The 46,622-nt window shown below is 46.0% G+C and carries 43 protein-coding genes, 2 pseudogenes and 1 riboswitch; of the genes and pseudogenes, 29 read left to right on the plus strand and 16 right to left on the minus strand.

Features of this window, described 5'->3' with window-relative positions; all coding sequences use genetic code 11:
* From H6H02_RS26910 to H6H02_RS23675, 3 genes and pseudogenes are all read left to right on the plus strand, one after another.
* A pseudogene (locus H6H02_RS26910) lies at positions 1 to 182 on the plus strand (IS630 family transposase); the annotation flags it as partial.
* 474 nt (positions 183 to 656) lie between these two features.
* Positions 657 to 1,247 (plus strand): sigma-70 family RNA polymerase sigma factor, encoded by a 591-nt coding sequence (locus H6H02_RS23670; protein WP_190822489.1) that lies wholly within the window; start codon positions 657 to 659, stop codon positions 1,245 to 1,247.
* Between the two features lie 7 nt (positions 1,248 to 1,254).
* The gene (locus H6H02_RS23675) at positions 1,255 to 2,025 is read left to right on the plus strand and encodes an anti-sigma factor (protein ID WP_190822425.1); all 771 of its coding nucleotides are present in this window, start codon (positions 1,255 to 1,257) and stop codon (positions 2,023 to 2,025) included.
* A 162-nt stretch (positions 2,026 to 2,187) separates the two neighbouring features.
* Here the strand turns inward: H6H02_RS23675 and H6H02_RS23680 are convergent, their stop codons facing one another.
* The 4 genes from H6H02_RS23680 to psbH form a co-directional block, all read right to left on the minus strand.
* Entirely contained in the window at positions 2,188 to 2,562 is a 375-nt protein-coding gene (locus tag H6H02_RS23680) for a hypothetical protein (RefSeq protein WP_190822427.1), read from the minus strand.
* The gene (locus H6H02_RS23685; protein ID WP_190822429.1) at positions 2,546 to 2,992 is read right to left on the minus strand and encodes a transposase family protein; all 447 of its coding nucleotides are present in this window, start codon (positions 2,990 to 2,992) and stop codon (positions 2,546 to 2,548) included. Before H6H02_RS23685 ends, H6H02_RS23680 begins: the two co-directional genes overlap by 17 nt.
* Positions 2,993 to 3,336: 344 nt before the next feature.
* On the minus strand, positions 3,337 to 3,609 hold the full coding sequence (locus H6H02_RS23690) for a TatA/E family twin arginine-targeting protein translocase (RefSeq protein ID WP_190822431.1): 273 nt from the start codon (positions 3,607 to 3,609) through the stop codon (positions 3,337 to 3,339).
* A gap of 134 nt (positions 3,610 to 3,743) precedes the next feature.
* Positions 3,744 to 3,947, minus strand: a complete 204-nt coding sequence (gene psbH / locus H6H02_RS23695) for a photosystem II reaction center protein PsbH (RefSeq protein WP_190411417.1) — start codon at positions 3,945 to 3,947, stop codon at positions 3,744 to 3,746.
* A gap of 83 nt (positions 3,948 to 4,030) precedes the next feature.
* On the opposite strand from psbH, the gene psbN reads away from it, so the two are divergent.
* From psbN to H6H02_RS23745, 10 genes are all read left to right on the plus strand, one after another.
* Complete coding sequence (psbN, locus tag H6H02_RS23700; RefSeq protein ID WP_190822433.1) at positions 4,031 to 4,162, plus strand: photosystem II reaction center protein PsbN; 132 nt, start codon at positions 4,031 to 4,033, stop codon at positions 4,160 to 4,162.
* Positions 4,163 to 4,244: 82 nt separating this feature from the next.
* Positions 4,245 to 4,367, plus strand: coding sequence for a hypothetical protein (locus H6H02_RS27795; RefSeq protein WP_277922592.1), 123 nt, complete (start codon positions 4,245 to 4,247; stop codon positions 4,365 to 4,367).
* Between the two features lie 149 nt (positions 4,368 to 4,516).
* A riboswitch (guanidine-I (ykkC/yxkD leader) is annotated at positions 4,517 to 4,650 on the plus strand.
* Positions 4,651 to 4,766: 116 nt separating this feature from the next.
* Positions 4,767 to 5,960 carry an agmatinase gene (gene speB / locus H6H02_RS23710; protein WP_190822435.1) on the plus strand — a complete coding sequence of 398 codons (1,194 nt, stop codon included), beginning with the start codon at positions 4,767 to 4,769 and terminating at the stop codon, positions 5,958 to 5,960.
* Positions 5,961 to 5,963: 3 nt separating this feature from the next.
* Positions 5,964 to 6,350: a hydrogenase maturation nickel metallochaperone HypA gene (hypA, locus tag H6H02_RS23715; protein ID WP_199329518.1), complete on the plus strand. Its 387-nt coding sequence runs from the start codon at positions 5,964 to 5,966 to the stop codon at positions 6,348 to 6,350.
* Complete coding sequence (hypB, locus tag H6H02_RS23720) at positions 6,334 to 7,044, plus strand: hydrogenase nickel incorporation protein HypB (protein WP_190822437.1); 711 nt, start codon at positions 6,334 to 6,336, stop codon at positions 7,042 to 7,044. Before hypA ends, hypB begins: the two co-directional genes overlap by 17 nt.
* Before the next feature lie 28 nt (positions 7,045 to 7,072).
* Positions 7,073 to 8,092, plus strand: a complete 1,020-nt coding sequence (locus tag H6H02_RS23725; protein ID WP_190822439.1) for an ABC transporter substrate-binding protein — start codon at positions 7,073 to 7,075, stop codon at positions 8,090 to 8,092.
* Positions 8,089 to 8,937: an ABC transporter permease gene (locus tag H6H02_RS23730; RefSeq protein WP_190822441.1), complete on the plus strand. Its 849-nt coding sequence runs from the start codon at positions 8,089 to 8,091 to the stop codon at positions 8,935 to 8,937. Before H6H02_RS23725 ends, H6H02_RS23730 begins: the two co-directional genes overlap by 4 nt.
* 109 nt (positions 8,938 to 9,046) lie before the next feature.
* Positions 9,047 to 9,850 carry an ABC transporter ATP-binding protein gene (locus H6H02_RS23735; protein WP_190822443.1) on the plus strand — a complete coding sequence of 268 codons (804 nt, stop codon included), beginning with the start codon at positions 9,047 to 9,049 and terminating at the stop codon, positions 9,848 to 9,850.
* Positions 9,851 to 10,067: 217 nt separating this feature from the next.
* Positions 10,068 to 10,847, plus strand: coding sequence for a cysteine hydrolase family protein (locus tag H6H02_RS23740; RefSeq protein ID WP_190822445.1), 780 nt, complete (start codon positions 10,068 to 10,070; stop codon positions 10,845 to 10,847).
* A 70-nt stretch (positions 10,848 to 10,917) separates the two neighbouring features.
* Entirely contained in the window at positions 10,918 to 11,373 is a 456-nt protein-coding gene (locus H6H02_RS23745; protein ID WP_190526830.1) for a cupin domain-containing protein, read from the plus strand.
* 229 nt (positions 11,374 to 11,602) lie between these two features.
* Here the strand turns inward: H6H02_RS23745 and H6H02_RS23750 are convergent, their stop codons facing one another.
* The 3 genes from H6H02_RS23750 to H6H02_RS23760 all read right to left on the minus strand — a co-directional run bounded on the left by H6H02_RS23750 (position 11,603) and on the right by H6H02_RS23760 (position 14,348).
* Positions 11,603 to 12,436 carry a sulfite exporter TauE/SafE family protein gene (locus H6H02_RS23750; protein ID WP_190822447.1) on the minus strand — a complete coding sequence of 278 codons (834 nt, stop codon included), beginning with the start codon at positions 12,434 to 12,436 and terminating at the stop codon, positions 11,603 to 11,605.
* A gap of 412 nt (positions 12,437 to 12,848) precedes the next feature.
* Complete coding sequence (locus H6H02_RS23755) at positions 12,849 to 13,082, minus strand: hypothetical protein (protein WP_190822449.1); 234 nt, start codon at positions 13,080 to 13,082, stop codon at positions 12,849 to 12,851.
* 93 nt (positions 13,083 to 13,175) lie between these two features.
* Positions 13,176 to 14,348: an FAD-binding oxidoreductase gene (locus H6H02_RS23760; RefSeq protein ID WP_190822493.1), complete on the minus strand. Its 1,173-nt coding sequence runs from the start codon at positions 14,346 to 14,348 to the stop codon at positions 13,176 to 13,178.
* Positions 14,349 to 14,558: 210 nt separating this feature from the next.
* On the opposite strand from H6H02_RS23760, the gene H6H02_RS23765 reads away from it, so the two are divergent.
* The 4 genes from H6H02_RS23765 (at position 14,559) to H6H02_RS23780 (ending at position 17,686) form a co-directional block, all read left to right on the plus strand.
* Positions 14,559 to 15,080, plus strand: a complete 522-nt coding sequence (locus tag H6H02_RS23765; protein WP_190822452.1) for a hypothetical protein — start codon at positions 14,559 to 14,561, stop codon at positions 15,078 to 15,080.
* Positions 15,081 to 15,244: 164 nt separating this feature from the next.
* The gene (locus H6H02_RS23770; RefSeq protein WP_190822495.1) at positions 15,245 to 15,874 is read left to right on the plus strand and encodes a class I SAM-dependent methyltransferase; all 630 of its coding nucleotides are present in this window, start codon (positions 15,245 to 15,247) and stop codon (positions 15,872 to 15,874) included.
* A gap of 46 nt (positions 15,875 to 15,920) precedes the next feature.
* Positions 15,921 to 17,303: an aminotransferase class V-fold PLP-dependent enzyme gene (locus H6H02_RS23775; RefSeq protein WP_347342644.1), complete on the plus strand. Its 1,383-nt coding sequence runs from the start codon at positions 15,921 to 15,923 to the stop codon at positions 17,301 to 17,303.
* A 194-nt stretch (positions 17,304 to 17,497) separates the two neighbouring features.
* Positions 17,498 to 17,686 (plus strand): hypothetical protein, encoded by a 189-nt coding sequence (locus H6H02_RS23780; RefSeq protein ID WP_190411487.1) that lies wholly within the window; start codon positions 17,498 to 17,500, stop codon positions 17,684 to 17,686.
* Positions 17,687 to 18,068: 382 nt separating this feature from the next.
* On the opposite strand, the gene H6H02_RS23785 is transcribed toward H6H02_RS23780, so the two are convergent.
* The 4 genes from H6H02_RS23785 to H6H02_RS23800 all read right to left on the minus strand — a co-directional run bounded on the left by H6H02_RS23785 (position 18,069) and on the right by H6H02_RS23800 (position 26,420).
* The gene (locus tag H6H02_RS23785) at positions 18,069 to 23,486 is read right to left on the minus strand and encodes an ATP-binding sensor histidine kinase (RefSeq protein ID WP_190822453.1); all 5,418 of its coding nucleotides are present in this window, start codon (positions 23,484 to 23,486) and stop codon (positions 18,069 to 18,071) included.
* A 523-nt stretch (positions 23,487 to 24,009) separates the two neighbouring features.
* Positions 24,010 to 24,567, minus strand: a complete 558-nt coding sequence (locus tag H6H02_RS23790) for an extracellular solute-binding protein (RefSeq protein ID WP_190822455.1) — start codon at positions 24,565 to 24,567, stop codon at positions 24,010 to 24,012.
* Positions 24,568 to 24,837: 270 nt separating this feature from the next.
* A complete protein-coding gene (locus tag H6H02_RS23795) occupies positions 24,838 to 26,238 on the minus strand; it encodes an AtzE family amidohydrolase (protein WP_190822457.1) in 1,401 nt (466 codons plus the stop codon).
* Positions 26,235 to 26,420 carry a DUF4089 domain-containing protein gene (locus tag H6H02_RS23800; protein WP_190822459.1) on the minus strand — a complete coding sequence of 62 codons (186 nt, stop codon included), beginning with the start codon at positions 26,418 to 26,420 and terminating at the stop codon, positions 26,235 to 26,237. Before H6H02_RS23800 ends, H6H02_RS23795 begins: the two co-directional genes overlap by 4 nt.
* Positions 26,421 to 26,842: 422 nt before the next feature.
* Between H6H02_RS23800 and H6H02_RS23805 the strand changes: the two genes are divergently transcribed.
* The 7 genes from H6H02_RS23805 (at position 26,843) to H6H02_RS23835 (ending at position 38,899) form a co-directional block, all read left to right on the plus strand.
* Entirely contained in the window at positions 26,843 to 30,208 is a 3,366-nt protein-coding gene (locus H6H02_RS23805; RefSeq protein ID WP_190822461.1) for a PAS domain S-box protein, read from the plus strand.
* Positions 30,209 to 30,285: 77 nt separating this feature from the next.
* A complete protein-coding gene (locus H6H02_RS23810; protein ID WP_190822463.1) occupies positions 30,286 to 30,747 on the plus strand; it encodes a response regulator in 462 nt (153 codons plus the stop codon).
* A gap of 423 nt (positions 30,748 to 31,170) precedes the next feature.
* Complete coding sequence (locus H6H02_RS23815; protein ID WP_190822466.1) at positions 31,171 to 33,840, plus strand: response regulator; 2,670 nt, start codon at positions 31,171 to 31,173, stop codon at positions 33,838 to 33,840.
* Positions 33,841 to 34,396: 556 nt separating this feature from the next.
* Complete coding sequence (locus H6H02_RS23820) at positions 34,397 to 35,725, plus strand: ABC transporter substrate-binding protein (protein ID WP_190822468.1); 1,329 nt, start codon at positions 34,397 to 34,399, stop codon at positions 35,723 to 35,725.
* Positions 35,726 to 35,852: 127 nt separating this feature from the next.
* Positions 35,853 to 36,764, plus strand: coding sequence for an ABC transporter permease subunit (locus H6H02_RS23825; RefSeq protein ID WP_190436357.1), 912 nt, complete (start codon positions 35,853 to 35,855; stop codon positions 36,762 to 36,764).
* Positions 36,765 to 36,845: 81 nt separating this feature from the next.
* Positions 36,846 to 37,652 carry a carbohydrate ABC transporter permease gene (locus H6H02_RS23830; protein ID WP_347277800.1) on the plus strand — a complete coding sequence of 269 codons (807 nt, stop codon included), beginning with the start codon at positions 36,846 to 36,848 and terminating at the stop codon, positions 37,650 to 37,652.
* A 146-nt stretch (positions 37,653 to 37,798) separates the two neighbouring features.
* On the plus strand, positions 37,799 to 38,899 hold the full coding sequence (locus tag H6H02_RS23835) for an ABC transporter ATP-binding protein (protein WP_190822472.1): 1,101 nt from the start codon (positions 37,799 to 37,801) through the stop codon (positions 38,897 to 38,899).
* A 294-nt stretch (positions 38,900 to 39,193) separates the two neighbouring features.
* Here the strand turns inward: H6H02_RS23835 and H6H02_RS23840 are convergent, their stop codons facing one another.
* Complete coding sequence (locus H6H02_RS23840) at positions 39,194 to 39,574, minus strand: iron uptake porin (RefSeq protein WP_347342645.1); 381 nt, start codon at positions 39,572 to 39,574, stop codon at positions 39,194 to 39,196.
* Positions 39,517 to 39,705 (minus strand): hypothetical protein, encoded by a 189-nt coding sequence (locus H6H02_RS26800; protein ID WP_199329524.1) that lies wholly within the window; start codon positions 39,703 to 39,705, stop codon positions 39,517 to 39,519. Before H6H02_RS26800 ends, H6H02_RS23840 begins: the two co-directional genes overlap by 58 nt.
* 366 nt (positions 39,706 to 40,071) lie before the next feature.
* Here H6H02_RS26800 and H6H02_RS23845 point away from each other — a divergent pair, with 366 nt between their 5' ends.
* The 3 genes from H6H02_RS23845 (at position 40,072) to upp (ending at position 43,716) form a co-directional block, all read left to right on the plus strand.
* The gene (locus H6H02_RS23845) at positions 40,072 to 41,337 is read left to right on the plus strand and encodes a GTP cyclohydrolase II (protein WP_190822474.1); all 1,266 of its coding nucleotides are present in this window, start codon (positions 40,072 to 40,074) and stop codon (positions 41,335 to 41,337) included.
* A gap of 72 nt (positions 41,338 to 41,409) precedes the next feature.
* Positions 41,410 to 42,645 (plus strand): URC4/urg3 family protein, encoded by a 1,236-nt coding sequence (locus H6H02_RS23850; protein WP_190822476.1) that lies wholly within the window; start codon positions 41,410 to 41,412, stop codon positions 42,643 to 42,645.
* Between the two features lie 435 nt (positions 42,646 to 43,080).
* Complete coding sequence (upp, locus tag H6H02_RS23855; RefSeq protein WP_190822479.1) at positions 43,081 to 43,716, plus strand: uracil phosphoribosyltransferase; 636 nt, start codon at positions 43,081 to 43,083, stop codon at positions 43,714 to 43,716.
* Between the two features lie 10 nt (positions 43,717 to 43,726).
* Here the strand turns inward: upp and H6H02_RS23860 are convergent, their stop codons facing one another.
* Together H6H02_RS23860 and H6H02_RS23865 are read right to left on the minus strand one after the other, a co-directional pair.
* Positions 43,727 to 44,386, minus strand: coding sequence for an HAD family hydrolase (locus H6H02_RS23860; protein ID WP_190822481.1), 660 nt, complete (start codon positions 44,384 to 44,386; stop codon positions 43,727 to 43,729).
* Entirely contained in the window at positions 44,383 to 45,318 is a 936-nt protein-coding gene (locus H6H02_RS23865; protein ID WP_190822483.1) for an ABC transporter permease, read from the minus strand. The genes H6H02_RS23860 and H6H02_RS23865 overlap by 4 nt, the downstream gene beginning before the upstream one ends.
* Before the next feature lie 138 nt (positions 45,319 to 45,456).
* Here H6H02_RS23865 and H6H02_RS23870 point away from each other — a divergent pair, with 138 nt between their 5' ends.
* Entirely contained in the window at positions 45,457 to 46,035 is a 579-nt protein-coding gene (locus H6H02_RS23870) for an ISAs1 family transposase (protein WP_277922593.1), read from the plus strand.
* Positions 46,008 to 46,241, plus strand: a complete 234-nt coding sequence (locus H6H02_RS23875; protein ID WP_190822488.1) for a hypothetical protein — start codon at positions 46,008 to 46,010, stop codon at positions 46,239 to 46,241. The genes H6H02_RS23870 and H6H02_RS23875 overlap by 28 nt, the downstream gene beginning before the upstream one ends.
* 298 nt (positions 46,242 to 46,539) lie before the next feature.
* Here the strand turns inward: H6H02_RS23875 and H6H02_RS23880 are convergent.
* Positions 46,540 to 46,622, minus strand: a pseudogene (locus tag H6H02_RS23880) (IS1 family transposase); the annotation flags it as partial.

The following is a 46,622-nucleotide window of genomic DNA, read 5'->3' on the forward strand; positions in this document are numbered from 1 at the left end:
TCAATCCGATTGAGCGGTTGTGGTCAGAAATCAAAAAAGCGCTCAAGTGGGAGCTGTTTACTAATCTCGATGAGTTAAGGTTTGGAGTAAAAAAAGCTCTACAGGATCTAAACCAAACCATTATTGCATCTGTTACAGGATGGAAATTTATCATCGAGGCGCTAGTCTTAGCAGGGATTTAGAAGTCTAAACTTATTTGTGTCAAACTCAAACCTAATTGATATAAGGCTTTGCTTGATTTTCTGACATGATGCAGCAACTCAAAAAAGCCCAGAAACCAAGGCAATTTGTCTAGGAACCCCGAACGCGATCGCAACCTAGAGCGCAGCAAGTACCCCAGCGATTGTCCAGAACCATTCCATTCGAGGCTCCTCAAAAACTCGAAGCTTAATCAGCGACATAATTAAGTAGAAACATCATTGACAAATTAACAGGATTTTCAAATCTTATGATTCTACTAAGATTTTGGATTTCACTACTCGTAAAATTACGGAGGCGTTCAGCGGTTTTGTTGAAAGAGATCCAATAAGTCTTTTAGATCGTATTAAAGAAAAAGGAAGCAAAAGGAAATTTATCTCTTGTGAGAGATGCAGAACAATCAAGTCCTGCAATTGACTCTGAAGAGTGATTGGCTTAAGACCTACTCTCCAGAACGCATGCATCCTGACTCTCTCGATGGCAAATCAACAAACACAACGCCCCGGATGGATACAGAGCTATTTCAAGCACTTAAAGCTGGTCAATCCTCTGCTCTGGGCACTCTCTACGACCGCTATGGCGCTCTTGTCTATGGGTTAGCATTAAAAATTTTGCAAAATCCCCAAGAAGCAGAAGACCTCACTCAAGAGATTTTTCTGCATCTGTGGCGTACTAATACTTACAATCCCGCTCGTGGTACTCTTAGTAGCTTTTTAACTGTAATGACGCGATCGCGTGCGATTGACAAACTTCGCTCTCGTGGCACCACCCACAAATTTCTGGAGCGTTGGGGTCAAACAATGACGACTGAAATCAGCTCTGCAAGCCCTTTTGAGCTGGCTTCATTAGGAGAGCGATCGCAGCAAGTTCGGGATGCCTTGGCGCAACTTTCAGAAAATCAGCGTCAAATCTTAGAAATGTCCTACTACCAAGGTCTCAGTCAATCGGAAATTGCGGCTCAACTAAATATCCCCTTAGGGACGGTCAAAACTCGCGCTCGTCAGGGACTACTGAAATTGAGGCAAACGTTACAAGATTTTCTAAAATAGTTGAACCATGACCGAACCTTTAAATCCCGAAAACTTAGAAGAATTAATGGCAGGTTATGTTCTCGGCGATCTTAGCGCTGAAGAAGCGGAAGAATTTAGGCAAATTCTCGAAAAAAATCCGCAACTGGCTGAAGAAGTGAGTCGTTTGCAGGCATCGCTAGACCTCTTGCCCTACGCCCTTCCTGAAGTCACACCTCCCCCACATCTGCGTTCGATGATTCTGGAAGCAGCCAATCCGGCAATCAATCCCGAACCCGCCCCAAAACAGGTTTCTTTTCCTTGGAGCAAACTTTTTGCTAGTTTGGCAGCATTGTTAGCTCTGGCTTTCGCTTTTGACAATTATCGTCTGCGCCAAAATCTAAAGATAGTGCAATCTCGTCTGCGGCAAGAACTTCAAACGGTGCAGGCTCAGAAAGATGCCCTTGAGGTGCTACAACAGCGAAATACCCGTTTATACACGCTCACAGGTACAGAGAATGCAAATAGGGCTTCTGGAAGTATTCTCGTCAATCTGGATGAACAAAAAGCGGTAATTGCCTTTCAAAATCTTCCGGTTGCCCCATCTGGTCAAATTTATCGACTTTGGGCAATTGTTGACGAGAAAAAGATACCTTGTGCAAATTTTGGGGCAAGTCAGGGGGGAACTGTTTTAGAGCAAATTTCCATTCCCGTCGGTGCTTGTGGTGCTACAACCTCAACCTTAGCTGTTACCTTAGAACCCTCTAGCCTACCTCCGCAACCAGTCGGTCCGGCAGTTATGGTTGAAAGTAGTTTGTAGCAGAGGGGAAGCAATGAGTGCTGGAAAAATGCCAGGTTTCAGGACTTAAGAAATTAGAAAAATCCCCCTTAAAAAGGGGGATTTAGCAGGGTGGTTTCATACAAACAGAGAAAAAACTCAATCGAGTTGATTGGATAAAGCACGTTGTGCTTGAGGGATAGTTCAGAAACCAAGAAATCTGGCAATCGTGATAAAAAAGGTGTGCAAAATCGTCCAATTTACTGGAGCATTCCCACCACGACGGGACGGGAAATCTTCGACAAATGTAACATTTTTGAACGGCAGTCGCCTCAAGTCGGGGAACCCGCCCACCGCGCTGCCTCCCCAATGCAACCGATTTTCTATTCCCCAATGTCCTCGGCTATCGGCAAGCAACTGTTCGGCTTCCAGACATTGGCTAGAAATGTAGAACTGACGCTCATAAAAAGGCTGGCATTCGCGGACACCAGAACGTTCAACAACGACAAAGGCTTTAAGCCCAGACCAGGTTTTTTGGATTTTTTCGGGAACCGGGAAAACCTTACACTGGCGCTGCACTACTCGAGAAAGAATCGCTTCGACACTCATGGCGCACGATAGTGGGATATCCTGCTGTAGTTGAGGCGTGAGCCATTTTGTAAAGTGTAGGCTGATTTTCTTTTAGTCCAATTAAGTAGTCATTACCACCACAGATGATTTGCTGGACGGTTTTTTTTGGCAGTGCAGAGCATCTTAATGGATGAAAATCGAGTGTTTTGAGAATACATCGGGATGTTGAGTAGGAAGGAAACTTGATTGTATCTTCCAGGTTTAACAGTTGTATCAACCTTTGTCTGTGTACAACGGTAAAATCTTCAAGTAGTCGGTAGCCCCAATACCCATTCATGGCTCCCAGTAAAATCAGCAGTAGTACCAACCACAATTCATGTGTGCGTCCGCGAATGTGTCGATAGTCTGGGATTTTTTGCAACTCCTCGATCAGATTCATATTGTTTCCAACCGTAGATGTTTAGAGATTCTTATAAGTATTCTGATTTTTCTCCCGCTGTATGAAACCACCCTGCCCTCTCCGTTTAAGGCTACGGTGTATACACATCTTTCATTAATTGGCAAAACGTTGATTGATCCCCCTTGCATCCCCCTTAAAAAGGGAGACTTTGACTTGATGGCCCCCCTTTTTAAGGGGGGGCTGGGGGGATCAAAACGGGACTTGCCAGTTCAAAAAGACTTGTGTGTACACGGTAGCCGTTTAAGGAGAGGGGTTGGGGGTGAGGTTCCTGTATATTCCACTAAGAGTGAAAATCGCGATAGTCGGAACGAGAATTGCCAGTTTTAGCTGTGTTGCGATGAGCTAGTTGCGTGATTCTCTGACTTCCCGTTTGCTACTTTCTCTGAGTCAGACTCAGGAAGTGTCTTGACAGCTTGTTCTATTTGCTCTGCTTCCTGCTTGAACTCGGTTTCAAATTCTCTGGATGCTTCCTGGAAGCCGCGAATTGCCTTGCCCATACTGCGACCAATTTCTGGCAACTTTTTGGGGCCGAAAATCAAAAGAGCTACAACCATAATCAGTGCCATTTCCGGCAGACCGATGCCAAAGATATTCATGGGATTTCTCTTGCAAACGTTAACTTTAGTATAGAACTGACAAAAAAACCCGGTCTAGCCGGGAAAGCATTAAGTGTTTTTTCATCGTGGCGTTTTATGTAAAGCTTAAGGGCTTCGCGCCAGATTGCAGTCGATTAACGCCCTAGGCTTTTCCAATCGACATCAACACCCTCAACGAGGAGAGAGGAATTGTAAAGTTGCAGAATAATCAGTAAAAAGACCAAAAATAGCACCATAAAGACGCCCATCAATGGCGTAGTGCCCCAACCTGGAGATACTTTCCCATATTCAGAGTTCAGGGGTTTGAGGACATCTCCTAACCAAGTCCGTTGTGCCATAGCTTTCCTAGGATCACTCTCGACAGAAGTTTTTAACGTTTTGTAATATTGTATAGGAACTGCTCTCATAAATTATCTCACCTATGGAACCCGCAACAGTTCTTAGCATTTCTATCGCTTCCTTTCTCGTCGCCATCACTGGCTTCACCATCTACACTGCGTTCGGCCCTCCTTCTAAGGAATTGAACGATCCGTTTGAAGATCATGAAGACTAAAGCTTTCCGACGATTGGCTTGTGTAGAGCGATCGCTCTGAGGGGTAGGCGCAACTACACAAGATTGTCCTAATTGGGCGCTGATGATGCGCCAAACCTGGTGTCGTTTCATCCAGGTTTGGCTGTGGCGTCCAGTAGGATGTGAATCTTCTCGGTGTGAAATCCCGGCTGTAGGATGGGATGCCGTTTATCTAGGTAGCGATTAGGTAGCGATCGCTTGACTCTGGATTCCCCCCAGGGGGGAATCCGCCCAATTGTAACTTTGATTACATTCTCCCTTAAAATTTATTGATATCTATACATTTAAGCTTTCAAAGTTCATCCAACAAATATTGATAGCTATCGGGTAAAAAAAATTAATAGCTTCTAGGGTTCCGGTTTAAGTCTCAAGATTAAAACGGCTGGTCCGAGAGAAGCGAATCAGTCATAGAGTGTTTTTAGAAATTGAAACACGGACTGGTTACACGGCGGGAGAAAAGCCCGGGAGGTACATAGCAGAAGCTTATCTGTTATGGCTTACCCGGGCTATTGTTTTTGCAAGTCTTCTTTGACTTGGGAGAAAAAATAGAGCTTTTAGACTGACGAAACATCCCATTTTTCCAAACATGACTGACATAAATTCTCAAAACTCGAATTCGGATTTTCAGCCGCCGTCTACTGAAGCGAGTCGCGCCTTAGAGAAAGAAACCCATCTGCCAATGACAGGCTGGCAACAGGAGGTGGCAAAAGGGTTAGAGTTTGGATTAGAGGCAGCAGAAAGTATACGCGATCGCTCTATTTCCACATTCTCTCGCGGTGAACTTCCCCACTACGCAGGCATTAACACCTTCCTGAAAGCGCCTTATATAGAAGATGTGCGAAAAGTCGGTGAATACGATGTTGCAATTGTAGGCGTACCGCATGATTCTGGCACCACCTACCGGCCTGGAACCCGGTTTGGTCCTCAAGGAATTCGGCGGATTTCGGCTTTGTATACGCCCTATAACTTTGAATTAGGTGTTGATTTGCGAGAGCAAATAACTCTGTGTGATGTCGGAGATATTTTCACAATTCCGGGAAATAACGAAAAGTCATTTGACCAAATTTCTAAAGGAATTGCTCACATCTTTAGTTCCGGTGCTTTCCCAATAATTTTGGGAGGCGATCATTCAATTGGCTATCCTACAGTGCGCGGAGTTTGCCGCCACTTAGGGGATAAAAAAATGGGGATTATTCACTTCGATCGCCACGTCGATACCCAGGAAACAGACCTCGATGAACGCATGCACACCTGCCCTTGGTTCCATGCCACAAACATCAAAAATGCTAATCCAAAAAACCTCGTGCAATTAGGAATCGGCGGCTGGCAAGTGCCCCGTCAAGGTGTGAAAGTTTGTCGAGAACGAGCCACGAATATTCTGACGGTTACAGACATCACAGAAATGGGTTTGGATGCAGCGGTAAACTTCGCTTTAGAAAGGGCTTTAGACGGAACCGACTGCGTTTATATCAGCTTTGATATTGACTGCATTGATGCCGGTTTTGTCCCTGGAACTGGTTGGCCTGAACCGGGCGGATTATTGCCCCGTGAGGCTCTTTATATGCTGGGCAAAATTGTTCAGAAAGCACCCGTTTGCGGACTTGAGGTGGTGGAAGTGTCGCCCCCTTATGACATCAGCGACATGACATCTTTGATGGCGACGCGAGTGATTTGCGACACGATGGCGCATCTAGTTCTGTCAGGGCAGTTACCCCGAAAAGAGAAAGCCGCATACATTCATCCCTACGCCCAACCAGAATTAGTTGCAGAGTGGAGTTGAGCCTTGCACGAAACTGACATGACAAAGGCGCTCATTTTCACAGTAAAAGACTGGTGGGAATCCCAGACCGAGCGCCCCCAGATTACCGAGATTCACTTAATTGTTGGTAAGTTCACTTGTGTCGAACCTGTCAGTCTAAAATTTGCTTTTGAAGTACAGACTGGTAACACCTTTTTAGAAGGGGTAGAACTGGTAATTCAGGAAACACCGCTGATTGCCTTTTGTCACCGCTGCCAACAAGAATATGCACCCCAAGTTGGGTTGCAATACGGCTGCCCTGAGTGTGACTCACCGATGGAGGATATTCGCTCAGGGAGAGAACTGAAAATTGACCGGATTGAGTACATTTTTGACGAGGCAAATAAAAAGGCTTATGCACCAAACATTTGACGCTGCATTAGGAATTAACTTGCTCCATGCTAATCAGAAAGGAGCCGATCATAACCGGGCGCATTTCGATGAGTGGGGGATTACTTGTTTCAATATTATGAGTAGTCCTGGAGCGGGTAAAACGGTACTTTTAGAGCGATCGCTTGCAGTTTTGACGGATGATTTGAAAATCGCCGTAATTGAAGGGGATATGACGACGGAGTTGGATGCCGACCGTTTGCGTCAATATGGCGTCCCTGTCATTGCAATTAATACGGGGCGTTCCTGCCACTTGGATTCCAAGATGGTAGCTGGAGGAATTCATCAACTAGAACACCAATATAATCCTGTGGATTTTGATTTAGTGCTGGTTGAAAATGTCGGTAATTTAGTTTGTCCTGCTGAGTTTGAAGTGGGAGAACACATAAAAGTTGCTTTGTTGAGCGTGACTGAAGGAGAAGATAAGCCGCTCAAATATCCGGTGATGTTTCAAGAAGCAGATTGTTTGTTAATTACCAAGATCGATTTAGCTCCTTATCTCGATATTGATATTAATCGCATTGCCGCTAACGTCCGTCAGATGAACCCTCATGTCACAATTATTGCGGTTTCTGCCAAGACGGGTGAGGGATTAGAACATTGGTTTAATTGGGTAAAATCGCAAGTTTTAAATCAACGTTCATCTGCTACGGCAACAGAAATGCTACCCGCCTAATGAGCCTGCTAGTAAGAAGTGAGACTCAATGAAGACCCGCCAGTTACTTTCTCTATTCTCGGTCTTTTTGCTCAGCCTCGTCATTACGGTTAGTTGTGCTAACCCCCAGCAAACTGCTACATCCTCAAAAACTGAAACAATCCAAATGGGTTTCAGTGTTTGGCCTGGGTGGTTGCCCTGGCAGGTGGCTCAAGAAGAAAAGCTGTTTGATGCGAACAAAGTTAATGTGAATTTGAAGTGGTTCGATGGCTATTTAGATTCCATTAACGCCCTCAATGCTGGTCAACTAAGCGCTAATACCCAAACCTTGAATGACACGATCAGCTCAGTGGCTGCTGGTTCCGATCAAGTGATTGTATTAGTTAATGACAATTCAACGGGCAACGACAAAATTATTGTTCGGGAAGGTATCAATAGTATTGCCGACCTCAAAGGGAAAAAAGTCGCTGCTGAAGAAGGAACCGTCGATCATTTCTTGCTACTTCTCGGACTGAAAAAAGCGGGTTTAACCCAGGCTGATATTACTTTTCAGCCTTTAGAAACCGGCGCAGCCTCAGCTGCTTTTGTTGCGGGTCAGGTGGATGCAGTTGGAGTTTTTGCACCATTTACCAGCAAGGCGCTAGAACGTGCTGGAAGTAAAGAATTATTCAGTTCTAAAGACTTTCCAGGAGCAATTCCCGACCATTTAACTGTCAGTCGAAAACTAATTACCGAACGTCCTCAAGACGTGCAAGCTTTGGTCAATACTTGGTTCGACACGTTGGCGTTTATCCGCGCCAATCCTGACAAAGCTTACGCCACGATGGCAAAACGCGCTGGGGTCACGGTTGACGAATACAAGAAATACGAAGCTGGGACGAAAATCTTCAGCATTGAAGACAACTTGAAAGCATTTAGTCCCGGTAATGACATGACCTCTTTGAGTTACGCCGCTCAAGAAATTAGCAAATTTTTAATCGAGGCGAAGTTAGCTAAACAAACTCCAAATCTCAGCCAAATATTTGACGATCAGTTTATCAAAGCCTACGCGGCAAAGCAAAAATCATGAACCGCTACGCTGAAGATTTGCCGGAAAATAATTCCGCTCGTCCTCGCAAAATGTTATCGCCTAGCGTCTTCTGGCGTATTGGTGAGGATATTCCTAAAAAATTGGCATGGACTTTAATGGCTCTGTCAATTTTTATCCCGGTTGCTCTTTGGTGGATAGTCTCCAATGCTGGGATAGTCGCGCCTTTGTTTTTGCCGACTCCCGCTCAAGTTTGGGGTGCTTTTCAGAGGCTTTTAGCAACTGGCGATTTGCAAAAAGATATTACCTATAGCCTGTTTCGCGTTCTGAGTGGCTTTTCTCTGGCAGCGCTGATTGCAATTCCCTTAGGAATACTGATGGGAACTTTTTCCAGCATTCGAGCGCTGATGGAACCGATTATTGGCATTGTGCGTTATATGCCAGCACCGGCTTTTATTCCCTTGCTAATTTTGTATTTTGGTCTGGGAGAAGAACCAAAGATTCTGCTGATTTTTATCGGAACGCTATTTTTTAATACGCTCATGGTGATGGATGCCGTGAAGTTTGTACCGAAAGAGTTATTGGAAACTTCTTACACTTTGGGCGGGCAGCGAAAGCAAGTTTTATTGCAAGTGATTTTTCCCTTTATCCTGCCGAGTATTATCGATGCGGGTCGCGTCAATATGGCAGCTTCTTGGAACTTAGTCATCGTGTCCGAGTTGGTGGCAGCGACAGAAGGCTTGGGTCGCCGTATTAGTGTCGCCCAAAGATTCCTCAAGACTGATGAAATTTTTGCGGGGCTGATTGTAATTGGCTTGATTGGTCTGACGATCGATCTTTTGTTTCGATTGTTACTACGCGTGTCTTGTAAGTGGGCTAATGATTAAGAAAAGGGGTAGTTAGCAGTCATTGGTTTTGAATGATTCGTTCGGTGCTAGTGACTAATGACGATTACAGTGGGCAATTCAATCTAACAACTTAAAATCATCACTCATTATGCATTTGCAAGTTTCTCAACTCCATAAACAATTTCCAATCCGACGCGGTTCGCTCGTTGCCCTCAAAGATATCAATTTGCAGATTGAAGAGGGAGAATGTATTTGTGCGGTAGGTGCTTCGGGTTCTGGTAAGTCAACATTGCTGCGGTTGATTGCTGGATTGGATACTCCCACGGCGGGGGAAGTTTTGGTCGATGGGGTGCGCGTGACAGGCCCTGGTCCTGATCGGGGGATGGTGTTCCAGAGCTATACGCTGTATCCGTGGATGACGGTTGCAGAGAACGTGGGATTTGGTTTAAAGCTGCAAGGTGTCTCCTCGATAGAACGACGGCGACGGGTGGCTTATTATCTAGATGTGGTGGGATTGTCTGGGTTTGCCAAGTCACTTCCGAAGGAACTCTCAGGCGGGATGAAGCAACGAGTAGCGATCGCGCGTGCTTTAGCCTCGCAACCTAAAATTTTACTGATGGATGAACCGTTCGGGGCGTTGGATGTGCAGACGAAAGAAGCGATGCAGCAATTTTTACTGCAAGTCTGGCAACGCACGCGGACAACAATTTTTATGATTACTCACGATGTTGAGGAAGCAGTTTTTCTCTCTCAACGCATCTATGTACTGAGTTCGCGTCCAGGCACGGTTAAAGAAGAATTAAGTATAAAACTCCCAAGCGATCGCACTTATGACATTAAGTGCAATCCTCTGTTTCAGGATTATAAGGATCAGGTGATGGCACTCCTCCGTGCCGAGGAAGATAAAACTTTATTAAAAAGTACCTTTCAAGAGTTACCGATGGTGGTTTAAGCAACAAGATTGTTTCATTCTTGTTCCGGAACCTCTCCCCAAACCCCTCTCCGTATCGGAGAGGGGCTTTGAAAATGGCTCCCCTTCCCTACAAGGGAAGGGGCTGGGGGTTAGGTTTGGGAATATGCTTCAAACTTGAAGTTAAGAAATAGAAAAATTTAAGAGTCCTGGGCAGAAAAAGTAGTATTTCTCAAGATTGCCCCCTAGCACTCTCCCTATGAATCAACCCCTCCGTACCTTGGGCGTACCGCCGAATGCTTGGGCAGTTGATGCAGAAATTGCCGATATCACGCGCCCTCCTATAAAACCGCAGCTTGTTACCCTAGCCACAGAAACCAAGACGCTACGCCTGGATTTGGCAAAAGCCGCGATTTTGGTGATTGATATGCAGAATGATTTCTGTCATCCCGATGGCTGGCTAGCCCACATTGGCGTAGATGTGACACCCGCCCGAACTCCGATCAATCCGCTTAAAACGCTGTTGCCAGAATTGCGAACGGCAAACGTTCCGGTGATTTGGATTAACTGGGGGAACCGCCCCGACTTACTGAATATCAGCGCCAGTGTACGCCATGTTTATAATCCCACGGGCGATGGTGTGGGTTTAGGAGATCCGCTACCCGCGAATGGTGCGCCAGTGCTGATGGTGGGCAGTTGGGCGGCGGCGGTGGTGGATGAATTGGAACCAAAACCAGAAGATATCCGCGTCGATAAGTACCGAATGAGCGGTTTTTGGGATACACCTCTCGACAGCATCCTGCGGAACCTGGGAAAAACGACTTTGTTTTTTGCCGGAGTTAATGCGGATCAATGCGTGATGGCAACGCTGCAAGATGCTAATTTCCTTGGCTATGACTGCATTTTGGTGAAGGATGGTACTGCTACCACATCCCCAGAGTATTGCTGGCAAGCTACTCTTTATAACGTAAAACAGTGTTTTGGTTTCGTGGCAGATTCTCAAGCTATCGTAGAAGCAATTCAGTTGGCTAATCGCTAATGCTAATCGCCAATGGTAACGAACAATTAGCCATTAGCCATATTGCTCTCTTTTAGAGGAGAAATGCCCGATGGACTCGTCCCGTTGCATGATTCCGATCGTCAAGTCTCCCAGAGACTATCAAGCCTTTCGCATCAGTCCTGAGGATAGTAATCGGTTAGCGATTGTCTTCGATCCGGCAAGCGCTAACGTTTCATTAACTTTTTGTGTAGAAATTTTTGATGTTGGTGGGAAAACTCCTCCCAATCGTCACCAAATGGCGGTGGAGATGTTTTTTGTCCTCAAGGGGCAAGGACTGGCAACTTGCGACGGCAAAACCGTCCCGATTCGCCCTGGAGACAGCTTATTAGTACCGCCGACGGGGATTCATAAAATTGAAAATACAGGTTGCGATCGCTTGTATACGCTGTGCTTTATGGTTCCCAACGAGGATTTTGTGGAACTAATTCGCAGCGGCGTCCCCGTCGAGTTGGATGAGGAAGATTTAACAGTTCTGAATCGTTCAGATGCGCTTGTCGCCTGCTAAAGGTTTGAGAGAAAGAAACGGTTTGTCTGCTTAGTTATTAGTTACGAGTCATCAGTGAAGGCAAAATACCCGACTTCTCGCAGAAGTCGGGTATCTGAACTGCTAGTATCTGATAAGTAAAATTGGATTGTTATCTATAAATTAATACAAATGAATTCAATAAATCTAGAAAGTCACTTTATCGTGGGCTAAAGTTTAAACTTATCTAAAAAGAGGTTCTTTGGTAAGTTTAATTATTAAAATTGTTATAATTTTGCCATGCTTGCCAAAAAACATAAATTGATAAAATTCCTAGCAAGGTGCGAAAGGCTAAGCTGACGACTTCATCGGGCAATTTGGGGAGAAAGCGCGTGCTTATTTGCGCCCCCAAGAAGCCACCACATCCTAAAAGCAGTCCTTCAACTAACAAAACATTGCCTCTGAAAGCGTGTCCTATAGTCGCTGATATAGCTGTAATCACGATGACACCTAGACTGGTTTGAATGGCAACTTTGATAGTTTCTCCTAAAAGTAAAATTTGCAGCGGCACCATAATTACACCACCACCAACCCCAAATAAACCTGCGAGTATCCCAGCAGCACTACCAGTGGCAATTCTGGCAAAATTTGGATTGAAGAAGATGTTTGAATTTCTAGGAATAGTAGATTCGTGGCTGCCTTGAATTTGTAGTTCTTCTTCCTGCTTCTTTTTGATTGTCAACTGCTTGCGTAGTTCAACTAAGTAAATATTTAAAAGTAGCAATAAGCCAAAAGCTGTTAGCAGTAAATAGGGACGAAATTGGGTTGCTAAATAAGCCCCAATTTGTGCAGTGACTACAGCCGGAAATCCTATAGCAATCACTCTTTTGAAGCTGAATAACCCCATCCGCCAGTTTTGGGCGCTACCAGAAATTGCTGTGATTAAAATCGCTAGGCTACTGGTGCCAACGGCTTGCACGGGTGTGTATTTTAAAGCGACTAATAAGGGGACAAGAACCGTACCGCCGCCAATGCCTAAAAATCCCGCGAGAATTCCGGCAAACAGTCCAGCGATCGCAAAAATCAATAAACTGGTGGTTGTCATAATAAAAATGCCTGACGACTGAAGTCGCGGCTATACAAACAAAGCCTGCCTACGCAGGCTAATAGGGATTGTATCGCAGTCCTAAATGATTCGTGAAGGTGAGATGCCTGACAATTCTTACGAAGTCGGTAATCTGAATCCTCAGCATCTCACAACGAAAATAGGATTGCTATAGGCTGAAGCTTGTAATGTATATCCGCTTACTAATAATATTGCGATTATTCCAGAGTTTAATCTTATTGGCAATCCCAATAACTTCAGCACAAATTAATTGTATTGATATAAATTGTTTGCAAATATACTTTTCTTACTTATAAAAAAGTAATAGGCAATGGGTAAAATTTACCTACTACCCATTACCTATTACCTATTACCTATTACCGATTACCTATTCCCCATTCCCCATCAACAATTACATCTTACCCTTCTGCATCACTTCCTGAAGGTGCTGGCGAATTTCTTGTGCGTGTTGCATATCTTGCTGCTGCAACTTCTGAAAGAGTTCCGCACAAGGTTGAGATCCCATTTGTTGAGCGTCTTGAATGTAAGTCTCGTATGCCTGAAGTGCTTCAGCCTTGTTCTGCAATACTGTGAGCAAATCGTACTCAAGGTTGCTGATGACTTGGGATTTATCGGTAGTCTGCATAGATTTAACCTCTAATCACGATTACTCAATAACCTTGACTCACACTAAGAGGACAATTCATCTGTCAAAAAGAGTACGTCAGAAGTGTTACTTTCAATACAACTGTAGTGGCGATAATTGATTTAAAATCTCGTCTTCTTGACCTGATGCCCATCTGGCAAAATGCTTGGCTAAGGATGGCACGAATACCAAAGGATTTGAGAAGCCGGAGAAGAGATAAGCGCCGTCCACGTTATTGAGTGCGCCAACTAAGGGAAGGCGATCGCTACTAAACGCGACCAAGCAGTGATGCCACTTTCCGGGTAAATTCTCTAGTGCTGGTAAGATTTTCCCCACCGCAGCACGAAGGTTCGCTTCACTTTGGACCGCATCAATTTTAGCGTTGGGAGCGGTGAGAACTCGGCTAATTTGACCGATGCGTAAACTGCCGTCTTGGAACTGAATCGCACCAGCATCTAGAATGGGTGGAACAGGTTCATAATCGGGTTCATCCCAGAAGCGATCGCGTTCAGGAATAGTTGCTTCCGCTTCTAGTTGAAAGCGTTTGATCTCTGCTGGCATCACCGTTGTCTGCAACCGTACATCAACGGGTGGCGTTTCGATGAGTTCAGTATGGGTGAAATACAAGCGGATGGGAATCCCCGCAGCTTTGAGTAGCTGCCGACTCATGGCACCGGCACAGATAACGGTTTTGGCAGCGTGGTAGGTTGTCGTTGCGGTTTTGACTCCCTGAATCTTTGAGCCTTTTCCGAGTAGTTCCACTACCCGATCGATTTGCACCTCACCCCCAGCGCGGCGAAAAGCTTGAGTGTAGCCTTGAGTTATTTTTTCAGGTTCAATGTGACCGTGACGAACCGTTAAAGCGGCTGCGATCGCATCTGGATTGAGTAGCGGTTCCATCTCGCAAGCTTCTGCAATGCTGAGTAACCGAGGCGGAATTGCAAACTCAGCGTAGTTGGCAGCAACTTTCTCCGGATCGTCATCAGTCCCAATGGTCAAAATTAAATCCAATTCGCGGAACTGGGTATCGGTGTCTAATTCCTCAGATAAAATGCGGTGACGCTCAATCCCCTCAGCACATAACTGTCGCGTCAACTCAGTCGTCCCTGACCAGTAGGCAATTCCACCATAACTATAGCGAGTGGCACCTTGCAGTGAGGCGTGTTGCTCTAACAAAAGAACCGAAAAGCCTTTGATTGCCAGTTCGTAAGCCAGCGCCGCGCCTGTAATGCCGCCGCCGACAACAATCCAGTCGTAAGTTTTCATCATTGCCATTGGTCATTCCTGCGTAAGTTCTGACTATTTTCCTTCCCCGCGCACACACACTCTGTAAAGCTCTGTAACCCTAACGAGTCTTGGTTTTGCCTGATTTCTGGAAATGCATTTCGTCGATTTGAAGAACCAGAAAGCAGGCAGATGAAGGGTGCTAAGTGCAGATGCCGACTACTCGTCTTCAGTTCAAAGGAAGGTTAACACATGGCATTCGGTTTCCGTAAATTTAATTGCAAAGATGCTTCAACGCTAGCGCTACTCAGTGCAGGCGCATTTTTATTGTTGAACTCCCAAGCATGGGCGACAGCACTCACTAACAACGCTTCCGGTATTAATCTTTCTAAGACTAACGTAGGCGATACTACCCTCCAAATTGCCGCCCAACCCCAAACCGGCGTCAACCGGCGCGTACAATTTGCACGGGGGAGAAGCTCTACTACGATTAAGGGAGCAGTGCCCCTAGGCAAAAAAGACATCTATACTTTCAGGGCACGGAAAGGTCAAACAATTATTACAGAAATAACCTGGGAAGGCGATCGCGTAGGTGCCGATAACGATGACGAAGGACTCTCTGGCTTCACCTTCGTTTGGCCTAACGGAGAAGTGATGGAACACCCACAAAATATTTATTTCGAGGCAACATCAACAGGCGATTACCGGGTTGTGGTTGCACAGCCTTATAAGCTGACCAATTCCAGATACACATTTAAGTTGACGATTGAATAAGTATTGCTAGACATAAGGGCATGGCATTGCCATGCCCTTACAGATGTATCGCACCCAATAGAGAATTGCTATAAAATCAGGCGTTCCTCAATTCTGAGTAACGTGAAAGGAGTGGGTAATCGCGACCCATCCTTGATTGGAGGCAAATTTCTATGGAGTTGCAAATGCAAAGCTGTCCCTGTTGCTGGAATAAGCGCTTATTTGCCTGGTTGCTATATAAAGGAAACGCTGGGTATGAAAAACTGGTAAGCGATCGCAAGCGCAATCTCTTTTCTGACTTGCATGGTGATGTGTTGGAAATTGGCCCTGGAACGGGTGCTAACTTCCCTTATTATCCCAAAGACATTCGCTGGATTGGCATCGAGCCGAACCCGTATATGCATCCTTATCTCCAAAAAGAAGCAGAACGGAATGGCTTAAACAATCTCGATGTCCGCAGTATTAGCGCCCAACGACTGGAAGCTGAAGATAACAGTATAGACGCGGTCGTTAGTACCCTTGTCTTGTGTTCGGTGCCGGATTTAACGGCAACTTTCAATGAAATCTTGCGAGTCCTCAAACCCGGCGGACGCTTCTTGTTTATCGAACACGTCGCCGCCCCGCAAGACACTTTCTTGCGACGGGTACAAGAGGGAGTGCGTCCAGTGTGGAAATTTCTTGCCGATGGTTGCAACCCAGATCGAGAAACTTGGGTAGCATTGGAAAACGCTGGTTTTGACCGTCTCAATTACGAAAGATTTGAGCTTGCTCTCCCAATTGTTAGTCCTCAAATTTCAGGTGTCGCGACCAAGTAGCGGTATTCTTTGGGAAAATAACTGAAGTTGTTGGAGTGCGCTCTTTGTGGGGAAAATAGAAACAACCGACTTGTCGCTAGCATCGAGCTTAAAGTCGCCTGTAACGAGGCTGAAAGTTTATCCAAGATTGCGTTTGCATATTAGCTTTGGCGAGCTTTTAGCGAGTCTTTCTTCCTTTCTTTACTTCCCCAATAGAGAGCAACTCATCCCAGAGATTCAACTTGATTGGCAAGGAAAGCGAGAAGTTTTAGACACACAATATAATCATGTCAAAATTCTCCCTAAGTCTGGGTGTAAAAGTGGATGTAACGAGCAAATTGATGAGGGTAGCGAGGTTCTAGTTACACTTTCAGTTAGAACAGCTCTCGACCTGCTGCTACAGTCATTAAACCTTCCTGCTGGGTCGGAAGTGTTGATGAGTGCTGTCAATATTCGGGATATGGTTGAAGTGGTAAAACGGCACGGGTTAGTGCCGATACCCGTTGATATTTCCTTAGATACGCTTGCACCCGATCTGAAATTATTGGAATCTCTGATTTCGGAAAAAAGTAAAGTTTTGGTTGTGGCACATTTATTCGGCTCGATTATCGATCTAGAGCCTTATGCCGAACTGTGCAAGAAACACCAGATTTTCTTAGTAGAGGATTGTGCCCAAGCTTTTGCCGGTAACAAATATCACGGTTATCAGGATGCGGATGTAAGTTTATTTAGTTTTGGCCCGATCAAGTCCTGTACGGCGCTTGGGGGAGCGATCGCTATCATTCGGGAGCGCGCGATCGCTCAACAGATGCAAGATATCAATCAACAATATCCTTGCAAGAGTGAGTCTTGGTTTTTTCAACGCATTCTTAAGTATTTGTGCTTAAAGCTTTTCTCTATTCCTTGGTTGTATTACCACGTACTTGTTTTTTTTAAATCCTTGGGAAAGAATCTCGACTCCGCGATCAACTCAATGACACGGGGATTTTCTCAAGGAGATATCCTGGAAAAAATTAGGTATCGTCCTCCAACTCAGATGCTAGTTCTTTTAAAACGGAGATTAAGAACCTGCGATACCCAATGGTTTGAAAGACGGTCAAAAAATGCCCGCAAATTTCTTTCTCTTCTCAAACCCGAAATTACTTGCCCCGGAAGCAAAGCTGAGTACAACTCGTTTTGGGTTGTTCCCATACTGGTTTCAAATCCCCCATCGGTGATGGAAAAGCTTAGAGAGCATGGTTTTGACGCTACTCAAGGAAATACCAGTTTGACCTTTATAGATATAGATATAGATAACGCTTCGTCAGGTGACAAACCCGCGACTGAAGGATCTATGAATGCACAACGCCTGATCCAGCATGTGCTTTACCTGCCCGTGTCTGAATCTTTACCGGAAAATGACCTAGTGTGTCTTGCACAATTAATCAATTCCATGAAGTGTGCCCCATGACAGCAAAAATGTAAGGGCGACTAGGCGGACTGAATACGCACATATCCCCAAGCTTGAGCCTGTGGGATTAAATTCGCATGCATCGGGATGCTCCTCCCAAAGCAGGATTTTTATTATGAAATTGAAATTATGTCAAGATAATGAAATAAAGATGTTATATTAGTTTACATAGGTTCACACGAGGTTACACATTCATGCGATACACCAATAAAGAAGGGAATACCCTAACCCTTGATGAGTGTATGACTGCCGACAGCTTCTTTATGGAGGCTGATGTGTATGTCGGCGAACCACTAGAGATGCATTTCGATGAAAAACAAGAGTTAAAAGCAGGCAAGAAACCGAAGAAAGCAGTAGCAGCCAATCCAAGCGATCGCACATAAACCGCTTTTTACTAAGGTGCAATGGCTTTACTGTTGCAGAAACTTCAAAAATTAAAGAATTCTGGAAGTGTTACAGAGTGGTTGTTAGAGCGATTGACACCCATAGCAAGATCGGGGGGTTGAAAAAGCTCAACACGGCTAAAACACTTTCCTAAACCGGATATCTCTTCTCTAGACATTAACCTCGGCGTACACAACCGAGGTTTTTTTTGGGATACCGTTTAACTTTTGGGAAACGATATAGGACTTACGCATTGACAATGTGATGGTGGAAATTCCTGTTGCCGAAGGCATCGCATAATTTTAGAAATTACTACATATTTGTACTGATTTTTCAATGCGTAAGTCCTAGGATTTTGCTTGAACATACTTGCAGAAAAGTTTACACCGGGATTTCAATAATAAATGCTGTTCCTTCACCTAGAACCGAGTTAACACTCAATTTTCCACCATGAGTTTCTTCAACTATTTGACGAGCGATCGCCAATCCCAACCCCGTTCCTTTACCGACTGGTTTGGTTGTGAATAGATGGTCGAATACTTTTTGCTGAATGTTTTCTTTCATTCCTACTCCGTTATCGGCAATACGAATGATAACGTGCCGATTGTCTGGTGTCGGACGGGTTTGAATGCTAATGCAATGGGGATTTGGTTTCATTGCTTCTAAAGTGCGTCCTTTATTAGACTCTTCTAAAGCATCGATAGCATTCGCGAGGATATTCATAAATACCTGATTTAACTGTCCGGCAAAACAATCAACTAGAGGTAAATCTCCATAGTCTTTTACTACCTCAATAGCGGGACAAGCGTTACTAGGTTTTAAACGGTGTTTGAGAATCAAAATCGTGCTGTCAATTCCGTCGTGAAGATTGAATGGAACTTTGCGATCGCGATCGGCTCTGGAAAAGGTTCGCAAACTGCTAGTAATGCCGCGAATTCGTTCGACACCCAACTTCATCGAGTCAATCAACTTCGGTAAATCTTCTCGCAAATACGCCAGATCGATCGCTTCGATTTCCTCTTCAATCTCGGCATCGGGATTGGGAAGCTTTTTCTGATACAGATCGATCAGCTCAAACAAGTCTTTAATATAATCTTTAGCTGGTTTCAGATTTCCACCAATAAAGCCAACTGGATTGTTAATTTCGTGAGCCACTCCGGCAACCAGATTGCCGAGTGCAGACATCTTTTCGCTCTGTACGAGTTGCAGTTGCGCTTGCTGCAAGTTAGAAAGGGCATCTTGTGCTCGCTGATAGAGACGCGCATTTTCTAGCGAGATTGCAGCTTGGGTACACAGGAGATTGAGGATTTCAACGCGATCGCTCGTAAAGACCCCAGTAGTCAGGTTATTCTCCAAGTAAAGAATGCCCAGCAATTTACCTTGATGAAGAATTGGAGCGCACATCAAGCTTTTAGGCTGCTGGCGGATAACGTAAGGATCTGCCATTAAGAAAGGATGAGCTGTAGGGTTACTAACCACTGAGGGTTGTAAGGTGTGCTTGACGCTGTTGATGAATGCAATCGGAATCTCCTCCAGACTATCTTCGAGGGGAATCGGCTCCATGATGGAGCAATAAGTAACTGTGCTAATTGCTTCAACGACCAACTGATTCTCTTTAAGCAACAGCAAAGCACATTTGTCCGCACCCGCATTTTCAATCACTACTTGCAGCAATGTCGAGAGCAATTGCTCTAAATGGATTTCGCTAGAGAGGGTTTGGGAGGCTTTGAGAACCGTTTTTAGATCTAATGCGGCAGATATGCTGTTACTAGATGTAGATGATTTACTAGTAATCGTATGGGATGCAAGAGTATGCGTTGCATGGAGCGTTATCTCTGATGCCAGTTGTAATTCATCCGGTTGCAAAATTAATGCCAGAAGTTCGGGATAGGATTGCTCCAAATTGCTCACCTTAGCTGTAGCTCCCCAGCGGGCATAGCCGTAGTAAGCATCGTGTAGGTAGTCTCTAGCAACGCGGGGTTTTCCCCACTCTAGATAGAATTTGGCTGCTAATTCATTTGCTAAGGCAACTTCTTGGAGATATTCATTTTCTGTCGATCGTGCGATCGCACGATCGTAGAATTCCAATGCTTCTGATTTGTCCTCTAATACTCGGTATCTTTCGGCTTCAACTAAATAAAATTTGTGTCGGTGATTTGCTGGAGCGAGTTGCGCCCAACTTTTCATCTTTTCCTGGTTTTTAGCTACCCGTTGAAGAATGCTTTGTTGTTCTACTTCGGAAACCCGAGAATAAATTGCTAGATGCGCTAAAGAATCGTAGGTATAAAAGAGGGGAACTACAAACAATCCCGTCGCACTACTGAGGTAATTTTCGGCGGCAATCGCGGCTTCAACTGCCATCTCAACTTTTCCAAATAGATAATATAAAATAAGTTGACTCACATAGAAATAGGACAGGGCTGTGCGATCGCCAGCTCGCTCGATCTTGGGTAGCATTTCATCGCGATCAAAAGCATTTCCAGTCAATTGCCACGCCTCAGCCGCATCTTCAGTTAAATTCAAAATCGCTTGCTGAAAAATAGTGAGATGACTGGAAAGCCCTGCTTGGTTGAGTTGATTCAGTTGAGCGCGGAAGGTAGAACTTTCTCGGCTCAGTTCGATTAGTTCTTTACCGACAAACCAGGAGTGCATAACATAACCAAATGCACAAATAGTTGCTGCTTCTAAATCGCCTGTTTCCAGTCCAACTTGATACCCTTCTCGGAAAAACGGCAGGCTTTCTCTAAGGGGTTCTTTCCAATGCCAAATACTAAAGTGAACTCCGACATAGACTCTAGCTTTTAATTCTTTTGTATTAAAATATTCGAGCAGCTTTAATGCGAGTTGTCCGAATTGATAGCCCCTGTCTACGTCTCCTATTACCCCACAAAGCATCAATCCATAATAGGCATAACCATTTGTAGAAAATGAACTATTGCCATATCGAACGGATAAATTGACCTGTTCGAGGACAATAAACGGTAAGAGCGTTGGAGCTGCAACAAAGGCAACCGAAGAAACAGCCGCAAGAATCCGTACAACTGCTAACTTGTTAGGCTCTGTTATTTGGGGCAAATCGATTAAATCCAGCGGTTGCCTTCCAGCCAAGATGGATTTAGTCGTCTCGAATGCCAGTGCAGTATCTGATTGGCTGGGTTGCTCTGGAATAGTGGTTCCCAAACGCTCTACAATCTTCAGAGCAATCCGTACGGCTTCTACAAATTGATGTTGAGCTTGAGCGGCTTGAATTTGAACTTCATAGACCTCGATCGTATCTAACAGCGTTTTAGAGTGTTCTGTAACGCTCGCTGCCAATTGTTTCATCTGCTCGAAGTTGCCACTCAGATAAGCTGCTTCAGTAGCAGATTTGTAAAGTGCTAGGGTTGTTTCGTACTGAGTTTGCCAGCCATCTTCAGGCAGCAAATCGATCCCGGTCGTGCAATATTGAAATGCGGCTATATAGGCGGTTGCGGCTCTAGCTTTTTGTCCGGCTTTCAGATTGAGTTGGGCGAGTTCCGTTTGTTGAGTTTTATCGAATATTAGAGATTTCCCAATATTAAGTTGATTGACAATCTCAAACAGTTTCTCTTCTTGTTCGGCAACCGATGTATGAGTCAGTAACAGTTGCCCGATTTTAAGGTGAGCGATTTGTTTTTGCTCGTCTGGAATCAGGGAATAAGCAGCTTGCTGGACGCGATCGTGCAAGAATTTGTAAGAACACGAGTCAGAATCGAGAAGTTCCGAGCTGGAGGGATTTTGTCCCCTCAATTCTGACTTTTCCTGGAAAAACTTATAAACCTCACTGGTGGGTAAAACCAATCCCTCTTGCAAAGCTTTCCATAAGTCTGAAGCAGTCTCGGCTTGAGATTTTTCGTCAACGATCGCCAGGGTTGCTAAGTCAAACTTGTTGCCAATGCAGGCGGCAAGTTTCAGCACTGTTTGAGCGGATGCGGGCAACTTCTGCAACTGATGCGCCATAAATTCAACCACATCATCCGTCAATGCCAGCGCTCGAATTTGAGCAATGTCACACTGCCAGTACCCAATTTCAGTGTTGAATGTAATCCATCCTTCTTCATGTAACGCTTTGAGAAATTGGGTGGCAAAGAAGGGATTGCCTTGAGTTTTTTGGTACACCAATTCTGTCAGCGGTGCAGCAATCTCTTGCGAACAACTCAGAGTATCTGCAACCAGGTAGTTGAGGTCATTTTGAATCAGGGGTTTCAGAGTGATGGTGTTGACTACGGCACCGCTGCTGCGAACTTCATCCAGCGTCAGCATTAGAGGATGAGCAGGAGAAACCTCGTTATCTCGGTAAGCGCCAATTAACAGAAGGTAGCCAGCGTGAGTGTCGCTCATTAGCAATTGCATCAACTTGAGCGATGCCGAATCTGCCCACTGCAAGTCATCGAGAAAGATGACTAAGGGATGGTCTTGGGTGGTAAATACCTGTATAAACTTTGGGAACAACAAGTTGAAGCGATTTTGACTCGCATTCCCAACCTGTTCGGCAACAGGTGGCTGTTGACCGATAATTCGTTCGAGTTCGGGGATGACTTGAATAATGACCTGTCCGTTTTCTCCCAGTGCTGAGAGAATTTTGGCTTTCCATCGCTCCAATTGTTCGTCTGTCTCGCTCAACAGTTGTCCCATTAAGTCGCGAAACGCTTGGACAAAGGCAGCGAAGGGAATGTTGCGGTTGAATTGGTCAAATTTTCCTTTGATGAAATAGCCTCGTTGCTGGACAATGGGTTTGTGGACTTCGTTGACAACTGCTGTCTTGCCAATCCCGGAAAACCCGGCAACGAGCATTATTTCGCTGCTTCCTTGACTGACGTGATTGAAGGCATTGAGTAGGATTTCTACTTCAGTTTGCCGGCCATAGAGCTTTTCTGAGATGAGAAAGCGATCGCAAATATCTCGCTCTCCCAACTCAAATAGTTGGATTTGTCCCGCTTGTAATTCTTGCAAGCATCGTTCTAGATCGTGTTTGAGTCCAAGAACATTTTGATAGCGGTCTTCCGCATTTTTCGCCATCAGTTTACTGACGATGTTTGACAGTACCAAGGGAATATCTGGATTCAAGCTACAAACGGTAGGCGGCTGCTTGGCAACATGACAATGCACCAATTCCATCGGATCGTGGGATGGAAAGGGTAGTTGGCCGGTGAGCAATTCAAAGAAGGTAATGCCCAGGGAATAGAAATCGCTGCGATAGTCGATTCCCCGGTTCATGCGTCCGGTTTGTTCTGGGGAGAGATAAGCTAGGGTGCCTTCTAGTCCGTTTGGGTTTTGAGTGGTGTAGGTTTCTCGTGGCAGCAGGGAGGAAATGCTGAAGTCAATCAGCTTGACTTGTTTGGTTTGAGGATTAATTAGAATGTTGGCAGGTTTGAGGTCTTTGTGAATAACTCGGTTTCGGTAGAGTCCGTTGAGAATGTCAGTTATTTGAATGGCGATGTCTAAAAACTCATCTAGCGCCAGCGCACGAGTCTTGGCATAGTCTTTGAGGGAAATACCACCAAAATCTTCCATTACCAGGGCATAGCTGTTGCGATAGGGTTCTAGAGTGTAGGCTTCAACGACTCCCGGCAGACATAGATTTTTGGCGATGGCGTATTGATTGCGAAATTGCAGCAGTTCGCTGAAGCTGGGATACTCGCGCTTCAGAACTTTGATCACCGCCGGATGTCGATCGGTTTCGCGGATGGCTCGATAAACTAGGGTCCTAGAGCCACTGTACAGTTGCTCGATCGCGCGGTATCCGGCAATTACGTGAGTTAAATCTCCGGCGACATTCATCTGGACTGTCCTATCTATAGCGATGACTTCTATTAACCAATCTGCCCATCAGTTCGTTAGATTTAACAAAAATGCGAGCTGATGTGTTGGCAATTAAATATAAATACACATAGAGAGCGAAAAGAGGCTTTCTTCTGTTAACAATTAATATAACTATACATTCAGTACCTCGATTGCGTTCCATTCTGTACGCGATCGACCCCCAGGTTTTTAAACAACTTTTTGACGACTATAATTGATGCGCGATCGTTAATGACAATCTCAGGGTTTTCCAACGAGTTTGATCGCGAACAATCGGTCAAAAATCCTCTGCTTTACCTACCTACTTGATTTGCTTCTTCAATTGCGTCAATGGCATTCGCTATAAGGTTGGCAAACACCCGATGAGTCTGTCTGCAAAAGCCTTTAATGAGAGACAAATTTCGATATTCTTTGTTGATTATTTTTTCTATTAAACGTAAATTGCTCGTTATTGTCCCTCATTCCCCAACCCCTTTTTTACGAGGGGAGAAGGGGAAGTTTGTTAGTCTTGCGATTGTTTGGCGATCGCCAGATACTCATCCCAGTTTGTAGGAGGCGTTAACCCTGCTTGCTTTAACAAATCACTGCGGTAATAAACCCTGTGAAAGTCCTCATCCAAGGGAATACTATAGATGCGTCCTTTATAAGTCGCACTAAAATTCCGAAGGATCGGTGCAATATCTTCCCACTGTATGGCTGCATCAGACTTGACTCGCGCCGTTAAATCTTCCACAAAACCAGCATCGATAAAGTCAATCTGCCATGAAGGTAAAATAATTGCCATATCGTACTTTGAAGCACTGCTAGACCAGTCCTTTTGCAGTATGTTGTGTAAATTTTGAAAAGTAACGCCCGTCAGATTGACCTTCGCTCCAGTCAAGGCTTCAAAGCCAGCAATCCGTCTCTTAGTACCTGTACGAACGGTTTCATCCTGAGTAATTATGTTAATTGTTACACCGTCAAACCGCTGTGCAGTTTGCTTGTTCTGGGTGGGCTGGGGTGCTACAGAGATTTGAGAACTGGGTGAAGAGAAATTGCAACCTGGAATCCCTAAACTCAACTAGAGGGCGGTCAGAAAAATTAGACAATATCGAACTCGCTGCCATTGAGAACGAAAGTTTTGCCAATTAGACATTTTCTCATTCCGCCAAATCTTGAGAATTTACAGATTTATTGTTCCCAGATATCTTTTTAGAAATTATGCATTGACAAATTAATACAAATATGTATAAATTCCTAAAATTATGCGAGAGATCAAATACCCCCGTAGTCCGGCGCTATCAGGGATGGGATTTCTAAAAACTGAATGTCGCTAACGAGATGCCTTGGGTTAAGCGCGATCGCTATTAGCAATCGGCGCTGAAATGATACCTTGTGCCTCCAGTACCGCCGCCACCCGGAGAATCAGCGTCTCGTTGTAAGGTGCGGCGATGATTTGCACGCCTAAAGGCATGGCATCGGGGCGATGAATAGGGACAGAGAGAACCGGCAAACCAATAAAAGATAGCGGTTGCGTAAAGAGTCCTAGGTGAGGACGCACTAGCACTTCTTCTCCAGCGATCGCCATTTTTTCTTGTCCAATCGGAGGGGCAATGCAGGGAGTGGTGGGGGCGAGAATGATATCAACCTCACTGAAGATTTCCCGAACGCGATCGCGGTACCATTGCCGAAATCTCTGTGCCTGAATGTACCAGCTTGCCGGAATGAGGGCACCCGCGAGAAAGCGATCGCGGGTTGCCGGATCGAAATCTTGAGGACGCGATCGCAAGGAAGCTAAATGCAGATTCGACCCTTCACTCGCCGTAATCACATACGCCGCCGCCCTTGCCCGATGGGGTTCCGGTATGGTGACAGTTTCTTGCACGCCTAATGCCCGCGCGACATTGGCAACTGCTTCCAGCGCTTCTGGTTCTGCACCTTGGGCAAAATAAACATCCGCCACCGCAATTCGCAACCCCTCAATGCTTCGTTTGAGGTGCGGCAAGCAGAGTTCTGGGGGGCGAGTTGTACAAACCGGATCTCTAGGATCTGGCCCTTGCAAGACATCAAAAATAGCAGCCAGGTCACGTACAGAACGTGCAAACGGCCCAATATGATCGAAACTACTGGAAAACAATCCCGCGCCTGCTCTTGACAAACGCCCATAAGTCGGCTTAAAGCCGAAAACTCCGCAAAATGCCGCAGGAACGCGGATCGAGCCGTTCGTATCCGAACCCAGTGTCAGTGGCACTAAGCCAGATGCCACAGCCGCCGCAGAACCTCCAGAGGAACCTCCGGTTACGCGAGTCAGATCGTGGGGGTTTGCTGATGTACCGTAGTGGCTGTTTTCGGTGACAAAACCGTAGGCGTACTCATCCATATTCAGCGCCCCCACTAGCACGGCACCCGCTTGTTTGAGTTTGGCGACAGCGGTGGCGTCTTGGGTGGCTGGAGGATTTTCGGCGTTAATTTTTGCACCCGCGAGGGTGGTTAAACCCGCGATATCGAAGAGATTTTTAACGGCGAAAGGCACCCCTGCTAAAACACCCGGATCGTCGCCTTGGGCGATCGCGCGATCGATTCTTTCGGCGTCTGCCATTGCCGTCTCAGCAGTGACGGCAGTAAAGCAGTTCAGCCTTTGATTTTGGTCGTCAATTTTTGCCAATGTAGCGGCAACGACGGCTTTTGCTGAAACTTCAGAATTCCGCACGGCGCAGGCAATTTGAGTGGCATCAGGATAGGCTTGGCTCATGGTTGAAACACGGGTGCGGCTTCGATTTCATCGGGCAGAGGAAACTCGTTGACGAGTTGCGCGATCGCGGCAATTTTTCTTAGATTTTCCACCACACCTGGATGGTGTTCTGGAGCCAGTGGCAAATCAATTAATTTTGCCATTAAATTGACATATTCTTCAGCGATGTCGTCAGTGGTCATTGCAGAAAAGGGAATGGGTTAATGGTGCGTATCACTTGGGCAGATCCCAGATTAGTTCGATGAAAGCAGACTAAGTTTCGGGCAGGGTTTGCATAAGTTTGTTCAGACGCGAACTCTATGCCCCAAGTATTTTTCTATTTTCATGTCGTTTTTATTAACTGAGTTTAATTTAAATTTTATGAATTAATTTCCAGAGCGATCGCATTAAATGAACGAGATTCGCCTGAATTTAGACACTAAAACCCAAAGATACTGGGAAAAAGTGGCGAGTTGCAATTTTGAGCGCGATCGCTGCTAATGATTGGGAATGCTAACAACTCAATAAATAATCCATAAGGTGAATGCCAAAAAATTGTCATCTACCTTAGGGTTAAAAAAGCCTTGGTGATAGGTGCGCTTTGGATTTCAATCTTGAAAGGTTCATGCTGAAAGTAACACGTTCCCAACTACTAGGCTATGGCGTAGCTGTCTTGACCGTGATGGTAGCACTGCTGCTGACACTCCTGTTACAGCCACTGATGGGACCGCTCATTTTCCCCTTCTTTTATGCAGCAGTATCGATTAGTGCCTGGTATGGTGGCATGGCTCCGGGGCTGCTAGCTGCAATTTTATCGGCTTTCGTTACCAATTTCCTATTGTTAGACCCGCTCTATTCTTTAGGAGTCGCCAGCCCGAGCGTTGTGGTGCGATTGGGTGTATTCCTTCTCGTGACGTTTCTGATCAGCTCGCTGAACTCGGAACTACACACTGCAAAACAGCGGCTAGAGACGAGTCTGCTGAAGCTACAGACAAGTGAGAAACGCTATCGTCGCCTTATCGATACTGCCAACGAAGGCATCTGGACAATCGATACCCAAGGACGGACAGACTACGTCAACCAGCGGATGGCGCAAATTCTGGGATACAGCGTGGAGGAAATTCTGGAGCGCTCAATTTTCGACTTTGTGGATGAAGCATCGCGCGGGGAGGCACTGCAAAAAATACCACAACCCAACTCAGGCGTCATCGCTCAATATTACTGGCAATTTCGCCGCAAAGACGGCTCGGATCTCTGGGCAATTGTATGCACCAGTCCAATTTTCAGCGATACGGAAGAGTTTCTCGGCACGCTTGCCATGATTACCGATGTGAGCGATCGCAAGCAAGCAGAGTTGGAGCTACAGGAGTCTACCCGTCGCGTCACGAACATCCTAGAGAGCATCACTGATGCGTTTGTCGCCTTGGATCACCAGTGGCGGATCACTTATGCAAACCATGAAACGGCGAGAATGAACGGGCAAAAGCCAGAGGAAATCATTGGCAAAACCCACTGGGAACAATGGCCTTGGTCAGCCGGGACGAAAGTTGAGCGAGAATATCGACGAGCAATTGCCGAGCAGGTGGCTGTCCATTTCGAGGTGTTATACGAGCCATTAAGCATCTGGTTAGAGATCCATGCGTATCCTTCCAAAGACGGACTGAATATTTATTTCCGGGACATCACCGAGCGTAAGCAAGCGCAGGAGGCGCTGCAAAAAAGAGAAAATGAACTCCGCCTGATTACAAATGCCTTACCAGCCCTGATTGCTTATATCGATTCAGAGCAGCGCTATCGCTTTCACAACAAAGCCTATGAAGAATGGTTCGGGGATTCCGGCACGCAAGTGAATGGAAAGCAAGTTCGGGAGGTTCTAGGCGAAGCCGCTTATGAAGCGACTCGTCCGTATATTGAGACAGTCTTGTCAGGAAAACAAGTTACTTACGAAACCAAACTTCCGTATAAAGATGGTGGCAGCCGCTACATCAGTGCCACTTACATTCCTCAGTTTGACAGTCTTGGGCAAGTCGAAGGATTTGTCGCCTTAGTCAGCGATATTAGCGATCGCAAAGCGGCTGAGGAAGCGTTGCGTCGCTCAGAAGAACGCTTACGTAGACTGTTCGACTCCAACCTGAGCGGCATTGCCTTCTGGAACGTAGATGGCTTCATCACCGAAGCCAACGACGCCTATCTGCGCCTGGTTGGCTATACCCGCGAAGAATTTACCGAATTAGGAAAAATCAGCTGGAGACACCTAACGCCCCCAGAGTACCAGCACCTAGACGATCGAGCGATCGCAGAGGCTCTAGCAACGGGAGTTTCCAATATCTATGAGAAAGAGTACCTCCAACGGGACGGCAAGCGAGTGCCGATCGTGCTGGGGATTGCCTTGCTCAACGACTCTCAGCAAGAGGGTGTCGCCTTCTTACTAGACATTAGCGATCGCAAACAAGTAGAGGCAGAACGCGCTTTGCTTTTATCCTTGGAGCAAATTGCCCGTGCGGAAGCAGAAGCCGCTAGAGAGCAAGTCTCTGATATTCTCGAAAGCATCACCGACGGCTTTCTCGCCTTCGACTGCGAGTGGCGTTTCACCTACCTCAACCACGAGGGAGCAAGAACTTTGGGTCATTCTCCTGAAGAACTGTTAGGGCTTAACTTGTGGGAAGAGTTTCCGGAGCTTGAAAGCACCAAATTCGGTCAGATGTACCAGCGGGCAGTCGCCGAGCAAGTGCCTCTGGAACTGGAAGACTATTACCCACCCTTCGATGCTTGGTTTGTTGCCCGCGCTTACCCTACGCACGCTGGAGGACTATCGCTATACTTCCGCAACATTAGCGATCGCAAGTACGCTGAAGCCGCATTACGCGAAAGTGAGGAACGCTTTCGCGTAATGGCAGATACGGCTCCCGTCTTGATTTGGATGTCTGGTCTTGACAAGCTCTGTTACTACTTCAATAAACCCTGGCTAAAGTTTACCGGCAGGACTTTGGAACAAGAGATGGGCAACGGTTGGACGGAAGCAGTTCATCCCGATGATGCCCAGTTTTGTTTAGATACTTATGTAAATGCCTTTGATGCCCGTCAAGATTTCAAAATGGAATATCGCCTCAGACGCTTTGATGGGGAGTACCGATGGCTTCTAGATATTGGGATTCCCCGATTTACACCGGATGGCAGTTTTCTGGGTTATATCGGCTCGTGTATCGAGATTAGCGATCGCAAAGAAGCTGAAGCATCAATTCGACAAATCAACCAAAGCTTGGAACAACGGGTTAAAGAACGGACTGCCCAACTAGAAGCCGCGAATAAAGAACTTGAATCTTTCTCCTACTCGGTTTCCCATGACTTGCGGGCACCACTTCGGCATATTAGCGGTTTCGTGGACTTGCTCCTAAAACGGATAGGGTCAACAACCCTCGATGAAACCAGCCTGCGTTATCTCAAAACGATTGCCCAGACCACTAAACAAGCCGGAGTTCTCGTCGATGAACTGCTCGCATTTTCCCGCATGGGGCGCACTGAGATGCGCTATACATCGATTAATATGGATCGGCTGGTTCGCGAAGTCCAACGCGATTTAGAGCAGGAAATCAATCACCGGGCGGTAACTTGGCAAATTGAAGACTTACCTGAAGTCCAAGGCGACCCTTCCATGTTACGGCTGGTACTCCAGAATCTAATCGGAAATGCTGTTAAGTACACGCAGACACGCACCCATGCCGAAATAGAAATTGGCAGCACTGACAATGAGTCTGAGGTTGTCTTTTTTATTCGGGATAATGGCGTAGGATTCGATATGCAGTACGTACACAAACTTTTTGGTGTATTTCAGCGCCTCCACAGCCAACAAGAGTTCGAGGGGACTGGCATTGGATTGGCGAACGTCCAGCGAATTATCCATCGTCATGGCGGTCAAACTTGGGCAGAGGGTGTGGTAGAGGGTGGAGCAACTTTCTACTTCTCCTTGCCAAAATTGGCAGAAAAACCATAATAATTAAAAATTAAAAATGCAAAATTAAAAATAATAAATTTTTTAATTTTTAATTTTTAATTGATATAGGGGGATGAATGAAAGAATTGAAACGAATTCTGCTAGTTGAAGACAGTCCGAACGATGTTGAATTAACACTAGCAGCACTAGGGGAAAACCATTTAGCAAACGAAGTGGTAGTTGTGCGCGACGGGGAGGAAGCGCTTGATTATATCTATCGACGGGGGATTTTTAAGCTGCGGATTGAAGGAAATCCGGTCGTGGTACTGCTGGATCTAAAATTACCCAAAGTGGATGGGCTAGAAGTGCTAGCACGGTTGAAGTCTGACCCTACAACGAAAGTTATCCCAGTCGTCATGCTGACTTCTTCACGGGAGGAGCAGGATCTGATTAGGAGTTACGATTTAGGTGTGAATGCTTATGTCGTGAAGCCGGTTGATTTTCATGAATTCGTGAACGCTATCAAGGAAATTGGGCTTTTCTGGGCAGTGGTCAATCAGCCACCACCAGGTTCTTTGCCCATTGCCTGCACTGTCTAATGAACTATCTAAACAGGGAGCAGGAATTCAGCATGACGGGTGGAGGCTATTCATGAAGAAAAGGGGATTGTAAGCAAATTTGTAGCAAGATCGTAGGTTGGATAGCACGTCAGCAAAACCCAACAAACTGAATCAGTGCTAGGATTTGGTGGACTCAAACGCCACGCCCCTCAACGCAGGAAACTCGCGAGGGAATGGTTCCCCAGCCTACACATCCGAGATTTTTTAGTCAATAAGGGTAATCAGCATTACGGGTGAAGGTCATTGATAAAAAACAGAAACTGTAAACCAAAAAAGAATTGTTTATAATCTGGAATTAAAGAACTTTTTTTCACTCAAAACCCTCATTTTAAATCCCCAGTTTGAAAGAGTTACGTTGATTTCCATCGTTGCGCTGAATCATCAAAAAAAGGTTTGAGTCTCGTGAAAGTACTGCATATCCTTCTGCTCGAAGACAGTCTGCTAGACACAGAACTCATCTATGCGAATTTAAGCGCTGGTGGGATTGACTGCGAGTTGGTGCAAGTAGAGACGCGCACTGACTTTGTGACAGCACTAGAAACAGATTCTTTTGACTTGATTCTCTCAGATTACTCGCTGCCGTCATTTGATGGCATCTCAGCGCTGAAAATCGCTCGCTCCCTTTGCTGCGATGTACCATTTATTTTTGTCTCGGCGACGATTGGCGAGGAATTGGCGATTGAAACTCTGAAAAATGGGGCGACAGACTATGTGGTGAAGCAACGGCTAGAGCGACTGGTGCCATCAGTCATTCGGGCTTTGCGAGAAAGCCAGGAACGCAGCGATCGCAAAGCTGCCGAACAAGACTTACACAAAAGCCACGAGCGGCTCAAGCTTCTCTCGGAGACAGCTAGCAAGCTACTGTTGAACGATCGACCGCAAGAACTGATCGACAACCTATTTCAAGAACTTTCTTCTCATCTAGGAGTTGAAGTTTATTTCAACTACTTAGTCGATCGGGAAAAACAACTTCTGCATTTAAACTGTTGTGGTGGAGTTTCCGAGCAAGTTTCTAAAGAAAGAGAGTGGTTGGAGATGAGTGAAACTGTGTGTGGACGTGTCGCTTTAGAGCATCACCACTTCGTCGCAGAGAACGTTCAGCAATCCACCGATCCGAAAATAGAAATGGCGCGATCGCTAGGGATTACAGCTTATGCTTGTCACCCGTTACTTGCCCACGGTCAGCTCATCGGAACCCTTTCTTTTGGCACCCGCAACCGCATCCGCTTCGAGACGGATGAAATTGAATTGATGAAGGTTGTTTGCGATCAGGTAGCGATCGCTTTAGAACGCGCCCAAATGTTAACTCGTCAGCGCCAATATACCAGCCGTTTGCAACGCCTTGCGGAGGCATCTGTTGCCATCAACTCAACCCTATCTCTTGAAGAGATGCTACAGCTGATTACGGAGCAGTCCCGCGACATTATCGGGGCACATCAGTCAGTCACAAGCTTGACGCTAGACGAGAACTGGGCACAGGCGATTAACTCAGTCTCTCTGTCAGATAAGTACGCGCAGTGGCGAGATTATAGTGAAACAACCGATGGTTCTGGCATCTATGCACTGGTGTGTCTCCTGAAACACCCGATGCGGATGACGCAAGCCGAACTAGAAGCACATCCAGCTTGGCGAGGTTTTGGGAAGGCGGCTGACCAGCACCCACCCATGCGGGGTTGGCTGGCTGTACCCCTGATCGGTCGGAATGGAAAAAATATCGGTTTAATTCAGCTTTCCGACAAATACGAGGGGGAATTCACCGAAGAAGATGAAGCCATCCTAGTACAAATGGCTCAGATGGCATCGGCGGCGATTGACAATGCACAGCTTTACCAAGAATCTCAGCAAGCGAATCGCATGAAGGATGAGTTCTTGGCGATACTCTCTCACGAGTTGCGATCGCCTCTCAACCCAATCCTCGGTTGGACGCAACTACTCCGCACCCGCAAGTTTGACGAAGCGACCACCACTCGTGCGATTGAAACTATCGAGCGCAATGCTAAGTTGCAGACACAGCTCATTGATGATTTGCTGGATGTCTCACGGATCATCCGTGGAAAAGTCGGTCTAAATATCTCCCCAATCAACCTAGTCTCTACCCTTGAGGCAGCTATCGACACGGTGCGTCTGGCGGCTGACGCGAAATCGATTCAGCTTCAGTCTTCCCTCGATTCCTCTGTAGGGCTGGTTTCGGGTGATTCCAGCCGCATACAACAAATTGTATGGAATCTGCTCTCAAACGCGATTAAGTTCACGCCGGAAGGGGGTCGTGTTGAGGTGAGACTGTCAATGGTCAACGGTCAAAAGGTCAGCGGTCGAAAGTCATTCGCCAACGAACCTGAACCAATGACCAATAAAGGACTTAGGACTCATTACAACTACGCCCAAATTCAAGTCCTCGACACCGGGAAGGGCATCCGTGCTGACTTTTTGCCCCATGTCTTTGATTACTTTCGACAAGCGGATGGCTCAACGACTCGGAAGCACGGGGGACTGGGACTCGGTTTGGCAATCGTGCATCATTTGGTAGAACTGCACGGTGGGACTGTCTATGCAGAAAGTCCGGGCGAAGGACAGGGGGCAACTTTCACGGTGATGTTGCCACTGATCAAGAGTGAGGCGAAAAAACTAACAATGGAAGAAGATGTCTTATTAAATTCTCAAGCCTCCATCCGCAGCACTTTACTTGATGGCGTCCGGGTTCTGGTTGTTGATGATGATACTGACACGCGGGAATTTCTGACCTTCATGCTGGAACAGTATGGTGCGGAAGCGATCGCAGTGGCATCAGCACAAGAAGCGTTTGAGCGAATCCCTCAAGTCAGACCGGATGTTCTGGTGAGTGATATTGGGATGCCTTCAGAGGATGGCTATTCTTTGCTTGAGAAAGTGCGGAAACTGGATGCCACTCAAGGAGGAGAGACTCCGGCGATCGCGTTGACTGCCTATGCGAGGGAAGAAGACCGCACACAGGCTCTCTCGGCAGGCTTCCAGATGCATTTGGCAAAGCCAGTTGAGCCAGATGAATTGGCGAATGTGGTGGCAAAGCTGGCGGCAAGCACTTCAATCCGATAACTGCTAATTCTAATAGAAGAGTATAAATAGAAATAGTGGTTCGTACAATTCGGTAGTTTTTGGTAGCGATCGCTAGTCTAAACCCTTCCCAGGTTAATCAAACTTTTTTTAAATTTAATAAAACTTAATCTTATATTAAAGTGGACTTTACCACTTTTAGGTCTGCAACTCAAACCCCCATAGGAAAGTTTCTTGTTTATAGCTTGCTATATCTTTTGACGGTTGCTCTCTGATTAATAAGAAATTACTTTACTGATATCAAAGCATTTTTATCTATCGGAAATAAACAGTTTGTACTCCTAGCAGAACTAGAGGCGATCTCAGTTCAGCCTAGGATACATTTCTGTAAACGCTTTCCTTTCTCAAACGAATCATCTGCATCGATAATAAGCTGAAACTTTGTCTGTAGCACGAGCTAATTTTTTCGGGTTTCTTATCAGAGTATTAAGCAATTTTAAGCAAAGTTAGTAAGCCAGCCATCAAATGAGACGGTTGAGAAAGTTTAATTGTCTTTGTTTCCTAATCAACTATTAAACCTTTGCTTGATAAAGCGACAATGTTATATCGCCAATCGGTAAACAAACTGCGAAAATTTCTACCAAACCTCCGCTCTTTGCGTCGCATTGGGGTATCTCTTCTTCTTTTCTTGGGCATCGTATTGTTTAGCTGGTTCGTGATGGCTCAGCAGCCAGTCACCCTCAACCTGTTGCTGCCTGCCCCTGATGCCCCACCCTTGCAGCGAATGATTAAAGACTTCGAGGCAGAGAATCCAGGCATTCGCATCAACATCGTTGAAGGCCCTAATGCCACAAACTTGGTTGAAGACCTCTATACCTCTGCTTTCATCTTGGGAGAATCTCCTTATGACCTAGTGGTCATGGATGTCATCTGGACGCCAAAATTTGCAGCGGCGGGTTGGCTGCTAGATATTAGCAACCGGATTTCCCAAGAAGAATTGGCAGCATTTTCACCCAATGATGTCGCCGGGGGACGTTACGAAGGCAAGCTGTACCGGCTGCCAATTCGTTCTGATGCGGGGATGCTCTACTACCGAAAAGACTTGCTAGCAGAAGCCGGATTGCAGCCGCCAGAAACCTTTCAAGATTTGATGGCAGCTTCCAAAACCTTGCAGAAAGCAGGAAAGGTAAATTGGGGCTACCTCTGGCAAGGTCGCCAATACGAAGGATTGGTGGCAATGTTTATTGAAGTCCTCGAAGGCGCTGGTGGCTTCTGGGTGAATCCCGACTCGTTAGAAGTTGGGTTAGATCGACCGGAATCCTTAAGAGCCATTGAGTTTTTGCGTAGCACCGTTCAGGAGGGTATTGCCCCGCCTGGGGTGACAACCTACCACGAAGAAGATACCCGACGCTTCTTCCAGAACGGTCAGGCAGCGTTTTTAAGAAGTTGGCCTTATGTCTGGCCTTTAGCGAATGAAGAGACTTCGCCAATTAAGGGAAAAATCGGGATTAAACCGATGGTTCATGCCGCCGGTCAAAGTGGGGCGGCTTGCCTAGGCGGCTGGGGTTTTGGAATTTCTAAATCCTCTCGACATCCAGAGGAAGCCTGGAAAGCGATTCAATACTTTACCAGTGAAGAAACACAGCGGCAATTCATTTTGAAAGAGGGCTATCTGCCCAGCCGACGGGCATTATTTACAGACCCACAGATTGTCGCTAAATACCCCCACTACCCGCAGATTTTGGAGGTGGTGCAAAAAGCCGTCTTACGTCCGCCGATTGCACAATATGCCCAAGCCTCTGATATTTTGCAACGCTACCTCAGTGCCGCACTCACCAACCGAACGAGTCCGGAAAGAGCAATGCAATCTGCCGCGAATGAAACGCGCCGACTCCTCAACGCGGGTCAAGCGAAACCGTCGGCATAACCAGACAACCCTGTAAAAGGCAAAAGTCAATCAAAACAATTGCATCATTTGCGGTTTCTTGTGCCTTTTCACTTTGGATTTTTGACTTGTTTAAGAGTTAGCTTTTTGAATTTTTACCTTTGACTTCATGATGAACCTGAATACAATCCGAGGTCGGGAACAACGCACGGGCTGGATCTTACTACTGCCTGCCTTGCTTGTCCTGTTATTGGTCTATGGCTACCCGATTGTTCGGGCATTCTGGTTGAGTTTGTTTACGAAGAACCTAGGAACCGAGTTGCAACCTGTCTTCGTGGGTCTGGATAATTACGGACGGATGGCAGGGGATGGTCGTTTCTGGCAGAGTTTCTGGACAACAACAGTCTTCACTACCTCAGCCGTTATTATCGAGCTATTGCTAGGGCTGGGAATCGCTCTGGTTCTAACTCAGAAATTTCGAGGAAGAAGCTTGGTGCGAACGACGGCTATCTTACCGTGGGCGTTACCAACTGCTCTGATTGGTCTTGCCTGGGGTTGGATTTTTAACGACCAGTTTGGCGTTGTCAACGACATCCTCAGACGAGTCGGTCTAATTGAAGGTGGGATTAACTGGCTGGGAGATCCAACGCTGGCATTGATGGCGGTGATCTTTGCCGATGTTTGGAAAACCACACCGTTTATCAGCATTCTGCTCTTGGCGGGGTTGCAGTCGATTTCACCAGACCTCTACGAAGCCCATTCGATTGATGGAGCAACTCCTTGGCAAAACTTCACTAGAATTACGCTACCGTTGCTGATGCCGCAAATCTTAATTGCACTGCTATTTCGATTTGCCCAATCTTTCGGAATTTTCGACTTGATTGCGGTGATGACGGGTGGCGGGCCTGGAGGTTCGACGGAAGTGGTCTCGCTGTACATCTACTCCACCGTGATGCGCTACTTAGACTTTGGTTATGGTGCGGCGCTGGTAGTAGTGACCTTTACGTTGCTGATTGTAGCGGTAGCGATCGCTAGTTTCTTGCTCAGTCGCTCTCGTGCCAAAACTTCAGGAGCCGCTTAAGTTATGAGTGTCATTCCCCAAGAACGCCCAACCGCTCCAACCCCAACCAAGGGCAAAAAGTTTTCCTGGAAAAAAATCTTCATGCCCCTGGCAGTTGCCCTGGTAGTAATCTTCTGCCTAGCGCCAGTTTTATGGCAATTGCTGACTTCATTCAAGGTCAATCAGGATATTGCCGCTGTTCCCACGGTCTATTTTCCCACTCGATACACCCTCGCTCACTACGTTGAGTTATTCGTTCGTCGTCCGTTTTGGCGCTACATCTTAAATAGTGCCTTCGTCTCGATTACTTCCACCGCTCTGGCTTTAGCCATTGGGGCACCCGCTGCTTACGCTCTGGCACGATTGCATCTTCGGGGCGGCAAAGTTATCCTCGCCGGTGTCCTAATCATTACTTTATTCCCTGGAATTTTGTTGTTCTTGGGACTGTTAGAAATTGTCCAGGCATTTCGCTTGGGTAACAACTATTTGGCGCTGATAATTCCTTATACTGCCATCAATTTACCGTTGACGATTTTAGTGCTGCGAAGCTTTTTCGAGCAATTGCCAAAAGATTTGGAAGATGCCGCTAAAGTTGATGGCTACAATACGTTCCAAATGCTGACGCAAATCTTACTGCCGATGACAGTCCCGGCTTTGGTAACGACTGGGATTCTCACCTTTATTTTTGCCTGGAACGAGTTTATCTTCGCCCTCACCTTTATTACTCGTGAAGATATGAAGACGATTCCGGTTGGGGCGGCTCAATTAGGCGGTGCGTCGCTATTTGAAATTCCCTACGGGCCAATTGCTGCGGCGACGGTCTTGGGGACTTTGCCCTTGGTTTTACTGGTGTTATTTTTCCAGCGCAAGATTGTCCAAGGTTTAACCGCGGGTGCTGTTAAAGGATAAAGTGATGAATTTTGAGTTTTGAGTTATAAATAAATCACTCAAACCTTAAAAACCATAACTTTTCTCAGATTGAGCCAGAAAACGAGGTAGAAAAACTTTCAACCTTCAACTTTCTGCAACTTTCAACCTTCAACCTGTTTAAAATCATGGCTAGACTCGAACTCAGAAACTTAAATAAAACCTATAATCCCAAAGTCATCCCGGTCAAAGACGTTAGCTTGAGCGTAGAAGATGGTGAGTTTCTTACGTTACTTGGACCTTCTGGATGCGGTAAATCTACCATTCTGCGGTTGATTGCAGGTCTAGAGGAACCCACGCGCGGTCGAGTCTCAATTGGGGATAAAGATGTCACGAACTTGCGACCGGGCGATCGCGACATTGCAATGGTATTTCAAAGCTATGCCCTTTATCCTCACATGACGGTTTACGAGAATATCGGTTCTGGTCTCAAACTGCAAAAAACACCCCCGGAAGAAATTAAACAACGGGTGGCAGAAGCTTCAAGAGTATTGGGATTAGACGAATTAATGAGCCGCAAACCGGGTCAAATGTCTGGCGGACAACGGCAGCGGGTCGCCCTAGCACGGGCTTTGGTACGCCGCCCTCATGTCTTTTTATTAGATGAACCCTTAAGTAACTTGGATGCGCTGTTGCGGGAAAACGTCAGGGCTGAAATTAAGCAATTATTTGAATCTCAACACGTTCCAGTTGTTTACGTCACCCACGACCAGACAGAAGCGATGACGCTTTCTAGTAAAGTGGCGGTTCTCAACAAGGGCGATGTGCAGCAACTCGACCCCCCCGAACGTATTTATAATAATCCGGCAAATCTATTTGTGGCTGGGTTTGTAGGCAGTCCCCAAATGAATTTGTTAACCCTGCCTTGCCAGGGAAATTCCGCCATGCTAGGGAATTCTAGAATCCCGCTTCCGGAAGTTCCGACAGTGCCACTTCAGATTGTGTTGGGGATTCGTCCAGAAAATGTTCGCATTGCACAACCGGAAGATAGAAACACCGTTCGGGGTCGGGTGTTTTTGGTAGAAAACTTGGGGATGAACAACTTAGTGAGCGTGCGGGTTGAGGGTTCTGCTGGCGAACCTACGACAATTCGTACCTTATTACCGACAGATAGAAAGTGGAGTGGCGAAGATGTAACGCTAGCATTGCCACTTCAGAATATCCACTGGTTTGATGTGCAGACGGGAGATGCTGTTTTTAGACGGCAACCGCAAGCAGTTGGGCGTTAGGAAATGGTAAATGTTCTATTCTGCAATCAGAAAAATTTTTTGCTTAACTCGGTTTGCTTAACTCGGTTTGCTTGACTCGGTCAAATAGCCAGGGAAATAATCCCTTGGCTATTTACTAAAGTTGGGTATATGGCATTTCTGTATTGGGTGAAAATAGACTCGGAACTCACCCCCAACTCCTCGACCTTCACGCAGAGGGGCGCATAACGCGATACAAGACTTGCTGTGCTACGCACCGAAACGCGAACGTTTCGGTAATTCTCAAAATGATAACAGGCGTTTTCCAACCGTTTCTTAAAACACAAAACTGGGGCGGACAGTTCCGACATAAATTAAATCGTTGTTAGCATTTTGTTCGGGATTTGTAACAACAAAAAATCTTGGGGTAATTGCAATATTATCAGTGATTTGATATCGGTAAAACGCTTCTAGATGTAAAGAGGTATCGGGATCTTCGCGCCCAACAACATCAGTTTCAATCGCTTTGGGCGGTTGACCAATCACGAATCCTAGCAGATTGCCAAGTCCGCCAACATCGGGCAAAGCAAAGCTCAAAGCCCAAGTAAAGATTTTGGCATCGCTGCCTTTATATGGGTCGGATTCGGCACGAGCATTAATTAATCCCGTCCAGCCGGAAATGTTGAAGTTCGGGGAGACTGGTAGGAGGCTTGCAATCCATAAGCGTTGGTAGAAAGAGCCGCACCATTAAAGGGATCTTCGGCGTTACGACTGCCTTTGCCGGTGACGTTTATGGCTCTTTGCGGTTTTTTGATGCTTGGTAAAGTCAGTGTTATCAATAAAGCCAAGCAGCAACCGCTAAGGATGTTTCTCTAGCGGTTTTTTGTATCCTGATAAAGTTTCCTCCTTAAGCCTAACTAGCACCGAAAATCCCATACAAAACTAAGAGAAAAAAAGGTTAAGCACAAACGTTTGCATGGATGAATTCATGAAAGTATAGCGATAGGATTAGATATCTATTAAGTTAATTTAAAAATCTGGAAATTAGGCAAATTTGTAGCAAATAATACTAAATAGAGGGGCAATCACAAAAAGATTTGGCTGTGCAGAATACGGCAAGTGCCAAAATCATTTTGCTATGATGAGAGTTTATTTGCGATCGCCTGTTAGAGATCCCGCTACAACTGTATCTTAAGTGCATCTCGCGGCTATTTATGGAAAACCCAAAAAAAGCATCTTCGCACAAGCATATTGTTTTAACATCCCATCCTGGGAAATCGGGTAAAAAATCGGTTCCCATCCATTGGGGAGAAAGCGATCCGATGAAACGAGGGCCAATTATTGGCACATTAGCTAACCCAAATCAACGGAATGCAATTGGTACGCATTCGGGATCTTATGCCGTTTATCGGGCACTTGCGATCGCATCGGGCGCACTCCAGGCAAATCACCGCGCCGATTTAACCAATACTTCTCCGGTTGTCCACATTGGGCCATATCCCAGTTGGGCAGATGCGAACAAAATTGTCTCACTCGATCCATTTGGAGCAATTGTGGGTGAAGTTTTCCCTTCATTTTATGAAGAGGGGTACGATATTCGTCCCACCATTGCTGTCACCAAAGCTCACATTAATATGCCGGAATTGCAAGATTCTGTGGCAAAAGGGCGCTTGCAAGTTGACGGTCAAATTATCAAAAATAACGGTAATTTAGTCGTCACAAAGGTCGCAATCGATCCAGTCTGGTATTTACCAGGGATTGCCAAGCGACTCAACATTGAAGAAAGCGATTTACGTCGCATTCTCTTCCAGCAAACAGGCGGGATGTTCCCAGAATTGGTAACGCGCCCAGATTTACACGTATTCTTACCACCGATTGGCGGCACGACGATTTATCTGATTGGCGATGTCGCCGCAATTACAGATCCCAACCGACTGCTTGCCGTGCGGGTACACGATGAATGCAACGGTTCAGATGTGTTTGGTTCCGATATTTGCACTTGTCGCCCTTATCTGGTGCATGGCATTGAAGTCTGCGTCCAGACAGCACAAGCAGGCGGCGCAGGGGTGATTGTCTATTTCCGCAAAGAAGGTCGTGCCTTGGGCGAAGTAACTAAATTTTTAGTTTACAATGCCCGGAAGCGTCAGGAAGGAGGCGATCGCGCAGATGCCTATTTTGCCCGGACTGAATGCGTGGCGGGACTTCAAGATATGCGGTTTCAAGAACTGATGCCGGATGTGTTGCATTGGCTAGGAATTACGCGAATTGACCGCTTGGTGTCGATGAGTGATATGAAATACAACGCGATTACAAATTCTGGTATCGAGGTAATCCAACGCATCCCGATTCCCGATGATTGGATTCCAGAAGATGCGTGGGTGGAAATTGCTGCCAAGCAAGCCGCTGGTTACTACACGCCGGGAGAGGTGCCCACTGCGACAACTCTGGCAGAAATTAAGGGACGGGGTTTAGGGGATTAGGTTTTTTAACGCAAAGGTACGCAAAGGTTTACGCAAAGGTACGCAAAGTTAATCTTTGCGTTTTTATTGTTTATGAGCAATTCTGAACGGGAAGCGATCGCATATTTGAGAAGTCCGGCAGCAATTCGAGAAAGATGCGATCGCATCTTTCGTTTAGGCTGTGAAGACAAACTGCGTTACTTTCGAGTTGATTTAACGCAGTTAGAGAAATGCGCTGATTATGTCATCGGCGTGATGCGCGATGATTATCCCGATCTCGATATTCCTTTTCACAGTCGCTGGCGACATTTTGAAGTCGGAAATGTGCCTCGTCTTTTGGAACTTGAACAAGCTTTAACGGGACTGAATCGATTAGAAAAAGCGAAAGTTAAGTTTGATTTAGCGATTGTTAGCGTTTTACTGGATGCAGGCGCGGGTGCCAATTGGCAGTATTGCGAACCAGAAACGGGACAAGTGTTTCGGCGTTCGGAAGGCTTAGCCGTGGCTAGCTTCCGAATGTTTTTTCAAGGTGCTTTCTCTAGCCACTCGAAATCACCATTACAGGTAGATGCTGATGGACTCCTACAGTTAACAGAAGACTCTTTAGCGCAGGGTTTCCAAGTTAGTGAAAAAAATCCGCTGGTTGGGGTGGAAGGGCGCGTTCAGCTGCTACAGCGTTTGGGACAAGTCCTCGCTCAAAATCCTAAGTTTTTTGGCACCGAAAGCCCGCGTCTTGGCAATCTAGTCAATTATTTGTGGGATAGCAGCAATCATGGACAACTGGCTGCGAGTAAGGTGTTGAGTGCAGTTTTGGAGGGGTTAGGGGAAATTTGGTCGGGGAGACTTGCGATCGCTGGGGTAAACTTAGGCGATGTCTGGATTCATTCCGCTTTACCGGGAGATAAGAAAAGTGACAATTATGTGCCATTTCACAAACTCTCTCAGTGGTTAACTTATTCTCTTTTAGAACCTCTTCAGGAACTCGATTTAAAAATCACTGGACTAGAAGAACTTACAGGTTTACCCGAATATCGTAACGGTGGTTTATGTCTAGATACTGGACTGTTACAAGTCAAAGATTCAGCAGTTTTGCAGGAACGTCACCCAGTGGGTTCTGAGGTAATTGTCGAATGGAGGGCTTTAACGATTAGTTTGCTAGATAAAATTGCGGCAACGATTCGACAAAAGCTGAATATGACTGCTGATGAATTACCCTTAGTAAAAGTTTTACAAGGAGGAACTTGGAGTGCGGGGAGAAAAATTGCCGCACAATTACGAGAAGGCGGCGTTCCCCCAATTAAAATTGCAAGTGATGGAACCGTGTTTTAATAGAAATTACCTAGCGAATATAGCAATTCTCTATTGGATGCAGTACGGTTTAACCCCACCCCTGCCCCTCCACGTTTACAGGGCTACCGTGTACACACAAGTCTTCTAATGTTGCCCCACAACGTTTTGATCCCCTCTACCCCCCTTAAAAAGGGGGGAGAATTCAGTCAAAGTCCCCCTTTTTTCTAGCGTAGCGGCGCGTTAGCGCGGGGATTTAGGGGGATCAATCAACGTTTTGCCAATTAATGAAAGATGTGTATACACCGTAGCCTCGTTTACGGGGATGGGTTAAAAATTCCCCCCTCTCCGTAAACGGAGAGGGGTTGGGGGTGAGGTTCTTTTATAAATTGCATTCAAGTTAAAAAGAATTTTGCTAGTTTTTAAGCCTGCGTAGGTAGGCTTTGTCTTTGTGCATCTTTCGAGAGGAATTTATTCATGAATGCTGAAGTCACTGTAGTTGAACATCCCTTGATCCAACATAAATTAACCCTGATGCGGCAAACGAAAACCAGCACAGGAAAATTTCGCAATCTCCTCAAAGAAATCGGGATGTTGTTAGCTTACGAGGTGACGCGGGATTTACCGCTAAAATATGAAGAAATAAAGACGCCTATTGCCCCCATGTTGGCACCGATGCTGGCTGCTGAAAAGAAGATGGTGATTGTCTCAATTATGCGGGCAGGACAGGGGATTTTAGATGGAATTTTGGAACTGATTCCTTCAGCAAGAGTTGGGCATATTGGTTTATATCGCGACCCGACTACTCATGTGGCGATCGAGTATTATTTCAAGGTTCCAAATGATATTGAACAGCGAGATATTTTGGTTGTCGATCCCATGTTGGCAACCGGAAATTCAGCCGTTGCGGCGATTGACAGAATTAAAGAAGTTAGCCCGATGTCAATCAAGTTTTTGTGCTTGCTGGCAGCACCAGAGGGGATTGCACACTTACGTCGCGAACATCCGGACGTGTCTATTTATACGGCTGCAATTGACGAAAAATTAGATGAACACGGTTATATTGTCCCAGGACTTGGGGATGCAGGCGATCGCTTGTACGGGACAAAGTAGCGATTAGGATTTAGGTTTTGATGATTGAAATCAGTTGGGAAATCTCGTTAACGACAAAAGTTGGGTTGAGTGCTAAACATTTTGCGCGATCGCCATAACCATAAGTAGCCCAACAAGCATCTAACCCAGCATTTTTAGCAAACATTAAGTCTACATGACTGTCGCCAAATACTAAAACTTCGTTACTTTGGATGTCTGGATAAATTGGCTGGATGACTGAGTGGAATAATCTTGCATCCGGTTTGGTTGGCGTTTGTCCGTCATCGCCAATAACCAGATCGAAGTCAGTATTAATTTTTAGCTTTTCTACGGCAAGCTTTAAAAACTTAGTGTGTTTGACGCTAACAATTGCTAAGTTCAACCCCTCGGAGGATGCAGCTTGAATCACTTGCTTCACTCCCGAAAATAAATCGATTTTTAATAACCCTTCTGTTTGATAAAAGTGTCTAAAAGTTTGAATCCATGTAGGAATTTCTTCGGGCGCGATCGCTGGATAAAAAATCGGGAAAGCCTCAGCAAGCGTAACGCCAATGACTGAGCGAATCTGTTCTTCATCTGGCGGGTCGATGTTAAATGTCTGGAAGGTTTTGATAACGCACGAGATGATAGCTGGATGGGTAATTGCTAAAGTGCCATCAAAGTCAAAAATAATTAACTGATATCGACTCATTGTTCGCGACTTTCGGGAATGTAAGGAACACCGAGGGCGGCGGGAGGGGTTGATTTGCCAGCTAATCCTACTAGCGCCAATAGCGCAATGACATAAGGCAACATTACTAAAAATTGATAGGGAATATTCAGATTAAAGGCTTGAATTCGCAGTTGCAAAGCTTCTGTAGCACCGAATAACAGGCAAGCTAAAGCCGTGCTGAAAGGATGCCATCTGCCAAAAATCAAAGCTGCAAGGGCGATAAAACCTCTTCCTGCACTCATATCCTCTACAAAGAATCTGACGTGAACTAATGTTAGATAAGCTCCTCCTAAACCTGCAAGACAGCCGCTGAGAGTGACTGCAACATAGCGGACCTTGGTGACAGAAACGCCAGCAGTATCCGCAGCACGGGGATATTCTCCAACGGCGCGTAAAGATAAGCCTAAACTTGTACGAAATAGCAGGTATGTACTCAGGGGAACTAACAGAAATAATAAGTAAATTAAGGGGTCTTGATTGAAGAGGAGATTCCCAATAATCGGAATGTGTTTTAATCCGGGAATGCCAATGATTTGAATGCCTGGTAGTTGCTGCGCCTGACCGCTATTAAATAAGACACGCGACCAGAAAGAAGTCAATCCCGCTGCTGTAAGATTGATGGCAAGTCCAGATACTAATTGATCGACGCGCAAGGTAACGCACAGATAGGCATGAAGCAGTCCAACCAATCCCCCGACGGCGATTGCTAACAGCATTCCCAGCCAAACATTGCCAGTAAAAAATGCTCCTGCCGCACTCGAAAATGCCCCGGAGAGTAACATTCCTTCTAGTCCAATATTTAGCACTCCCGATCGTTCGGAAAACAGCCCGCCAAGGGCAGCAAAGGCTAACGGTACTGAGAGGCGCAGGCTGGCAATTAGATAGTCGGTGAAAAAGTTGAGATTGTCCATGTTGAATCAGGAATCTCTCCCCCAACCCCTCCCCTGCGAGTAGGGAGAATTCGTTCTAGAGAGAAATAAGACCAAGAGTGAGCAATAATCTTGATTGAAGCATAGTAAACAGAATCAGCCACTGGTTGAGACAGCAGTATGGATCGAGAAAGCATTCTCACAAGCAGCCTGGTACAAAGACTGCAATGTATTAGAGATTACCGCGCAGGGCGAGGGAAGCGATACCCATTGTGGATGATGCTATTGATAGCGCTGTTGGGCGTCATGAGCGGTTGTCAAGGATATAAAGCCCTAGAGGAGTTCGGCATCCGACATCATCAGAAGTTGTCTGAGGTGTTGGAGTTGAATCTAGAGCGGATGCCATCAGATACAACATTAAGGCGGATGTTTCAGGCAATCAACTTTGAGCAATTAACACAGCTGTTTAATACTTGGGCTAAAGAGCAGTTTGCACCACAAGCAGGAGAATGGGTAGCAGTGGATGGCAAAAGCATCAAAGGCACTGTGCAAAATCGCTCGGATGCATTCCAAAATTTTGTGAGTGTGGTGTCAGCATACAGTCATCAACGGCGAGTGGTGCTAGCCCACAAGAGCTTTGAAAACAAAGTACGAAGTGAAATTCAGGTGGTGGAGCAGTTGCTAGCGGAGTTGTCACTCACAGGCGTGGTGGTCAGCATGGATGCCTTGCATTGTCAAAAAAAACCGTTGCCCGTTTAGTGGCACAAGGCAATGATTACTTGATTGCCGTCAAGGGCAATCAGCCAAAGTTGATGCAGCAGTTCCACGATGCCTGCGCTCATCTGGCACCGGATTCGCAAACCGTGCATTTGGATACATCCCACGGACGAGTGGTGCAGCGCACTACCCAGGTGTTTGCCGCACCACCGACCCTAGCTGAGACTTGGCATCAGGCTCACAGCTAGGTTGTGATCTATCGTCAGGGGACGCGTCAGGGACATGCCTTTGCCACCACCAGTTTCTATCTCACCAGTTTGAGTTTGTCTGCCGTCGAAGCTGCCTTGGGCATTCGTCAGCACCGCGACATTGAAAATGGACTGCATTAGGTCAGGGATGTCGTCTTCCAGGAGGATGCCGCACCTTTTACTCTCATGGCTCCAGCCCTCAACTGGTCTGTAGTGCGTTCGATTACCCTCAATCTATTTCGCTCTCATGGCTATCACTCCTTGACCACTGCCAGGCGTTGCTGAATGGGGGTATGAATCAAGCTGGAACAGGCACATCCCAAAACTTCAGGTAGTGAAGTAACAAGCGAATTGAGTGTCTCAGCATTTCCTCGCTCTTGG

This window comes from Coleofasciculus sp. FACHB-1120, from assembly GCF_014698845.1.
GTDB lineage: Bacteria > Cyanobacteriota > Cyanobacteriia > Cyanobacteriales > FACHB-T130 > FACHB-T130.

What these genes read in the sequence shown, in the direction of transcription:
- H6H02_RS23670 (WP_190822489.1), top strand. Translation starts at nt 657, where the DNA reads ATGCATCCTGACTCTCTCGATGGCAAATCAACAAACACAACGCCCCGG.
- H6H02_RS23675 (WP_190822425.1), top strand. Translation starts at nt 1,255, where the DNA reads ATGACCGAACCTTTAAATCCCGAAAACTTAGAAGAATTAATGGCAGGT.
- H6H02_RS23685 (WP_190822429.1), bottom strand. Translation starts at nt 2,992, where the DNA reads ATGAATCTGATCGAGGAGTTGCAAAAAATCCCAGACTATCGACACATT.
- H6H02_RS23690 (WP_190822431.1), bottom strand. Translation starts at nt 3,609, where the DNA reads ATGAATATCTTTGGCATCGGTCTGCCGGAAATGGCACTGATTATGGTT.
- psbH (WP_190411417.1), bottom strand. Translation starts at nt 3,947, where the DNA reads ATGGCACAACGGACTTGGTTAGGAGATGTCCTCAAACCCCTGAACTCT.
- psbN (WP_190822433.1), top strand. Translation starts at nt 4,031, where the DNA reads ATGGAACCCGCAACAGTTCTTAGCATTTCTATCGCTTCCTTTCTCGTC.
- H6H02_RS27795 (WP_277922592.1), top strand. Translation starts at nt 4,245, where the DNA reads ATGATGCGCCAAACCTGGTGTCGTTTCATCCAGGTTTGGCTGTGGCGT.
- speB (WP_190822435.1), top strand. Translation starts at nt 4,767, where the DNA reads ATGACTGACATAAATTCTCAAAACTCGAATTCGGATTTTCAGCCGCCG.
- hypB (WP_190822437.1), top strand. Translation starts at nt 6,334, where the DNA reads ATGCACCAAACATTTGACGCTGCATTAGGAATTAACTTGCTCCATGCT.
- H6H02_RS23725 (WP_190822439.1), top strand. Translation starts at nt 7,073, where the DNA reads ATGAAGACCCGCCAGTTACTTTCTCTATTCTCGGTCTTTTTGCTCAGC.
- H6H02_RS23730 (WP_190822441.1), top strand. Translation starts at nt 8,089, where the DNA reads ATGAACCGCTACGCTGAAGATTTGCCGGAAAATAATTCCGCTCGTCCT.
- H6H02_RS23735 (WP_190822443.1), top strand. Translation starts at nt 9,047, where the DNA reads ATGCATTTGCAAGTTTCTCAACTCCATAAACAATTTCCAATCCGACGC.
- H6H02_RS23740 (WP_190822445.1), top strand. Translation starts at nt 10,068, where the DNA reads ATGAATCAACCCCTCCGTACCTTGGGCGTACCGCCGAATGCTTGGGCA.
- H6H02_RS23745 (WP_190526830.1), top strand. Translation starts at nt 10,918, where the DNA reads ATGGACTCGTCCCGTTGCATGATTCCGATCGTCAAGTCTCCCAGAGAC.
- H6H02_RS23750 (WP_190822447.1), bottom strand. Translation starts at nt 12,436, where the DNA reads ATGACAACCACCAGTTTATTGATTTTTGCGATCGCTGGACTGTTTGCC.
- H6H02_RS23755 (WP_190822449.1), bottom strand. Translation starts at nt 13,082, where the DNA reads ATGCAGACTACCGATAAATCCCAAGTCATCAGCAACCTTGAGTACGAT.
- H6H02_RS23760 (WP_190822493.1), bottom strand. Translation starts at nt 14,348, where the DNA reads ATGAAAACTTACGACTGGATTGTTGTCGGCGGCGGCATTACAGGCGCG.
- H6H02_RS23765 (WP_190822452.1), top strand. Translation starts at nt 14,559, where the DNA reads ATGGCATTCGGTTTCCGTAAATTTAATTGCAAAGATGCTTCAACGCTA.
- H6H02_RS23770 (WP_190822495.1), top strand. Translation starts at nt 15,245, where the DNA reads ATGCAAAGCTGTCCCTGTTGCTGGAATAAGCGCTTATTTGCCTGGTTG.
- H6H02_RS23780 (WP_190411487.1), top strand. Translation starts at nt 17,498, where the DNA reads ATGCGATACACCAATAAAGAAGGGAATACCCTAACCCTTGATGAGTGT.
- H6H02_RS23785 (WP_190822453.1), bottom strand. Translation starts at nt 23,486, where the DNA reads ATGAATGTCGCCGGAGATTTAACTCACGTAATTGCCGGATACCGCGCG.
- H6H02_RS23795 (WP_190822457.1), bottom strand. Translation starts at nt 26,238, where the DNA reads ATGAGCCAAGCCTATCCTGATGCCACTCAAATTGCCTGCGCCGTGCGG.
- H6H02_RS23800 (WP_190822459.1), bottom strand. Translation starts at nt 26,420, where the DNA reads ATGACCACTGACGACATCGCTGAAGAATATGTCAATTTAATGGCAAAA.
- H6H02_RS23805 (WP_190822461.1), top strand. Translation starts at nt 26,843, where the DNA reads ATGCTGAAAGTAACACGTTCCCAACTACTAGGCTATGGCGTAGCTGTC.
- H6H02_RS23810 (WP_190822463.1), top strand. Translation starts at nt 30,286, where the DNA reads ATGAAAGAATTGAAACGAATTCTGCTAGTTGAAGACAGTCCGAACGAT.
- H6H02_RS23820 (WP_190822468.1), top strand. Translation starts at nt 34,397, where the DNA reads ATGTTATATCGCCAATCGGTAAACAAACTGCGAAAATTTCTACCAAAC.
- H6H02_RS23825 (WP_190436357.1), top strand. Translation starts at nt 35,853, where the DNA reads ATGATGAACCTGAATACAATCCGAGGTCGGGAACAACGCACGGGCTGG.
- H6H02_RS23830 (WP_347277800.1), top strand. Translation starts at nt 36,846, where the DNA reads ATGCCCCTGGCAGTTGCCCTGGTAGTAATCTTCTGCCTAGCGCCAGTT.
- H6H02_RS23835 (WP_190822472.1), top strand. Translation starts at nt 37,799, where the DNA reads ATGGCTAGACTCGAACTCAGAAACTTAAATAAAACCTATAATCCCAAA.
- H6H02_RS23845 (WP_190822474.1), top strand. Translation starts at nt 40,072, where the DNA reads ATGGAAAACCCAAAAAAAGCATCTTCGCACAAGCATATTGTTTTAACA.
- H6H02_RS23850 (WP_190822476.1), top strand. Translation starts at nt 41,410, where the DNA reads ATGAGCAATTCTGAACGGGAAGCGATCGCATATTTGAGAAGTCCGGCA.
- upp (WP_190822479.1), top strand. Translation starts at nt 43,081, where the DNA reads ATGAATGCTGAAGTCACTGTAGTTGAACATCCCTTGATCCAACATAAA.
- H6H02_RS23860 (WP_190822481.1), bottom strand. Translation starts at nt 44,386, where the DNA reads ATGAGTCGATATCAGTTAATTATTTTTGACTTTGATGGCACTTTAGCA.
- H6H02_RS23865 (WP_190822483.1), bottom strand. Translation starts at nt 45,318, where the DNA reads ATGGACAATCTCAACTTTTTCACCGACTATCTAATTGCCAGCCTGCGC.
- H6H02_RS23870 (WP_277922593.1), top strand. Translation starts at nt 45,457, where the DNA reads ATGGATCGAGAAAGCATTCTCACAAGCAGCCTGGTACAAAGACTGCAA.